The 57,026-nt window shown below is 70.5% G+C and carries 54 protein-coding genes (1 of these 54 only partly in view); 27 read left to right on the forward strand and 27 right to left on the reverse strand.

From position 1 onward, the window contains the following. A protein-coding gene (locus tag OG293_RS06700) for a protein phosphatase 2C domain-containing protein (RefSeq protein WP_405997837.1) crosses the window boundary here: on the reverse strand, positions 1-590 show its start. 1,021 nt of this gene lie to the left of the window's left edge; only the first 590 of its 1,611 coding nucleotides appear in the window; the start codon lies at positions 588-590; the stop codon falls past the left edge of the window. A 304-nt stretch (positions 591-894) separates the two neighbouring features. On the opposite strand from OG293_RS06700, the gene OG293_RS06705 reads away from it, so the two are divergent. The 3 genes from OG293_RS06705 to OG293_RS06715 all read left to right on the forward strand — a co-directional run bounded on the left by OG293_RS06705 (position 895) and on the right by OG293_RS06715 (position 2,936). Further along, positions 895-1,887, forward strand: coding sequence for a helix-turn-helix domain-containing protein (locus tag OG293_RS06705; protein WP_405997838.1), 993 nt, complete (start codon positions 895-897; stop codon positions 1,885-1,887). Between the two features lie 23 nt (positions 1,888-1,910). After that, on the forward strand, positions 1,911-2,393 hold the full coding sequence (locus OG293_RS06710) for a DUF456 domain-containing protein (protein ID WP_406003524.1): 483 nt from the start codon (positions 1,911-1,913) through the stop codon (positions 2,391-2,393). Positions 2,394-2,567: 174 nt separating this feature from the next. Continuing rightward, a complete protein-coding gene (locus tag OG293_RS06715) occupies positions 2,568-2,936 on the forward strand; it encodes a PPOX class F420-dependent oxidoreductase (protein ID WP_405997839.1) in 369 nt (122 codons plus the stop codon). 198 nt (positions 2,937-3,134) lie between these two features. On the opposite strand, the gene rsgA is transcribed toward OG293_RS06715, so the two are convergent. After that, complete coding sequence (gene rsgA, locus OG293_RS06720; protein ID WP_405997840.1) at positions 3,135-4,250, reverse strand: ribosome small subunit-dependent GTPase A; 1,116 nt, start codon at positions 4,248-4,250, stop codon at positions 3,135-3,137. 482 nt (positions 4,251-4,732) lie between these two features. Here rsgA and OG293_RS06725 point away from each other — a divergent pair, with 482 nt between their 5' ends. Together OG293_RS06725 and OG293_RS06730 are read left to right on the forward strand one after the other, a co-directional pair. After that, positions 4,733-5,797 carry a nitrous oxide reductase family maturation protein NosD gene (locus tag OG293_RS06725; RefSeq protein ID WP_405997841.1) on the forward strand — a complete coding sequence of 355 codons (1,065 nt, stop codon included), beginning with the start codon at positions 4,733-4,735 and terminating at the stop codon, positions 5,795-5,797. A 35-nt stretch (positions 5,798-5,832) separates the two neighbouring features. After that, positions 5,833-6,885 (forward strand): methyltransferase, encoded by a 1,053-nt coding sequence (locus tag OG293_RS06730; RefSeq protein WP_405997842.1) that lies wholly within the window; start codon positions 5,833-5,835, stop codon positions 6,883-6,885. 73 nt (positions 6,886-6,958) lie between these two features. On the opposite strand, the gene OG293_RS06735 is transcribed toward OG293_RS06730, so the two are convergent. The 7 genes from OG293_RS06735 to OG293_RS06765 all read right to left on the reverse strand — a co-directional run bounded on the left by OG293_RS06735 (position 6,959) and on the right by OG293_RS06765 (position 12,211). After that, positions 6,959-7,291: a TcmI family type II polyketide cyclase gene (locus tag OG293_RS06735; protein ID WP_405997843.1), complete on the reverse strand. Its 333-nt coding sequence runs from the start codon at positions 7,289-7,291 to the stop codon at positions 6,959-6,961. Between the two features lie 25 nt (positions 7,292-7,316). Further along, a complete protein-coding gene (locus tag OG293_RS06740) occupies positions 7,317-7,796 on the reverse strand; it encodes an SRPBCC family protein (protein ID WP_405997844.1) in 480 nt (159 codons plus the stop codon). 1 nt (position 7,797) lies between these two features. Then, a complete protein-coding gene (locus tag OG293_RS06745) occupies positions 7,798-8,055 on the reverse strand; it encodes an acyl carrier protein (protein WP_405997845.1) in 258 nt (85 codons plus the stop codon). A gap of 15 nt (positions 8,056-8,070) precedes the next feature. Further along, the gene (locus OG293_RS06750) at positions 8,071-9,321 is read right to left on the reverse strand and encodes a ketosynthase chain-length factor (protein ID WP_405997846.1); all 1,251 of its coding nucleotides are present in this window, start codon (positions 9,319-9,321) and stop codon (positions 8,071-8,073) included. After that, positions 9,318-10,586 (reverse strand): beta-ketoacyl-[acyl-carrier-protein] synthase family protein, encoded by a 1,269-nt coding sequence (locus OG293_RS06755; protein WP_405997847.1) that lies wholly within the window; start codon positions 10,584-10,586, stop codon positions 9,318-9,320. Before OG293_RS06755 ends, OG293_RS06750 begins: the two co-directional genes overlap by 4 nt. Beyond that, positions 10,583-11,026 carry a cupin domain-containing protein gene (locus OG293_RS06760; protein WP_405997848.1) on the reverse strand — a complete coding sequence of 148 codons (444 nt, stop codon included), beginning with the start codon at positions 11,024-11,026 and terminating at the stop codon, positions 10,583-10,585. Before OG293_RS06760 ends, OG293_RS06755 begins: the two co-directional genes overlap by 4 nt. A gap of 69 nt (positions 11,027-11,095) precedes the next feature. Next, positions 11,096-12,211 carry a SchA/CurD-like domain-containing protein gene (locus tag OG293_RS06765; protein ID WP_406003525.1) on the reverse strand — a complete coding sequence of 372 codons (1,116 nt, stop codon included), beginning with the start codon at positions 12,209-12,211 and terminating at the stop codon, positions 11,096-11,098. Between the two features lie 260 nt (positions 12,212-12,471). Between OG293_RS06765 and OG293_RS06770 the strand changes: the two genes are divergently transcribed. Further along, positions 12,472-14,103, forward strand: a complete 1,632-nt coding sequence (locus OG293_RS06770) for an FAD-dependent oxidoreductase (RefSeq protein WP_405997849.1) — start codon at positions 12,472-12,474, stop codon at positions 14,101-14,103. Between the two features lie 150 nt (positions 14,104-14,253). Then, positions 14,254-16,950: a SpoIIE family protein phosphatase gene (locus tag OG293_RS06775; RefSeq protein WP_405997850.1), complete on the forward strand. Its 2,697-nt coding sequence runs from the start codon at positions 14,254-14,256 to the stop codon at positions 16,948-16,950. Between the two features lie 76 nt (positions 16,951-17,026). On the opposite strand, the gene OG293_RS06780 is transcribed toward OG293_RS06775, so the two are convergent. The 3 genes from OG293_RS06780 to OG293_RS06790 form a co-directional block, all read right to left on the reverse strand. Beyond that, positions 17,027-17,764, reverse strand: coding sequence for a DUF1775 domain-containing protein (locus OG293_RS06780; RefSeq protein ID WP_405997851.1), 738 nt, complete (start codon positions 17,762-17,764; stop codon positions 17,027-17,029). A 59-nt stretch (positions 17,765-17,823) separates the two neighbouring features. Beyond that, positions 17,824-18,483 (reverse strand): hypothetical protein, encoded by a 660-nt coding sequence (locus OG293_RS06785; RefSeq protein WP_405997852.1) that lies wholly within the window; start codon positions 18,481-18,483, stop codon positions 17,824-17,826. A gap of 87 nt (positions 18,484-18,570) precedes the next feature. Beyond that, positions 18,571-19,149, reverse strand: coding sequence for a histidine phosphatase family protein (locus OG293_RS06790; RefSeq protein ID WP_405997853.1), 579 nt, complete (start codon positions 19,147-19,149; stop codon positions 18,571-18,573). A 263-nt stretch (positions 19,150-19,412) separates the two neighbouring features. Between OG293_RS06790 and OG293_RS06795 the strand changes: the two genes are divergently transcribed. After that, positions 19,413-19,628 carry a CbtB-domain containing protein gene (locus OG293_RS06795; RefSeq protein ID WP_405997854.1) on the forward strand — a complete coding sequence of 72 codons (216 nt, stop codon included), beginning with the start codon at positions 19,413-19,415 and terminating at the stop codon, positions 19,626-19,628. 20 nt (positions 19,629-19,648) lie between these two features. Continuing rightward, on the forward strand, positions 19,649-20,416 hold the full coding sequence (locus OG293_RS06800; RefSeq protein WP_405997855.1) for a CbtA family protein: 768 nt from the start codon (positions 19,649-19,651) through the stop codon (positions 20,414-20,416). A gap of 370 nt (positions 20,417-20,786) precedes the next feature. Here the strand turns inward: OG293_RS06800 and OG293_RS06805 are convergent, their stop codons facing one another. From OG293_RS06805 to OG293_RS06815, 3 genes are all read right to left on the reverse strand, one after another. Beyond that, positions 20,787-21,908, reverse strand: a complete 1,122-nt coding sequence (locus OG293_RS06805) for a sensor histidine kinase (RefSeq protein ID WP_405997856.1) — start codon at positions 21,906-21,908, stop codon at positions 20,787-20,789. A 5-nt stretch (positions 21,909-21,913) separates the two neighbouring features. Then, positions 21,914-22,639 (reverse strand): response regulator transcription factor, encoded by a 726-nt coding sequence (locus tag OG293_RS06810; RefSeq protein ID WP_405997857.1) that lies wholly within the window; start codon positions 22,637-22,639, stop codon positions 21,914-21,916. A 360-nt stretch (positions 22,640-22,999) separates the two neighbouring features. After that, on the reverse strand, positions 23,000-24,193 hold the full coding sequence (locus OG293_RS06815; protein ID WP_405997858.1) for a YihY/virulence factor BrkB family protein: 1,194 nt from the start codon (positions 24,191-24,193) through the stop codon (positions 23,000-23,002). A gap of 17 nt (positions 24,194-24,210) precedes the next feature. Between OG293_RS06815 and OG293_RS06820 the strand changes: the two genes are divergently transcribed. The 14 genes from OG293_RS06820 (at position 24,211) to OG293_RS06885 (ending at position 37,780) form a co-directional block, all read left to right on the forward strand. Continuing rightward, the gene (locus OG293_RS06820) at positions 24,211-25,875 is read left to right on the forward strand and encodes an acyl-CoA dehydrogenase family protein (protein ID WP_405997859.1); all 1,665 of its coding nucleotides are present in this window, start codon (positions 24,211-24,213) and stop codon (positions 25,873-25,875) included. 396 nt (positions 25,876-26,271) lie between these two features. Continuing rightward, positions 26,272-27,549 (forward strand): GAF domain-containing protein, encoded by a 1,278-nt coding sequence (locus tag OG293_RS06825; protein ID WP_405997860.1) that lies wholly within the window; start codon positions 26,272-26,274, stop codon positions 27,547-27,549. A 72-nt stretch (positions 27,550-27,621) separates the two neighbouring features. Further along, entirely contained in the window at positions 27,622-28,188 is a 567-nt protein-coding gene (locus tag OG293_RS06830) for a GNAT family N-acetyltransferase (protein ID WP_405997861.1), read from the forward strand. A gap of 96 nt (positions 28,189-28,284) precedes the next feature. Then, positions 28,285-28,368: a putative leader peptide gene (locus OG293_RS06835; RefSeq protein WP_353590813.1), complete on the forward strand. Its 84-nt coding sequence runs from the start codon at positions 28,285-28,287 to the stop codon at positions 28,366-28,368. A 114-nt stretch (positions 28,369-28,482) separates the two neighbouring features. After that, entirely contained in the window at positions 28,483-30,180 is a 1,698-nt protein-coding gene (locus tag OG293_RS06840) for a nitrite/sulfite reductase (protein ID WP_405997862.1), read from the forward strand. Next, positions 30,177-30,356: a hypothetical protein gene (locus OG293_RS06845; RefSeq protein ID WP_405997863.1), complete on the forward strand. Its 180-nt coding sequence runs from the start codon at positions 30,177-30,179 to the stop codon at positions 30,354-30,356. Before OG293_RS06840 ends, OG293_RS06845 begins: the two co-directional genes overlap by 4 nt. Continuing rightward, complete coding sequence (locus OG293_RS06850; protein WP_405997864.1) at positions 30,353-31,051, forward strand: phosphoadenylyl-sulfate reductase; 699 nt, start codon at positions 30,353-30,355, stop codon at positions 31,049-31,051. Before OG293_RS06845 ends, OG293_RS06850 begins: the two co-directional genes overlap by 4 nt. Continuing rightward, a complete protein-coding gene (gene cysC / locus OG293_RS06855) occupies positions 31,048-31,605 on the forward strand; it encodes an adenylyl-sulfate kinase (RefSeq protein WP_405997865.1) in 558 nt (185 codons plus the stop codon). The genes OG293_RS06850 and cysC overlap by 4 nt, the downstream gene beginning before the upstream one ends. 92 nt (positions 31,606-31,697) lie before the next feature. After that, positions 31,698-32,633, forward strand: a complete 936-nt coding sequence (gene cysD / locus OG293_RS06860; protein WP_405997866.1) for a sulfate adenylyltransferase subunit CysD — start codon at positions 31,698-31,700, stop codon at positions 32,631-32,633. A 2-nt stretch (positions 32,634-32,635) separates the two neighbouring features. Further along, entirely contained in the window at positions 32,636-33,967 is a 1,332-nt protein-coding gene (locus tag OG293_RS06865; RefSeq protein WP_405997867.1) for a sulfate adenylyltransferase subunit 1, read from the forward strand. 218 nt (positions 33,968-34,185) lie between these two features. Continuing rightward, a complete protein-coding gene (locus OG293_RS06870) occupies positions 34,186-35,298 on the forward strand; it encodes an aliphatic sulfonate ABC transporter substrate-binding protein (RefSeq protein ID WP_405997868.1) in 1,113 nt (370 codons plus the stop codon). Positions 35,299-35,341: 43 nt separating this feature from the next. Continuing rightward, on the forward strand, positions 35,342-36,130 hold the full coding sequence (locus OG293_RS06875) for an ABC transporter ATP-binding protein (RefSeq protein ID WP_405997869.1): 789 nt from the start codon (positions 35,342-35,344) through the stop codon (positions 36,128-36,130). Continuing rightward, a complete protein-coding gene (locus OG293_RS06880; RefSeq protein ID WP_405997870.1) occupies positions 36,117-37,034 on the forward strand; it encodes an ABC transporter permease in 918 nt (305 codons plus the stop codon). Before OG293_RS06875 ends, OG293_RS06880 begins: the two co-directional genes overlap by 14 nt. An 8-nt stretch (positions 37,035-37,042) precedes the next feature. Further along, on the forward strand, positions 37,043-37,780 hold the full coding sequence (locus tag OG293_RS06885; RefSeq protein ID WP_405997871.1) for a sirohydrochlorin chelatase: 738 nt from the start codon (positions 37,043-37,045) through the stop codon (positions 37,778-37,780). Positions 37,781-37,837: 57 nt separating this feature from the next. Here OG293_RS06885 and OG293_RS06890 read toward each other — a convergent pair whose 3' ends face one another. The 5 genes from OG293_RS06890 to OG293_RS06910 all read right to left on the reverse strand — a co-directional run bounded on the left by OG293_RS06890 (position 37,838) and on the right by OG293_RS06910 (position 41,327). Then, on the reverse strand, positions 37,838-38,074 hold the full coding sequence (locus tag OG293_RS06890) for a hypothetical protein (RefSeq protein ID WP_405997872.1): 237 nt from the start codon (positions 38,072-38,074) through the stop codon (positions 37,838-37,840). After that, a complete protein-coding gene (locus OG293_RS06895; protein WP_405997873.1) occupies positions 38,061-38,312 on the reverse strand; it encodes a DUF6400 family protein in 252 nt (83 codons plus the stop codon). The genes OG293_RS06890 and OG293_RS06895 overlap by 14 nt, the downstream gene beginning before the upstream one ends. A 196-nt stretch (positions 38,313-38,508) precedes the next feature. After that, complete coding sequence (locus OG293_RS06900; protein ID WP_405997874.1) at positions 38,509-39,081, reverse strand: TIGR03086 family metal-binding protein; 573 nt, start codon at positions 39,079-39,081, stop codon at positions 38,509-38,511. 424 nt (positions 39,082-39,505) lie between these two features. Beyond that, positions 39,506-40,054, reverse strand: coding sequence for a DUF1697 domain-containing protein (locus OG293_RS06905; RefSeq protein ID WP_405997875.1), 549 nt, complete (start codon positions 40,052-40,054; stop codon positions 39,506-39,508). A gap of 76 nt (positions 40,055-40,130) precedes the next feature. Continuing rightward, the gene (locus OG293_RS06910; protein WP_405997876.1) at positions 40,131-41,327 is read right to left on the reverse strand and encodes a S8 family serine peptidase; all 1,197 of its coding nucleotides are present in this window, start codon (positions 41,325-41,327) and stop codon (positions 40,131-40,133) included. Positions 41,328-41,699: 372 nt separating this feature from the next. Here OG293_RS06910 and OG293_RS06915 point away from each other — a divergent pair, with 372 nt between their 5' ends. Beyond that, entirely contained in the window at positions 41,700-43,973 is a 2,274-nt protein-coding gene (locus tag OG293_RS06915; protein ID WP_405997877.1) for an MMPL family transporter, read from the forward strand. Between the two features lie 105 nt (positions 43,974-44,078). On the opposite strand, the gene OG293_RS06920 is transcribed toward OG293_RS06915, so the two are convergent. The 3 genes from OG293_RS06920 to OG293_RS06930 are packed head-to-tail and all read right to left on the reverse strand — an operon-like array spanning position 44,079 to position 47,124. Continuing rightward, a complete protein-coding gene (locus OG293_RS06920; protein ID WP_405997878.1) occupies positions 44,079-45,371 on the reverse strand; it encodes an ABC transporter substrate-binding protein in 1,293 nt (430 codons plus the stop codon). Beyond that, positions 45,371-46,213, reverse strand: a complete 843-nt coding sequence (locus OG293_RS06925; protein WP_405997879.1) for a carbohydrate ABC transporter permease — start codon at positions 46,211-46,213, stop codon at positions 45,371-45,373. Before OG293_RS06925 ends, OG293_RS06920 begins: the two co-directional genes overlap by 1 nt. Then, positions 46,210-47,124, reverse strand: coding sequence for a carbohydrate ABC transporter permease (locus OG293_RS06930; RefSeq protein ID WP_406003526.1), 915 nt, complete (start codon positions 47,122-47,124; stop codon positions 46,210-46,212). Before OG293_RS06930 ends, OG293_RS06925 begins: the two co-directional genes overlap by 4 nt. A gap of 119 nt (positions 47,125-47,243) precedes the next feature. On the opposite strand from OG293_RS06930, the gene OG293_RS06935 reads away from it, so the two are divergent. Then, the gene (locus tag OG293_RS06935) at positions 47,244-48,095 is read left to right on the forward strand and encodes a phosphotransferase enzyme family protein (RefSeq protein ID WP_405997880.1); all 852 of its coding nucleotides are present in this window, start codon (positions 47,244-47,246) and stop codon (positions 48,093-48,095) included. Positions 48,096-48,262: 167 nt separating this feature from the next. Here the strand turns inward: OG293_RS06935 and OG293_RS06940 are convergent, their stop codons facing one another. Next, positions 48,263-48,985: a 3'-5' exonuclease gene (locus OG293_RS06940; protein ID WP_405997881.1), complete on the reverse strand. Its 723-nt coding sequence runs from the start codon at positions 48,983-48,985 to the stop codon at positions 48,263-48,265. Positions 48,986-49,102: 117 nt separating this feature from the next. Next, a complete protein-coding gene (locus OG293_RS06945) occupies positions 49,103-50,335 on the reverse strand; it encodes an SAV2148 family HEPN domain-containing protein (RefSeq protein ID WP_405997882.1) in 1,233 nt (410 codons plus the stop codon). Between the two features lie 296 nt (positions 50,336-50,631). On the opposite strand from OG293_RS06945, the gene glgX reads away from it, so the two are divergent. After that, complete coding sequence (glgX, locus tag OG293_RS06950) at positions 50,632-52,752, forward strand: glycogen debranching protein GlgX (RefSeq protein WP_405997883.1); 2,121 nt, start codon at positions 50,632-50,634, stop codon at positions 52,750-52,752. Between the two features lie 94 nt (positions 52,753-52,846). After that, positions 52,847-55,204, forward strand: coding sequence for a malto-oligosyltrehalose synthase (gene treY, locus OG293_RS06955; RefSeq protein ID WP_405997884.1), 2,358 nt, complete (start codon positions 52,847-52,849; stop codon positions 55,202-55,204). Here treY and OG293_RS06960 read toward each other — a convergent pair. Next, positions 55,161-56,069, reverse strand: a complete 909-nt coding sequence (locus OG293_RS06960) for a cytochrome P450 (protein WP_405997885.1) — start codon at positions 56,067-56,069, stop codon at positions 55,161-55,163. The two genes, treY and OG293_RS06960, sit on opposite strands and share 44 nt — an antisense overlap. Before the next feature lie 148 nt (positions 56,070-56,217). Beyond that, complete coding sequence (locus OG293_RS06965; RefSeq protein WP_405997886.1) at positions 56,218-56,766, reverse strand: DUF1707 and FHA domain-containing protein; 549 nt, start codon at positions 56,764-56,766, stop codon at positions 56,218-56,220. Positions 56,767-57,026 lie beyond the last annotated feature (260 nt).

Here is a 57,026-nt window from a genome sequence, read left to right on the forward strand (position 1 = left end):
GGGGGCGACACTTGGGCGGGCTGCTGCCCTGCGGGACGAGGAGGCTGGGTGCGGACGGGCTGGGTGGACGCGGGTTCCGCCGGCGGCGCGGGCTGTACCGGTGCGGGCGGTGCGGGAGCGGGCGGCTGTGCTGTACGCGGCGGCTCGGGCGCGGGTTGGGCGCGCGGCGGCTCGGGGGGTTGCTGCTCCCGAGGCCGCGCTGTACTCGGCGGCTCGGGCGGTGGGGTCGGCGGGAACGCGGGAGGCTGCTGCGGAGCGCTCGGCGACTCCCAGGGTGCCCGCTGCCGCGGGGGCGCGGCGGCCCGGTCCGCCGGTTCCTGGTGCGGGGTGGGCGCGACGGCGTCCCGGGAGTATGTCTCCCACCAGGCGCGCGGACGCTCCGGGGCGACCTGGCCCCGCCTTTCCGGCGGCACGGCGGGAGCAGGCGGCTCCGGTGTCCCGTCCGCGGCTACCGCGTCGGCCGCGGAATCGAACCGGTCGTCGAGCGTGTCGCCCGCTCTCTCCCCGGGTCCGGTGTCCGGGGCGGACTCGTCGTACAGCCGGTTCCACCAGTCGTTCTCGGTGGCGGGCCTCTCCCCCTGCTGGCTCATGCCCTTATTGTCCACCGCGCGGGGTGTACGAAAACGGGGCATCGAGAAAAGAACTGCGGCAGGGCGTCCGCGGGGCGGCCCCGCCCTGACGGGCCGTATGGAGATCGGCGCATCACCGTCCCCGCACTCGCTCCCGGCACAACGGCGCGAAATGCTCTGTTGCCGCAGGCTGTTGATGCTGCGGTGGCGCACCATTGGCAGAGGGACGGTTGATGCGGGGATGATGTGCGCGGCGGGAATACGCCGTGGCCGGTTCCCGCCATCGTGGCCATGAAAGTGCACGTCCGGGGAGGGATCGGGTCAGGTGCTGGGAGCGATAGGTCTCGACGAGAGACAGGAACTGACGTACCGCGCGCTCGTCGCCCTCGGGGCGGCGCAGGTCACCGATCTCGCGCACCGGCTGGCCCTGCCGGAGACGGACACGGAACGCGCGCTGCACCGGCTGGAGCAGCAGGGGCTCGCGGCGCAGTCCTCGGCACGCACCGGGCGCTGGGTGGCCGCGCCGCCCGGCGTGGCGCTCGGTGCGCTGCTGACCCAGCAGCGGCATGAACTGGATCAGGCCGAATGTGCGGCGGCGCTGCTCGCGGAGGAGTACCGCGCGGAGGCGGCCGAGCCCGCCGTGCACGATCTCGTCGAGGTGGTGACCGGCGCGAGCGCCGTGGCGCATCGTTTCGTCCAGCTTCAGCTGGGCGCGACCCAGGAGGTCTGCGCACTGGTCACCGGCAAACCGATGGTGGTCACGGCGGCGGACAACGATGCGGAGGAGAAGGCGGCGACGCGCGGGGTCGCCTACCGGGTGGTGATAGAGCGCGATGTGTTCTCGTTGCCCGCCGCGATCACCGAGCTGAGCGCGGCCCTCGGCCGAGACGAACAGGTGCGCGTGGTCGACCGGGTGCCGACCAAGCTGGTCGTGGCCGACCGCGCCCTCGCGATGGTGCCGCTGACCGGCCGCGGCGCCGAACCCGCGGCCCTCGTCGTCCACGCCAGCGGACTCCTCGAGTCGATGATGGGGCTGTTCGAGGCGGTGTGGCGGGAGGCGTTGCCGCTGCGGCTCGGCGGGAGCGGAGGCGTCCTGGAGGAGGCGGTGCCCGGGCCCGACACCACGGATCTGGAGATCCTCTCTCTGCTGCTCGCGGGGATGACGGACGCGAGGGTGGCCAAGCAGCTCGACCTGGGGCTGCGGACCGTGCAGCGCCGGGTGAAGGGGCTGATGGAGCTCACCGGTGTGACGACCCGCCTGCAGCTGGGCTGGCACGCGTACGCGAAGGGCTGGGTGGCTCGCGACCTGCGGGGATGAGCGCCATCCTGCACCCTTGGCAGATGGGCGTGTGGCAGCTCCTGCTGGTGGGCCTGGTGATGCTGCTGGGCCTGCTCGGGGTGCTGATTCCCGGTGTGCCGGGACGGTGGCTGGTGTGGGCCGCGATCCTGTGGTGGTCGATGCACGAGAAGACCGGGCTGGCCTGGGCCCTGCTCGTGGGCTCGACGGCGGTGCTTCTGGTCGACCAGGTGGCGGTCTGGCAGCTGCCGCCGCGGCGGATGCGTGGTGTCGGCGTCACACGCCGGATGGTGGTGTGCGCGGGCGCGGGGGCCCTGCTCGGCTTCGTACTGATCCCGGTGGTGGGCTCGATACCCGGATTCATCGGGGGTATCTACGCCTCCGAGCGACAGCGGCTGGGCGGGCACGGGCCCGCTGTGGCCTCCACGAGGGCGGTGATGCGGGCGGTGGGGACGAGTGTGCTCGTGGAGCTGTTCGCCTGTCTGCTGGTCATGGGCGCGTGGGTGGGCGCACTGATCTGGGGCTGAGCCGGCGCGGGACGCCCGGCCGCCCCCAGGGCCCTGCGTCCGCCGACCTGCCGGGCTCCGCGCCCTGCCTGGGGGACTGCCCGGCTGAGCGGGAGGAAAGTCCTCGCACGACTGGTTCCCGACTCGGTCCGGTATCCGATGCGGGGGACGATGTAGGCGTGTGAGGCTGCCCGCATGACGGAATTCAGCGAGGCCGAGCGCGCGTACCTCTCGTCCCAGCGCCTGGGACGGCTGGCGACCGTCGACCCGAAGGGCCAGCCGCAGGCGAACCCGGTCGGCTTCTTCCCGCAGGCCGACGGAACGATCCTGATCGGCGGCTACGCCCTGGGCACGACGAAGAAGTGGCGCAATCTGCAGTCGAATCCGAAGGTGGCGCTGGTGGTCGACGACATCGTGAGCGTCCGCCCCTGGAAGGTGCGCGGGGTGGACATCCGGGGCGAGGCGGAGCTGCTGACGGGCCCGCACGAGCTGGGCCCGCACTTCAGCGAGGAGCTGATCCGGATCCACCCGAGGAAGATCCACAGCTGGGGTCTCGAGGAGTAGCACGGCCGGTGCGGGCCCCCACGCCGTTCGGGCGCGGGCCGGCCGCATGACGGGACGCGGTCGCGTGCCGCCGGGCGGGGGCCGCACTTCGGGCCCCGCCCGGCGTTCGAGGCGCGGTCCCCGGCAGCCCGCCGCGCCCCGCCGCGCTCAACGCTCAAACGGCGGGGCCCGACCGAGCCCGTGGGGTCCCCCGCGGCGTCAGCGGACGCGGCCACGCTTCAGATCCATCGCCGCCCTGCCCTGGGCCCCCTTCTGCTTCCAGTCCCGCAGAATCTCCGACCGCAACCGCGCGTCCGTCTTCGCGACGATGCGCTGGTTCTCGCGCAGCAGTTTGCGGTAGCTCTCGAGTCGGCGCTCCGGAAGCGAACCGTCCTCGATCGCCGCCAGCACCGCACACCCCGGTTCCGTCCTGTGTGCGCAGTCGTGGAAGCGGCACCGGTCGGCAAGGTCCTCGATCTCCGAGAAGGCCTGGCCGACGCCCGCCTCGGCGTCCCAGAGCCCGACGCCGCGCAGCCCGGGGGTGTCGATGAGCACTCCCCCGCCCGGCAGGGCGAGGAGGTTGCGGGTCGTGGTGGTGTGCCGGCCCTTGCCGTCGACGTCACGGATGGCCTGCACATCCATCACGTCCTCGCCCAGCAGGGCGTTGGCGAGCGTCGACTTTCCCGCACCGGACACGCCCAGCAGCACGCTCGTCCCGCCGGACACGAGGGCGGCGAGGACGTCGACGCCCTCCCCGCTCGCCGAGCTGACCGGCAGCACCCGCACTCCGGGTGCCACGGTCTCCACGTCCTGGACGAGATAGGAGAGCCCGGTGACATCCGGCACGAGATCCGCTTTGGTGAGCACGACGAGCGGCTGGGCCCCGCTCTCCCAGGCCAGCGCGAGGAACCTCTCGATCCGTCCGAGGTCCAGCTCGACGGCGAGCGAGACCGCGATGATCGCGTGGTCGACGTTGGCGGCGAGGATCTGCCCCTCGGAGCGGCTGGAGGAGGTGGATCGCACGAAGGCGGTTCGGCGCGGCAGATACGTGCGTACGAAGCGCGGATCGCCGTTCCGGTCGACGGCGGCCCAGTCACCGGTGCAGATCACCCGCAGCGGATCGTGCGGGGTCACGAGGGCCGTGTCGGCGCGTACCAGCCCGTCGGCGGTGACGACGTCGCACTGCCCGCGGTCGACCCGTACGACCCGGCCGGGTACCAGGCCCTGCTCGGAGCACGGGACGAATGCGGCGTCCCAGCCCTCGTCCCAGCCGTAGCCGGAGAGCGGGTGCGAGGAAGCCTGGGAAAAGGAGGAGGACGAGGAGGAGGAAGACAAGGGGAAACCCTTCACACGGGTGGCCCCGGCACGCGCACGGAGGCGCGGAGGAAAGGAAGGTCAGCCGGAGACCAAGGGAGTGGAATTGATGAACTTCTGGATGAGGGCAGCGCCCATCGCAATGACAGCCATCAGTCACACCTCCCGGTCCACACGCAGCTGTTGACGGCGGCCACAGAAGGCCACCGGCGGAACGATCTCACCCTAGCTCCGTCCCCGTCGGAGCCGCCAGCCATTTGTCGCGGCCCCGGGACCGGCGGAGAGTGCCCCGGTTGTTCCATCACGGCCCCTCCCGGCACCCCGGCCCGGCCGCGCGGCCCGCCCCTCACCCGGTCGGCGGACCTGCCGCCCGGCGCGGGCGACGTGCCGGGCACGACACGAACGGGCGCGGGACGCGACTCGTGTAGGCCAGTCGCGTACGGGATGTATCCATACGCTCACGCCGTGTGGCGAGCGCCGAAGATCGCCCATAACTTCGCCTCATGACGAAACGACAGATCGTGTGCCTCACATGCATCGCAGTCGTCGTGGTCTCAGGACTGGGTGCTGCCGCCCCGTCCTCCGGCGCGGCCTGGCACGCGGTGCATCCGGGAGAATCGATTCAGGAAGCGGTGGATGCCGCCAAGCCGGGAGACACCATTGTCATCTCGCCCGGCACCTACCGGGAAAGTGTCCTTGTCACCAAGGCGAATCTGACCCTGCGGGGCACGGGCGCAAGAACCGTCCTGATGCCCGCCCCCGCCACCACCAAGGCCGCGAACGCCTGCGCAACGGCCGGCAACGGCATCTGCGTCCTGGGCACGGCGACGCAGTCCGTCGACCGCGTCACGATCCGCGGGCTGACCCTTACGGGCTTCAAGAAGAACGCCATCTGGGCCACCAACACCGACCGGCTGACGGTCAAGCGCGTGACCGCCGAGAAGAACGGGGTCTGGGGCATCGCCCAGCAGATGTCCACCCGGGGAGTGTTCCGGGACAACACGGTCCGGGACAACGGCGACGCCGGGATCTTCATCGCGAACACCGTCGACCGCGAGGGCGGGGCGATCGACACCGAGGGCGCCCTGGTCGCCGACAACATCCTCACCGGCAATCGCATCGGAGTCACCGTCCGACGGGTCCGCGACCTCACCGTGCGGACCAACAGGATCAGCGAGAACTGCGGCGGCATCTTCGTCGTGGGTGACGAGTCGAAGCCCGCGGCCGGTGCGATGACCCTGCGGGAGAACCGGATCTTCAAGAACAACAAGTTCTGCCCGGGCAACAGCCGCCTCCCCGCCATCCAGGGCGCCGGCATCGTCCTCACCGGTGCCGAGGCGACGATCGTCCGCCACAACCACATCGTCGACAACGTCGGCTCCTCGCCCCTGTCCGGCGGCATCCTGCTCTTCCAGAGCTTCGTGGGAGCCCAGAACACCTCCAACGTCATCAAGGAAAACCTGGTGCAGCGCAACAAGACCGCCGACCTGATCAACCGCGGCACGGGAACCGGCAACACGTTCGTGGGCAACCGGTGCCAGGCGTCCGAGCCCGCAGGGATGTGCTGACCGATGTTCCCCTGCTCCAGGAGAATCGAGGCGGTATGACCACCGTAAGCCCCCGACCAGCATCGTTCGTCGAGTCGGCCCCCCAGTCCGCCATGCGCCTGCGCGAGCTCGTCTTCGGGGCGGCCTGTGCCGCCGCCGTGCGGGCCGCGGCCCGGCTGGGCGTCGCCGACGCCCTCGGCGACACACCCGCCACGGCGGAGGACCTCGCGGCCTCGCTGAACGTCGAGGCGAAGCCGCTGCGCCGGCTGATGCGCGCCCTGTCCTGCTACGGCGTCTTCGTCGAGACGGAGGACGGGACGTTCGCCCATACGGACATGTCCCTGATGCTCCGTGAGGACGCCCCGAACAGCCTGCGCTACATCTCCCTGTGGTGCACGGAACCGTGGACCTGGGACGCCTGGCCCAGGCTCGACGAGGCCGTGCGCTCGGGCGGGAACGTCTTCCAGGAGCTCTACGGAAAGGGCTTCTTCGAGTATCTGCACCAGGACGCCCACGAGTCGGCCCAGGTGTTCAACCGGGCCATGACCACCTCCAGCGTGCAGTCGGCGCTGGACGTCGCGGAGCTCCTCGACCTCTCCGGAGTCGGTGTCGTCGCGGACATCGGCGGCGGCCAGGGGCATGTGCTGGCCAGTCTGCTGGAGAAGCATCCGGCGGTCCGGGGCACGCTCCTGGACCTGCCCGACGTGGTGGCGAAGGCGGACCCCCGGCTGCGTCCGGGCGGGGCGCTGGCCGAGCGGGTCCGCATCGTTCCCGGGGACTGCCGCGAGGACATCCCGGTCGAGGCCGACCTCTACATCATCAAGAACATCCTCGAGTGGGACGACGAGTCGACCCGCAGGACCCTGGGGAACATCATCCGGGCGGCGCGTCCGGGCGCCAGGGTCGTCGTCATCGAGAACCTCGTCGACGACACCCCGTCGATGCGGTTCACCACGGCGATGGACCTGATGCTCCTGCTCAATGTCGGAGGCGCCAAGCACACCCGGCAGAGCATGGTCGACCGGATGACGCAGGCGGGCCTGACCCTCGGCGAGATCCGTCCGGTGAACGCGTATCTCCACGCCTTCGAATCCGTCGTCCCGGGCTGAGAGGGACCGGGCAAAGGCCCCGGGCCCGGCACCTGTTCGGTGCCGGGCCCGGGGCCTTTCGGTGCCGGTGGTGTCAGACCTTCGCGTCACGCTCCCAGGTGTAGAACTGACGGGCCATCGCGTCCTTCGGGCTCCGCCAGGTCTCCGGGTCGTACGGGCTGACAAAGGCGGTGAGCCGGTCGCTGATGTCCTTGAAGGCCGGGTGCTCCGTCACCTTCGCGATCTCGGGACCGGGGGGCCGCTCGGACTCGATCAGATGCAGATACACGTCGCCGAACTGGAACAGGCTGCGCCGGGTGACCCCGACGAGGTGCGGCAGTTCGCCGGTGTCGGAGTCCGCGAACAGCCGGGCGATGTCCGGTGCCGACTCGGGCGCCATACGGGCGACGATCAGGGCTTGGTGCATCGGAGGTTCCCTCTCGTTCCCGTGCTCACTTGGCGGTGACGCCGGCCGTGCGGCGCTCACGGTCGCGCTGCTCGATCTTGTCGCGGATGAGCTCCATCTGGATCTTGGAGTTCCGGTTGATGTTGTCGGTCATCCAGTCGTCGTCGACCGGCGCGTCCGGCTTCATCGCGAAGTCCTGCGTCCAGTGCATCCTGGTGCCGCCCGCGACCTCCGAGTACTCCCAGCGGATGTTCATGTGCTGGAAGGGGCCGGTCTCGACCCGGCGGGCCGTGACCTTGCGGCCCTTGCGGTCGGTGGTGCGCTCCGAGACCCAGCTCCACACCGTGCCGTTCTCGTCGGGGTGCATGGTGAGACGGAAGGTCGTGGTGTCGCCCGCGCGCTCCAGGATGTCGACCGACGCGTACTCGCTGAACAGGTCGGGCCAGTTCTCGATGTCGTTGGTCATGTCCCAGACGAGGTCCAGGGGGGCGGCGACGGTGATCTCGTTCTCGGTGTGTCCGGGCACGTCAGGCTCCAGTCATGAGGGTGTTGTTGACGAGGTCGAGGAACTCCTGCGGGGTCTTGCACCGGTCGGCGTCCGGGGGCAGGGGACGGCCGTGCCGGTTCTCCAGCTCACCGACGATGCCGAGCAGGCCGAGGGAGTCGAGACCGAACTCGTCGAAACCGGACTGCGGCCGGCTCGCGAGGTCGGCGGGGTCGACGGTGAGACCGGCGCCTTTCTTCATCAGGGCGGCCAGTTCTTCGAGGGTCAGTCGGTCGGACATGAGGTCTTCTCCTTCTCACGAGGGGGTGTCGGTGGTGCCGCGCAGCACCAGGGCCGCGTTCGAGCCCATGAGGCCGCGGCTGAGCACCAGGGCCGTCCTCAGCTGTGCCGGCCGGGCCCGGCCGGTCACGATGTTGAGGTCGTGGCACACGTCGAACACATTGGGCGTGGGCGGCAGGATGCCGTGTTCCATGGCCAGTACCGCGGCGGCCGAGTCCAGCACCGGTCCGCCGCAATAGGCCCGCCCGATACCGGTCTTGGGTGCCGTGACCGGTACCCGCGTGCCGTGTGCGCCCAGCGCATCGGTGATCGCCAGCGCCTCGGCGCGGTCGGCCTCGGGGACACCGAGCGCGTCCGCGAAGACGACGTCGATCTCCTCGGGCGCGCAGCGGGCCTCCGCCAGCGCCCCACGGATCGCCTGCGCCAGTCCCTCACGGGACCGCTCCCACCGGCTGGGACCGGTGAAGGTCGCGGCGTGGCCCGCCACCAGCGCGCGGGGCCGGGCGCCCCGGCGGCGGGCCGCCGACTCCTCCTCGACCACGAGCATCGCGCCGCCCTCGGCGGGCACGAAGCCGCAGGCGTCCTTGGTGAAGGGCCGGTAGGCACGTTCCGGGTCCTCACAGGTGCTCAGGTCCTCGTACCCGAGCTGGCAGACGACGGAGTACGGCGCCAGAGGCGCTTCGGCGGAGCCGACCACAACCGCGTCGGCTCCGTTCCGTATACCTCTCGCGGCGTGCGCGAACGCGTCGAGCCCGCCTGCTTCGTCGCTGGCCACGACGCCGCAGGGACCCTTGAAGCCGGCCCTGATGGAGATCTGGCCGGTGCTCGCCGCGTAGAACCAGGCGATGGACTGGTACGGGCCGACGAAGCGGGAGCCCTGGCCCCACAGCCGTTGCAGTTCCCGCTGACCGAACTCGCCGCCGCCCGAACCGGCGGCGGTCACCACGCCCACCGCGAACGGCGAGTCCTCGTAGTCGGCCCGGCCCAGGCGGGCGTCCTCCAGGGCCAGGTCGGCCGCGGCCATCGCGAAGTGCGAGAACCGGTCCGTCTGGACGAGGTAGCGCTCCTCGATCTGCGCGGCGGGGTCGAAGTCTCGTACCTCGCCCGCGACCTTGAGCGGCAGCTGCTCGCACCCCTCACGCGTGACGCGGTCGAGGACGCAGACTCCCTCCTGGGTCGACTTCCAGAAGACTTCGGTGCCGACCCCGTTGGGGGCGATGGCACCTATACCCGTGATCACCGTCTGCCGGGATTGCCGAGAGCTCATCGCGCCCTCCCATGGGGTGTGGTCATGACGACCGCGGACTGGAATCCGCCGAACCCGCTGCCGACCGAGAGCACATTGCGCAGCTTGCGTGCGCGCGCGGTGCGCGGCACATAGTCCAGGTCGCACTCGGGGTCTGGAGTCTCGTAGTTCGCGGTCGGCGGGACCACCTGATGTGCCATCGCCAGGACGCAGGCGACGAGTTCGATCGCGCCGATCGCGCCCAGCGAGTGGCCCACCATGGATTTGATGGAGCTCATCGGCGTCTTGAAGGCGTGGTCGCCGAGGGAGCGCTTCACAGCGGCCGTCTCGTGCCGGTCGTTCTGTTTGGTGCCCGAGCCGTGCGCGTTGACGTAGTCGATCGCGGTGCCGTCGATCCGGGCGTGATCGAGGGCGGTGTTGATGGCCCGCGCCATCTCCAGGCCCTCGGGGGTGAGTCCCGTCATGTGGTAGGCGTTGCCGAAGGTGGCGTATCCCCCGATCTCGCAGTAGACGGTCGCCCCGCGTTCACGGGCGTGTTCCAGTTCCTCCAGGACCAGGACCGCGCCGCCCTCGCCCATGACGAACCCGTCCCGGTTGGCGTCGAAGGGCCGCGAGGCGTGGGCCGGGTCGTCGTTGTTGGGTGACGTGGCCTTGATCGCGTCGAAGCAGGCCACCGTGATCGGGGAGATGGGCGAGTCCGACGCGCCCGCTATGCACACATCGACCCGGCCTTCCTCGATGGAGTGGAAGGCGTAGCCGATCGCGTCCAGGCCCGAGGTGCAGCCCGTCGAGACGGTCTGTACGGGCCCGTGGGCGCCGACCTGTTCGGCCACCGCGGAGGCGAGTGTGCTCGGCGAGAACGCGCGGTGCAGATGCGGTTTCGCCGGGCGGTGGTCGACGTCCCAGCGGGCGCCGGATCCACTCACCGCCACATAGTCGTTCTCCAGGCGCGTGGTGCCACCCACGGCCGTGCCGAGGGAGACCCCTATGCGCCAGGGGTCTTCCTTCTCCGGATCGAGTCCGGCGTCGGCTATCGCCTCCCGGGCGGCCACCAGCGCGAACTGGATGTACCGGTCCGAGCGCGCCACCAGGTCCGGGTCCAGACCGTGGGTCGCGGGGTCGAAGTCGACCTCGGCGGCGATGCGGGAGCGGAACCCCTCCGGGTTGAAGAGGGTGATGCCCCGCGTCGCCGTACGGCCGTTCGCGAGCAGGTCCCAGAACTGCTGGGTGCCCACTCCTCCGGGGGCGACGATACCGACCCCGGTCACCGCCACCCGCCGGTTCACGAAACGACCCCAGTCCGTTCCGGCGGCCTGCCCTGCTCGGCGCTTGCGGAGAGTTCGGTGGATTCGGTGTCGACGTGCCCGAGCTCGGGCCGGGGGGCCAGCGGGCCGAGGTGGAAGACCATGCGGGCCTCGACGTTGCCGACGTTGCGGAAGCGGTGGCGCACGTTCAGCGGGATCATGAGGCCCTGGTCGGGACGCATGGAGTGCGTCTCGCCGTCCAGGTCGACCTCCAGGAGCCCGCTCACGACGTACACGAACTCCTCCGAGTACGGGTGGTAGTGCTCACCGATGCGCTCGCCGGGCTGCACGATGGCCAGGCCCATGAAGCCGCTGGTGGCGCCGACGGCGGTGGGGGTGAGCATGGCGCGCAGATCACCTCCGCGCCTTCGGTTCTCCTGTGTCTCGCTGAGATCCACGATGCGTGGTTTGTACGTGGTCATGACTGGTTCCTCCAGGTGCAGTGCCCCGACGGCTCGGCCGGCTTGGCCGCGACGCGCCGGACGTGCGGGTCAGGACTCCGGCGGCGCGGAACGGTCGGTGATCAGTTGCATGTCGGAGTCGGCGAGGAAGCGCGCCATCTCCTTCTCGCTCGTGGGCACCTCGCCCGCGGCGAGGAGCTTGGCGAGCGTCGCCGCCTTGCGGGGACCGCTCATGCCGAGTGCCAGGGCGGGGTGCGCGTCGAGCCGGCCGTTGACATCGACCAGCCGGACGACAATGTCGTCGCGCTGGAAGATGGTGCTGCTCGCGATGGGGCTGTCGGGGCTGTCGGCCGCCGTCTCGTCCTGCTTGGCCAGCAGCCGGGCCAGCGCCATGCCGCAGCCCTCCTTGGCCGCGTAGTACAGCGCGTGCCGCTTGAGCTCGGCGTGGTGCTGCCCGTCGGCCGCCACGTGGTGCACGGCGGGCAGCGCCGCCCGGGTGAAGAACATCCGGGCGGAGTCGGGGTCGTTGAGGTCCCGGTCCTGCTCCAGGTACGGGTTGATGGCCTCCTCGACCGCCCTGACCTCGGGCTGACGGGCCACGTGGCGCAGTGCCGCCAGGAGGTCGCCCTGTACCTCGATGGCCCGGACGACCCGGTTTCCGTGCATGAAGAGGGAGGTGCGGCGCAGCCGGGTGCCGTCGTCGACGCGGGCCGCCGGCGAGGTGTACCCGGAGAGGATCTTCGCGACCTTCTTCTCGGTGCCCGGCTTCACCGTGAAGGTGAGGGCGTGGCGGACGACTCCGTCGCCGAGCCGGGGCGAGGCCTGGAGCCGGCCCTTGAGCTGTTCGGGTGTGACGGGGAGCGTCTGTCCGGTCTCACGCAGGACGCTGAAGCGCAGCGACCGGGTGTCCCGTACGCAGCTGTGCAGCGGCTGGACCGTCTCGACGTGCTCCTCGCTGTTGACCCAGGCGAGGAAGGGCGGGGCGCTCTCCCATTCGCTGGTGATGAGCCACTGCGAGGGGTTCTCGATCGACTGGCACAGCTGGTCGCTGATGTGACCGGGGACCGAGGCCACCTGGTTGCGCAGGTGTTCGTACGCCTCCAGGAACTGGTTCTGTGCGCCGTCATGGAGGTCCAGCAGCAGGACGACCCGAAGCCTGGAGCCATCGAAGGCGGACTGCGATATCCGTTCCGACAGGGTTGTCATCATTCACACTCCTTTTCGACAGCGCGGCTGCCACACGGGGTGGCTCCTCGTCAGTCGTCGGTGGAATCCGCCTGGTTCAGCAACCGGCGAATACGGACGGTCCGCCTCCGTGGCTCGGGCGACCTCCCGCAACCGATCGTGGTCCGGTAGTCCGACCTGCGCGAGAGCAGCGATGCATGCGGGTGAATGCACGAGCGAACCCATGCCCCGCAGGGCATGGAACTTGCATCCCCCAAGGGCGGCAGGAGCTGGAGCAACCGATGGAAGAACACTTCGACGACCGTGTACCGGTCCTCATCGTGGGCGGGTCCCTCGTGGGCCTGTCCACCTCACTGTTCCTGGGCCGTCACGGCATCAGGCATCTGCTGGTGGAGAAGCATTCGGGTATCTCGACGCACCCGCGCGGGCGCGGGATGAACGTCCGCACGATGGAACTGTTCCGTGGCGCCCGGGTGGAGACCGAGATCCGGCAGGCCGCCGCGGTCCTCGCGGAGAACCACGGGATCATGCAAGCGGGGTCGCTGACCGGCGACGACCAGGAGTGGCTGTTCAAGGAGATCGACCCGGGCGGCGCGCTCGCCCGGTTCAGCCCTTCCACCTGGTGTCTGTGCAGTCAGAACGACATCGAGCCCGTGCTCATGGCTCGCTCCCGCGAGCAGGGATCCGACCTGCGGTTCTCCACCGAGCTGCTCTCGTTCGCCCAGGACGGGACCGGCGTGAGCGCCGTGGTGAAGAACCGGGAGACAGGCGAGCACCGCACGATCCGCGCGGACTATCTCGTCGCGGCCGACGGCCCGCGCAGCCCCGTCAGGGAGCAGCTGCGCATCGGCCAGAGCGGTCACGGCGACCTGTTCCACAATGTGAGCATCACCTTCTCCTCGCGGCAGCTGATCGATGTGCTGGGCGACAAGAGGTTCATCGTCTGCTACCTCACCAAGCCGGGCGCGGACGGGGCGCTGCTGCCGGTGGACAACCGGGAGCAGTGGGTCTTCCACGCGCCGTGGCACCCGGAGGACGGCGAGACTCTGGAGGACTTCACAGACGAGCGGTGCGTCGAGCACATCCGCAGGGCGGTCGGCGCGCCCGGCCTGGATGTCGAGATCACCGGCAAGGCTCCGTGGCACGCGGCGGAGCGGGTCGCCGAGCGTTACGGAGCCGGACGGGTCTTCCTCGCCGGTGACTCGGCCCACGAGATGTCCCCGACCGGAGCGTTCGGCTCCAACACCGGCATCCAGGACGCCCACAACCTGGCCTGGAAGCTGGCGCTGGTGCTGGAGGGCTCGGCGGGCCCCGGCCTGCTCGACACGTACGAGGCGGAGCGGCTTCCGGTGGCGCGCGCGACGAGCGAGCGGGCCTCGGCCCGCTCGGCCGAGCACAGCCACCCCGGATATGCGGCGCCGACCACGCCGGGCGGCGGCCCGAAGGGCGGGATCCTCTCGGTGGCGATGGGATACGGCTATCTGCACGGCGCGGTCCTCGGCGTTGATACCCGGCGTCCCGTCGTACCGGAGCGGATGCAGCTGACGGGCGACCCGGGGACCCGGGCTCCGCACATGTGGGTCGGCGGGCCGGGCGGGCGGCAGTCCACGCTGGATCTGTACGAGCGGTCGTTCGTGCTGCTCAGCGCCGAGGGGACCCCGTGGCGCGCTGCGGCGCGCACGGTTGCCGAGCGGCTGTCCGCGCGGCTGGACGCCTATGCGATCGGTACGGGTCCGGACGCCGATCTCACACCCGAGGGCGAGACGGACTGGGCCGAGCTGCACGGGACGACGGCGCAGGGCGCGGTCGTGGTGCGTCCCGACGGATTCGTGGCGTGGCGCTCGTCCGGCGCCGAGTCCGATCCGGAGGCGGCACTGCATTCGGTCATGACGACGTTGCTGCGCCGGCCCTGATCATCGTCCGAGTCCCCTTCGCCGCCCGTGCGACGAAGGGGACTCGGTCATTTTCGAGGCGGATTCCGTCGCGAACACATCACACATGAGCCTTCCGCGCTCTACGGTGCGCAGATAGCTCACCGTAGGCGGGAGGTGTAGAAATAGGACATGACCGGACGCTACGGCCGCCCGCGCTCGGTTCTGAGAATGCGAACTGTCGCAGGTCAGGTCTTTCTTCTGCAGGTGGCGATCGTGGTGTTGCTGGTCGCCGCCGCCATGGTGGCGCTCGTGCTGCAGTCGAGATCCGACAGCGAGCGTGAGGCCCGCAACCGGTCGGTCGCGGTGGCCGAGACCTTCGCGCACGCGCCAGGCATCCAGGTGGCCCTGAAGAGCCCGGACCCGACCGCGATTCTCCAGCCCCGGGCGGAAGAGGCCCGCAAACGCTCCGGGGTCGACTTCATCGTCGTACTGAACACCGACGGGACGCGCTACACCCATCCCTTGCCCGACCGGATCGGAAAGAAGTTCGTGGGCAATCTGGAGCCCGCGCGTGCCGGTGAGGTGTCCACCGAGAAGATCGTCGGGACCATCGGGCCGCTCGTCCAGGCCGTGGTGCCGGTCACCGACCGTAAGGGCACGGTCGTCGGAATGGTCTCGGCGGGGATCACCATCGAACATGTCAGCGGTGTCGTCGAGGACCAGTTCCCCCTGCTGTTCGGCGCCACCGGGGCGGTGCTGCTGGTCACCACGGGGGGCACCGCGCTGGTGAGCCGGAGGCTGCGCCGCCAGACCCACGGCCTCGGCCCCACCGAGATGACCAGGATGTACGAGCACCACGACGCCGTGCTCCATGCCGTGCGTGAGGGCGTGCTCATCGTCGACGGCGAGGGGCGGCTGCTGCTCGCCAACGACGAGGCACGCCGGCTGCTCGATCTGTCGCCGGACGTGGAGGGGTCCCCGGTCACCGATCTCGGCCTCGACCCGCTCACCGCCCGGCTGCTCGCGTCCGGACGAATCGCCACCGACGAACTCCATCTCGTGGGCGACCGGCTGCTCGCCATCAACCAGCGCTCCACGGACGAGGCGGGCGGGCCGCCGGGCAGCGTGGCGACGCTGCGGGACACCACCGAACTGCAGGCCCTCACCGGCAAGGCCGATGTGGCACGCGGTCGGCTGAGGCTGCTCTACGACGCGGGCACGGAGATCGGCACCACGCTCGACGTGGTGCGCACCTGCGAGGAGCTGGCCGAGTTCGCCGCCAGCCGGTTCTCCGACTACGCCACCGTCGATCTGGTCGAGACCGTGCGGCGCGGCGAGGAGCCGACGGCGACCGGCGCGGGGTCCGACATGCGCCGTACGGCCTTCAGTGGCCTGCGGGACGACACCGCGCTGTATCCACTCGGGAAAGTGATCCACTTCGTGCCCTCCACCCGGCTGGGTACCGGCCTGCGCCAGGGCGAGGCGGTACTGGAAGCTGATCTCGCCGCCTTCGGCGGATGGCAGAAGCAGGACCCGGAGCGGGCCCGCAAGCTCGTCGTGGACCACGGGATCCACTCGATGATCGCCGTACCGCTGCGTGCCCGGGGCGTGATTCTGGGTGTGGCGATGTTCTGGCGCTCCCAGAAGCCCGAGCCGTTCGAGGTGGAGGATCTCTCCGTCGCCGAGGAGCTGGTCGCGCGGGCGGCGGTCAGCATCGACAACGCCCGCCGTTACACCCGCGAGCACACCATGGCGGTGACGCTGCAGCGCAGCCTGCTGCCGCGTGTCCTGCCGGAGCAGACCGCGATCGAGGCCGCCTACCGCTACCGGCCCGCGCAGGCCGGGCTCGGGGGGCTGGGCGGTGTCGGCGGCGACTGGTTCGACATCATTCCGCTGCCCGGCGCCCGGGTCGCACTGGTGGTGGGCGATGTCGTCGGCCATGGTCTGCACGCCGCGGCCACCATGGGCCGGCTGCGCACCGCGGTCCACAACTTCTCCACGCTGGATCTGCCGCCCGACGAGCTGCTGTGGCACCTCGACGAACTCGTCGCCCGGATCGACCAGGACGAGGCCGGTGACGGCTCCGAGGGCAGTGAGGCCGGCGTCACCGGCGCCACCTGCGTCTATGCGATCTACGACCCGGTCACCGGGCACTGTGCCATCGCGCGGGCCGGCCATCTCCAGCCGGCGATCGTCCATCCGGACGGCACAGCGGTCTTCGCCGACGTGCCCGGCGGCCCGCCGCTCGGGCTCGGCGGGCTGCCCTTCGAGACCCTGGAGCTCAAGCTTCCCGAGGACAGCAGGCTGGTCCTGTACACGGACGGACTCGTCGAGGACCGGGACCGGGACATCGACGACGGCCTGGCGCTGCTGCGCAAGACACTGGCCGACCACGCCGACAAGAACCCCGAGGACACCTGCGAGGCGGTGCTCAAGGCTCTGCTGCCGGAGCGCCCGCGCGACGACATCGCGCTGCTCGTGGGGCGTACGCGCATTCTCGACGGGGAGCGCGTGGCCGACTGGGAGGTGGCCCCCGACCCCTCGGCCGTGGGGCAGATACGTGCCGCGGTGACGCGCAAGCTCGGCGAATGGGGGCTGGAGGAGGAGGCGTTCACGACAGAGCTCATCCTCAGCGAGCTGGTCACCAACGCCATCCGGTACGCCACGGGTCCCGTGCGCGTACGGCTGATCCGGGACAGGGCCCTGATCTGCGAGGTCTCGGACCACAGCAGCACCTCTCCGCATCTGCGGCAGGCGGCGATCACGGACGAGGGCGGGCGGGGTCTGTTCCTGGTCGCGCAGTTCGCGGACCGCTGGGGCACCCGCTACACCGCGGACGGCAAGGTCATCTGGACGGAGCAGCCGCTGCCGTCCGACGACACGTGACCTGGGAGACCTCGGCCGGGAAACGGCGGGGCCGGGCGGGCGCTGTGGCGCGCCCGGCCCCTGACCGGTCCCGGTGTCAGGCGGAACCGGTGCCCGGACGCCGCTTGAACCACCAGAAGGCGAGGCCCGCGGCCACCACCACGACGACGGCGCCGACCGCGATCGTGACCCCGCCACCGTTGTCGTCCTTCTCGGTCGCCTTGGCGCTCGCGGACACGCTCGGCTTCGCCATGGGCTCGTACGCGGCCGAGGTCGAGGTGGGGGTCGCCGAAGGCTTCGGGGCAGGCACGGGCGTCTGCGACTCGGCGCCCGGAGCCGCCGGCCCGAGGTCGAGCACCGGGGCCGGGTTCTCCGGCTCCGCCCCGCCCCGGGGAAGCTCGATCCAGCGGGAGACCTTGCCGTCGCCGTAGGTCTCCACGGTCTTGAAGACGAGCGACTTGGCGTCCGGCAGCTGGGTCACGGTGATGCTGTGCACCGCGTCGGTGCCGGTGGGCAGCGCCTTGCCGCCGACCGTGTAGCCGCCCTCGGTGGGCGTCAGCCGCCATCCGGCAGGGGCCTTCTTCAGGCTGACGGCGGCCGGCGCAATGCCCTCGGGCAGCACGATCTGAAGCTTGGCGATGCCCGAAGTGTCCGACTCCGCCTCGGAGCTGAAGGTGATGGTGACATTCTGCGCGAGGGCGCGGGGGTCGGACGCCTCTACCTCGACGTGGGCCGCGGCCGGGCCGGCGACGGCGAGCACCGTGCCGAGGGCGGCGACGGCGGCGAGCGCGGTCCGCCGGGCGGCGGAGGTCATGGTGAAGATTCTCGTGGTCATGGGGTCGACTCCTTGAAGGCAGCACGGTGCGCTACGGCGTGGCAGCGTGTGCTGATCGGTCATGGGCGTGACGGCAACGGCCCATGTCCGGGAGGCCCTCGGCGCACGACGACATGCGCGAGGGCTGCACACGCGGGCACGCCCGGCAGCGGACGCGGACCCGCGCCGGCGGACCGTCTGCCCGAGCCCCGTCCCCGGCCCTGATCCGTGCGCAGGCGGCCCAGCCAGCGCTCGGCGGTCGTACGGAGGGTGTCGGCGAGCTGCCCCACGAGGAACGGGAGCGCGGCCAGTTGATCGTCCGTCCGGTGCAGCAGCACGGCCACGGCCAGCGCGGCGAGGGTGTGGGCGAGGAGCATCACGGCGGCGCTCGGATGAACCCCGTGGTCACCGGGCATGGGGTGGCCGGTCCCGTGCGGCACACCGTGGCGGTCGGGACCGGCCTGCGCGAGCACCTCGTGCAGGAGCAGCTGCGCGGTACAGGTCGCGGTGGCGACGGTGACGAGCGAACGCCGCCGGTGGGCCCAGGGCAGCGCGCCGAGAAAGGCGACGGTCGCGGCGGCCACGAGCAGCCGCCAGACGGCGGGCTCGCCGGAGGCGACATGGTGACCCGCACCGGCAAGGCCCGCGCTCGTGACGGCGAACACACCGGCCCGCGCACCTCGCTCGCTCCACCGAGCACGCGGGGCGCTGCGGGACGGGAGGTCGGGGGTCCGTGGCATGCCGGGGCCATCATTCACGACGCGCAGGCGCCTTGGTGCGGGTCCAGGACTTCTGCCCATGCCGTGCCGACCGCTGCCGCCCCGGCCTCAGACCGGCTCGCCGCCCAACACCCGTCCGCAGCGCAGGTTCCAGCGGCCCGAGCGCCCGCTCAGCTCCGTCAGCGTCAGCGGTGCGACGTCCAGCCGCCAGAACGCCTGGGGCGGCAGCGCCAGCGCCCGCACGATCGTCGCCCGTACCACGGCCGGATCCACCACCGCCAGCACTCTGCCCGTGTCGTCCGGCAGGGAGTGCAGCCAGTCGCCCACCCGCGCGCACAGCGCCGCCAGTGACTCACCGCTGTGCGGCGCGGCCGTCGGATCGGACAGCCAGGCCGCCACCGCCTGAGGCTCCCTCTCGCTCACTTCCTCAAGCCGCAGCCCCTGCCACCGGCCCATGTCCCAGTCCCCGAGCTCCGGGCGGATCCCGGCCGTTGCCCCCAACTCGGCGGCCGTCTCCCGGCAGCGCCGGGACGGTGCGCTCAAGAACAGGTCGGCCCGCGGCAGCGCGCCCGCGGCGGCCCGCGCACGGCGCGCGCCCGCCTCGTCCAGGGGCGCGTCACTCTCGAACCGGGCCTGCCGCAGCGCCGCGCTCGTGGCAGGTGAGACCAACATCACCCGTACCGTCATCCCGTACGCTCCTCTCCTGCCCCACAGCCCATGGCGCAAGCACATCACGGGTGTTCGGGCGCCGGGGAACGCCCCCACGCGCCGTAGCGTCGCAGGCCCGCAAGCGGTACGGTCGCGTGGACATGACGACGGTGTGACGGAAGTCCGGTGCAAATCCGGCACGGTCGCGCCACTGTGTACCCGTTCCTCTGCGGGAAGTCAGACCCAGCACCTTCGTCTCAGGCACCACGATCGGGACGCGTGTTCCCCCAGGAGGTTCTGCCATGGCACATTCTGCCGCGCCCGCCACCGCCGCTCCGGCCATCACCCCCATCTCGCTGAAGGCGATCGCGCCGTGGGCGCTCTTCTTCGGGGTTCTGATGCTGGTCCTGCTCTACTTCGTCGGCGCCGAGCAGGGCGCGACCGCGCTCATCTCCGGCGAGAACGTGCACGAGTGGGTCCATGACGGACGCCACCTGCTCGGCTTCCCCTGCCACTGAGACACCGGGGAACCACACTCATGAACTCCATCTCTGTCAGAGCCCTGCTCCTGCGCGGAATGCTCGCGGGACTGATCGCGGGCGTCGTCGCGCTGGTCGTCGCCTACACCCTCGGCGAGGGCCCGGTCGACTCCGCCATCGCGTTCGAGGAGTCGCACGCTCATGAGCACGGCGGTGAGGAACTCGTCAGCCGCGCCATGCAGTCGACGGCCGGTCTCGCCACCGGTGTGCTCGTCTTCGGCCTCGCGATCGGCGGCATCGCCGCCCTCGCGTTCTGTGTCGCGCTCGGCCGTATCGGCCGGTTCGGTCCGCGCGCTACGGCCGCCCTCGTCGCGCTCGGCGCGCTGCTGAGCGTGTACGTCGTGCCGTATCTGAAGTACCCGCCGAATCCACCTGCCGTCGGTGACCCCGAGACCATCGGCAAGCGCACGACGCTGTACTTCCTGATGATCCTGCTCAGCGTGCTGCTCACGGTCGCCGCGGTGATCCTCGGCAAGCGTCTGGCTCCCCGCCTGGGCAACTGGAACGCGTCCGTCGCCGCGGCGGTCGCCTTCGTGGCCGCCGCCGGGCTCGCCTTCGCCTTCCTGCCCTCGTTCAACGAGGTGCCGAAGGGCTTCCCGCCCACGGTGATCTGGGACTTCCGACTGGCCACGCTCGCGATCCAGGTCACGGTCTGGACCGTGTTCGGGCTGGTCTTCGGCCACTTCGCCGAGCGGCTCCTCACTGAGGGGACCGCGACGGCGGACGGAAGGAACACCGCCCCACAGGCGGCTGCCGCCGCCAACTGACGCAGGCCGGGGCTCGCCCCGGACCCTGTTTCCCGATCGCCGGACGGCTCCGAAGGAGTCCGTCCGGCGATCGGGTGCGTACGGGGCCGGGACCCCATGTCAGCCGGCCGATGCCTCCACCGCGTCCGCGACCGACTCAAGGCCCCACCGGCCTCGACGGTGGCCGTGCCGTGGCGGCCAGCCGGCCACGGTCGTCCTGGAATTGCCAATCAGTTGTTCGCCCCATACGTCCGCACCCCTGACTTCTGCCCGCGTACGGATCGAGATGGCTTCCCCTGGCCATCGACGTTTGACTGCCCGGCGAACTCGGCGGCCACGCATGCGGACTGTCGTTGTTTCAACCTTCCTGCGGTCCACCCTGGCCGGTGGCTCAGACGCTCGGCACTGCGGCGGCGGGCAGCGACACCTCGAAGCGGCAGCCGCCGTGGACGTTGCGCACATCCGCGTGGCCGGCGTGCGCCTCGACGATGCCGCGGACGATGGCAAGGCCCAGACCCGCGCCGGCGGGGGGCGTACGGGCCTGGGTGCCGCGCCAGCCGGTGTCGAAGACCCGGGGCAGGTCCTCCTCCGGGATGCCTCCGCAGCCGTCGGTGACGGAGAGGACCACCCAGTCCTGCCTGCGTTCGGCCGCGACGGCGACCGTGCCGTCGGCGGGGGTCCTGCGGATCGCGTTGACCAGGAGGTTCGCCAGGACGCGGGTCATCTCCTTGCCGTCCACCTCGACCGGGATCTGCTCGACCATGTCCCCGACGAGCCGTACGCCGTGCTCCCGGGCGAGCGGGTCCGCGCCCGCGAGCGCCTCCCCCACCAGGTCGTACACGGACATCCGGGTCGGGGTGAGGGCGAGGGCGCCCGCATGGATGCGGGAGAGCTCGAACAGGTCGCCGACCATCGAGTTGAGACGGTCGACCTCGGTGCGGATCTGGCGGTGGTACCGGGCCGGATCGGCGACCACGCCGTCCTCCAGCGCCTCGGACATGGCCCGCAGACCGGCCAGTGGGGTGCGCAGATCGTGCGAGATCCAGGCGACGAGCTCACGGCGGGAAGCCTCCAGCGCGCGTTCGCGCTCCCGGGAGGCGGCGAGGCGGTCGCTGGTCGCGGCGAGTTCGCGGCTGAGCGCCGCCAGTTCGGCGGTGGACGCGCCGTCGGGCGCAGCGAAGGAACCGCCGTCACCGAACGAGCGTGCCGCCAGGGCGAGTTCGCGGCTGCGCGCCACGACCCAGCGGCCGAGCAGCAGCGCGGTGGCGAGCGAGACGACGGCGGCCATCGCGACAACCGTGGTGACGACGGAGAGGTCGTGGGAGGAGAGGAACATCGCCTGGGCGACGGCGAGCGTCCCGGCCAGCATGGCGGTGACGGCAACGGCGGCGACGACGGTCAGGGAGACGGCGACGGACCGGTGGCGCAGCAGACGCAGGACCAGCGCGCCGACAAGGCCGACGGAGGCGGCCCCGAGGAAAGCGAAGAATGCGATGAGCAGCATGTCCTGCACGGTGATCAGGCTCCTTCCCCGGGCAGTGCGCCCGCTTCGCCCGGCACGTCGAAGCGGTAGCCCACGCCCCAGACCGTCTGGATCAGCCGCGGCCTGGCGGGATCGTCCTCGATCTTGCCGCGCAGCCGCCGTACATGGACGGTGACGGTGGACAGGTCGCCGAACTCCCAGCCCCACACATCGTGCATCAGCCGTTCCCTGCCGATCGCCTCGCCTGGGTGCCGCATCAGATGCGCGAGCAGGTCGAACTCCCTCAGGGTAAGCCCCAGTTCGCGCCCGTCCTTGGTGGCCCGTCGGGCCGCAGGGTCGAGGGCGATGCCCGCGGCGGCCAGCCCGGGGCCGTTGCGCCGCTCCCCGGCCGCCGCGCCGCCCCTGCGCAGTACGGACTCGACCCGCAGAACCAGTTCGCGCGGGCTGAACGGCTTGGTCACATAGTCGTCGGCGCCTATCTCCAGCCCGAGGATCCGGTCGTCCTCGTCGCCCCGCGCGGTGAGCATGATCACGGGTACGTCGACGGCCGCACCGGACCGAAGCCTGCGGCACACCTCCAGACCGTCCATGCCCGGCAGCATCAGATCGAGAACGACCAGATCGGGCAGCCGTGCGGCGGCGAGCCGGAGCGCCTGCGGCCCGTCGGCCGCGTGGTCCACGGCGAATCCAGCGCGCTCCAGATAGCCGGTGACGACTTCGGCGACGGTCGGATCGTCGTCGACGACCAGAATGGTGTGCATAGTGCCAGTCTCCTCTGTGCGGCGAGCCCCGGGCGGGCGGGCGGGCCTTACGAAACCATGACGGCGCGAGCGTGCGGCCCCGGACGTCCGATTCGTTCAACACCGCTGGTCCGGGCCGCGCCTACGGTGAGTTCATGACTCCACGACCCGACGCGATCGGCCTCTTCGTCGCCGACGCTCGTACGGCACACCCTGCCGCACGAGCGTCAGCGCCCGCCGGAGCCGGAGCACCCGGGCCGGCGTCATAGGCCCGTAGCCGAAGGCGTCCAGAGCACGGCGGCGCAGCCGGCCGACACCGAGCCCGGCAGGACCCGAAAGCCGGTTCCTCGTCGCTCGGCCGAGGGCGCACCGGCTCCGTCCTCACTCCGAGGGCGGCGACTTGTGGTTGTCCCGGTCCTCCGAAGGCGGCGACTTGTGGTTGTCCCGGCCCGAATGCAGCCGCGACTTCACGTCGTCCGGCGGCAGGAAGCGCGACCAGCGCTCGGGGAACTCCGAGGGCATGACCCCGCCGTCGCTGTCCTCCCCGTCGTCACCGTCGTCATCGTCGTCATCGAACACATGCGCCGCCTTGGCCCGGGCCAGGACCTCCGCGGCCTGGGCCGCGCGCACCCGCTCGTTCGCCGCGCGAGCCGCGGCGGTGGCCACGGACGGCCAGACGCGGTCGATCGCCGCGTTGACGGCGGCCCCCACCAGGACGGCGAAGGCCGTCAGGCCGATCCACAGCAGGACGGCGATGGGGGCGGCCAGGGAACCGTAGATCGTGGGGCCCTCCACCGTGCTGGTGAGGTAGATGCGGAGCAGGAAGCTGCCGAGCACCCACATCCCGAGCGCCACCAGTGATCCGGGAACGTCCTCGATCCAGGGCGAGCGGACGGGGACGGAGACGTGGTAGAGCGTGGTCAGGAAGGCGATCGAGAGCAGGCTGACCACCGGCCAGTACAGGACGCTGACCACTTCCGTGCCCCACGGAATGATCTCCACCACCCGGTCGGGGCCGACAACGGCCAGCGGGAGCACCACCGCGCCGATCAGCAGCGCCACGATGTAGAGCAGGAAGGCGAGCAGGCGGGTGGCGACGATGCCGCGCTGGCCGTCGAGCCCGTACATCACGGTGATCGTGTCGATGAAGACGTTCACCGCCCGCGACCCCGACCACAGGGCGATGGCGAAGCCGATGGAGATGATGTCGGGACGGCCGCCGTGGGTGACGTCCTCCAGGAGGGGCTTGGCGATCTCGTTGACGCCTCGGTCGGACAGGACCGTGCCGACCGCGCTGAGGATGTTCTCCTCGATCGAGGCGACGGTCGTGGTGTTGGTCCAGTTGTCGACGTAGCCGAGGAGACCGATCAGGCCGAGCATCAGCGGCGGCAGCGACAGCAGCGTGAAGAACGCCGCCTCGGCCGCGAGGCCGAGGATGCGGTACTCGATGCACGAATTGACGGTGTCCTTCAGCAGCAGCCATGCCATCTTCCGCTTCGAGACATTGCGATAGAGGACTCTGGCCCGGTGGAGTCGGCCAGACGGCCGCTCGGGTGTTTCGTTTGCTGCCTGCACCTCCTTACCGTAGCGGCATGGCAGCAACCACCCACACAGTGACCAACCAGGCTCCGCCCCTGGTGGGGTACGACGTCTTTGCATCGGACCGGGCCCTCACGGAGGGCGTGGAGCGGCATCTCGCGCCCGGCCTGCTCGACGCGGCGCAGGAGCAGCTCTCGGCACTCGGGCGCGGTGCGGGCTCGGCACAGGCCCAGGCGTGGGGTGCGCAGGCCAATGAGAATCCGCCGAAGCTGCACACGCACGACCGGTACGGCAACCGGATCGACGAGGTCGAGTTCCATCCGGCCTGGCACCGGCTGCTCGGCAAGGCCGTGACGTCCGGGCTGACGAACGCCTGGGGAACGCCCGGCGGCCATGTGCGGCGGGCTGCCGGGTTCCTGGTGTGGACGCAGGCGGAGGCGGGAAACGGCTGTCCGGTGTCCATGACGCACGCCGCGGTGCCCGCGCTGCGCACGGACCCCGCGCTGGCCGCCGAGTGGGAGCCGCTGCTGACCTCCGAGGTGTACGAGCAGGGGCTGCGGCCGGCCTCGCTGAAGGCGGGCGTCCTGTTCGGGATGGGGATGACCGAGAAGCAGGGCGGCAGCGACGTCCGGGCCAATACGACCCGGGCCGAGCCCGTGGGCGGCGACGGGGAGTATCTGCTCACCGGTCACAAGTGGTTCTGTTCCGCTCCGATGTGTGACGGTTTTCTGGTGCTGGCCCAGGCCGCGGGCGGTCTCACCTGCTTCCTGGTGCCGCGGGTGCTGGAGGACGGGACGAGGAACGTGTTCCGGATCCAGCGGCTCAAGGAGAAGCTGGGCAACCGGTCCAACGCGTCGAGCGAGGTCGAGTTCGACGGGACCTGGGCGCGCCGGGTCGGCGAGGAAGGTCGCGGGGTGCGCACCATCATCGAGATGGTGGCGGCGACCCGGCTGGACTGTGTGATCGGCTCGGCCGGCCTGATGCGCCAGTCGGTGGCGCAGGCGATCCACCACAGTGCGTACCGCAGCGCTTTCGGGGGGCTGTTGATCGACAAGCCGCTGATGCGCAATGTCCTGGCCGATCTCGCGCTGGAGTCGGAGGCGGCGACGACGCTGGCGCTGCGGCTGGCCGCCGCGTACGACACGGACACGGACGAGGAGCGTGCCTTTCTGCGCCTTGCGGTGCCCACCGCCAAGTACTGGGTGACCAAGCGGTGCACGCCGACCGTGGCCGAGGCCCTGGAGTGTCTGGGCGGCAATGGCTACGTCGAGGAGTGGGGGATGCCCCGGCTGCTGCGCGAGTCGCCGCTCAACTCGATCTGGGAGGGCTCCGGCAATGTCCAGGCGCTGGACGTCCTGCGCGTGCTCCGGGGGTCCCCCCACGCCTCGGGGCGCAGGGGGAGCGAGCCGCAGGCGCTGAACGCCTTCCTCCAGGAGGTCGGCAGGGCGCGCGGCGCCGATCACCGGCTGGACGCGGCGATCAAGGGGCTGCTGACCGAACTGGCGGATCTGGAGGGCATCGAGGCGCGGGCCCGCCGGCTGGTGGAGCGGATGGCGCTGGTGCTCCAGGGGTCACTGCTGGTGCGCTGGGCTCCGCCGGAGGTCGCGGACGCGTTCTGCGCCTCGCGGCTGGGCCGGGACTGGGGAACGGCCTTCGGAACGCTGCCGCACACCCTGGATCTGGCGTCGATCGTCAAGCGGGCGCGCGCCGTCGTGTGACGCCCGCGGTCTGCGGCCGGTGCGCTTTCCGGGCCGTGCGTCGCCCGGCGTGCGGCCAGTCCGCTGTCCGGCCCGTGCGTCGTCCGGCGTGTGCTCCTGCTGGTGTCCGAGCGGTGTCCCGCGCCACGGACCCGTGTGCGCACAAGCGGTCGGGGTGGTGCTGCGCCGACACGGCACCACCCCGCGCTCCGCCGTGCACCCCCGGTGCGGTTCAGTGCGGTGCACGACCACCGGCAAACCGGTGCTCCGTCACTTTCGTACAGGGGCACGGCCGTTCGCGAGGGTTGCAAAGGGTTGCAGCCTTGTCTGCCGTATCGCCCCGCACGCCGACCGGGAGGGGCAGGATTGAGCCGACCCCCCACACTTCGGACGCTGGCGTCGCCCAGGAGGACCCCAGTGCAGAACACGTCGCTCGACATCGCCAGACTCGCCGCCATGGACACCACGGAAGCCACCCGGCTGCTGAAGGGGGTACGGGAGGCCGCGCTCAGCGGCCGTCGCTCGCGGCCGGGCCCCCGCGCCGACATCGGGGAGTCGTGGCAGCGCATGCTGCGCGGAGGGGTGGACCCCGACCGGGACCGCAGGGCGGGCCTGCTGCCGCTGGAGGAGATCGAACGGCGTCGGCAGACGTCCGGGCTGCGGGAGGTGCTGCCGGTGCTGCGCGACGGCCTGGTCTCGATAGCGGACGCGGCGCAGCACATCATGGTCGTCGCGGACCCCGAGGGACGGCTGCTGTGGCGCGAGGGCAAGGCGGCCGTGCTGCGCAAGGGCGACGCGCACGGCTTCGTCCTGGGCGCCGACTGGAGCGAGGGGCTCGTGGGGACCAACGGCGTCGGCACTCCCCTTGTCTCCCGGCGGCCCCTCCAGGTGCACTCCGCCGAGCACTTCGTCTCCTCGCACCACAACTGGACCTGTGCGGGAGCGCCCGTCACCGATCCGCGCGACGGCAGGCTGATCGGCGTGGTCGATGTGAGCGGCCCGCTGTCCACGATGCATCCCGCGACTCTTTCGCTGGTCACCTCTGTCACCCGGCTCGCCGAGGCCGAGCTGCGCAACCGGCACTTCACGGCGCTGGACCGGCTGCGCAGCGTCGCGGCCCCGCTGCTCGGCCGGCTGACCGGCCGTGCACTGGTGGTCGATGTGAACGGCTGGCCCGCCGCGGTCACCGGTATGCAGCCGCCGGACCGGCTGGCGCTCCCCAAGTCGGTCGGCAGCCGGCTGTGGCTGCCCTCACTGGGCATGTGCTCGGCCGAGCCGCTGCCCGGCGGCTGGCTGGTGCGGGTGGACGACGAGCGTCCGGCGGCGCCCACCCGGGTGGTGCTGGATCTGAGCCGCCCGCGGCGGCCCTCGGTGACGGTCTCGGGCGAGGCGGGGAGCTGGGAGAAGGCGCTCAGCCCCCGCCATGCCGAGCTGCTGTATGTACTGGTGCTGCACCGGGACGGGCGCAGCGCCGCGCAGCTGGCTCAGGACATCTTCGGGAACCCGACGCGGACGGTGACGGTCCGGGCCGAGATGTCACGGTTGCGGCGGCATCTGGCGCAGGTGCTCGCGCACCGCCCGTACCGCTTCGCCGACGGCGTCGAGGTGAAGCTGGCCGTTCCCGCGGAGGCGGCGGAACTGCTCCCGCACTCCACGGCCCCCGCGGTGCGCCGTGCGAAGCGGGAGTCGGAATGACGCCGGGCAGCGCCCGGCGCTGCCCCTTGCCCCGCTTTGGCCTGTTCAGGGCGGCGTGATTCCCTGGCTGGCATGAGCATCGATGTGACCACCTGGTCCCTGGAACAGACCTCTCCCGCGGATCTGCGGCCCTCTCCGGCCCCCGAAGGAGATCTGCGGATCGTCCGTGCCGCGGTGCCGTCGCCGGAGTTCAGCCGCTTCCTCTACTCGGCAGTCGGCGGGGACATCCTGTGGACCGACCGGCTGGGCATGACGTACGGGGAGTGGGAGAAGGTGCTCGCAAAGCCCGGCACGGAGACCTGGGTGGCGTACGAGAAGGGCACTCCGGCCGGCTATGTGGAGCTGGAGGCCCAGGAGGGCGGCTCGGTGGAGATCGTCTACTTCGGGCTGATCCCCGCCTTCCGGGGCCGCCGGATCGGCGGTCATCTGCTGTCGTACGGCACCGCCAGGGCCTGGGACCTGGCGGAGCGCTGGCCGGGGCTCACGCCGACGAAGCGGGTCTGGCTGCACACCTGTTCCAAGGACGGACCGCATGCCATGGACAACTATCTGCGGCGCGGCTTCGTCCTGTTCGACACCACGGTCGAACAGGAGCCCGAGTCGACGTCGCCCGGCCCCTGGCCCGGGGCCCACGGCTGAGTGACCGGCGACACATCGTCTCGCGATGCGGGACTGTCTTGTCCACATTCTGGATAATGGTGGACTGCCCTCGGACCGCCGTGACACGCTTCCGTCATGTCTCGAGCTGGAATTGCCTTGGTGAGTCGGCGGCACGTCGACCTCGGCCGCATGTCCAGCGCCATCTGTCCGGTCCGCTGAAAGACCAGCACAGCCGAGCGTTTCCCACCCTTCCATCCCCCTGCGCACCGTCGCGCCCCAGCGCGAGTGTGCAGCTCAGAGCCGCCCTCCTGCAGTCTCGAAGGACGTACACCCATGGCCGCCACCCCCGAAAAGCCCGCTCCCGCCACGCCCCGCCGCAAGGCCGGTCGCCACCGCGGCGAGGGCCAGTGGGCCGTGGGCCACATGACGCCGCTGAACGCCAATGAGCAGACCAAGCGGGACGACGACGGTCTCAACGTGCGGACACGTATTGAGACGATCTACGCCCACCGCGGTTTCGACTCGATCGACGGCGCGGACCTGCGCGGCCGGATGCGCTGGTGGGGGCTCTACACCCAGCGCAAGCCCGGGATCGACGGCGGCAAGACCGCCATCCTGGAGCCGGAGGAGCTGGACGACAAGTACTTCATGCTGCGCGTCCGGATCGACGGCGGCCGGCTGACCACCGAGCAGCTGCGGGTGATCGGCGAGATCTCGCAGGAGTTCGCCCGCGGCACCGCCGACATCACCGACCGGCAGAACGTCCAGTACCACTGGATCCGCATCGAGGACGTCCCGGAGATCTGGCGCCGGCTGGAGGCCGTGGGGCTCTCCACGACCGAGGCCTGCGGCGACACGCCCCGTACGATCCTCGGCTCGCCCGTGGCCGGCGTCGCCGAGAACGAGATCATCGACGGCTCGTCCGCCATCGACGAGATCCACCGCCGCTTCATCGGCAACCCCGCCTACTCCAACCTGCCGCGCAAGTTCAAGACGGCCATCTCCGGCTCCCCCCAGCTCGATGTCGCCCACGAGATCAACGACATCGCCTTCGTGGGCGTCGACCACCCCGAGCACGGGCCGGGCTTCGACCTGTGGGTCGGCGGCGGACTCTCCACCAACCCCAGGCTCGGTGTGCGCCTCGGCGCCTGGGTGCCGCTGGACGAGGTGCCGGACGTGTACGGCGGTGTCATCGGCATCTTCCGCGACTACGGCTACCGGCGGCTGCGCACGCGCGCCCGTCTGAAGTTCCTGGTCGCCGACTGGGGCCCGGAGAAGTTCCGTCAGGTGCTGGAGGACGAGTACCTGAAGTACCGGCTCGTCGACGGTCCCGCGCCCGAGCAGCCCGCCGGGACCTGGCGTGACCACCTCGGCGTGCACCGGCAGAAGGACGGCCGCTTCTACGTCGGCTTCGCCCCGCGCGTCGGCCGCGTGGACGGCACGACCCTGACGAAGATCGCCGAGCTCGCCGAGGCCCATGGCTCCGGACGGCTGCGCACCACCACCGAGCAGAAGATGATCGTGCTCGATGTGGCCGAGGACCAGGTCGAGTCGCTTGTCTCGGGCCTGGAAGCCCTCGATCTGCGGGTCCACGCCTCCCCGTTCCGCCGGGGCACGATGGCCTGCACCGGCATCGAGTTCTGCAAGCTGGCGATCGTCGAGACCAAGGCGCGCGGCGCGTCGCTGATCGAGGAACTGGAGCGCCGCATACCGGAGTTCGACGAGCCGATCACCATCAACCTCAACGGCTGCCCCAACGCCTGCGCCCGTATCCAGGTCGCGGACATCGGTCTCAAGGGCCAGCTGATGCTGGACAACGACGGCAACCAGGTCGAGGGCTTCCAGGTGCACCTCGGCGGCGCGCTGGGCCTGGAGGCCGGATTCGGCCGCAAGGTCCGTGGCCTGAAGGTCACCTCCGCCGAACTGCCCGACTATGTGGAGCGGGTCCTCAAGCGCTTCCAGGCGGAGCGTGAGGACGGCGAGCGCTTCGCGACCTGGACGGCCCGCGCGTCCGAGGAGGCACTGTCGTGAGCGAGCGTGCCGCGCCCTTCTACTGCCCCTACTGCGGCGACGAGGACCTGCGTCCGAACGAGCAGGGCCACGGCGCCTGGGAATGCGCAGCCTGCAATCGAGCCTTCCAGTTGAAGTTCCTCGGGTTGCTGACCCGGGGACTTCAGCGCAATGACACTGGAGGGGAAGAAATATGACGACAAATCAGGCTACAGACCTGAGGGAACTCGCCGAGCGGGCCGGGCGCGACCTCGAAGAGGCCTCGCCCCTGGACATCCTGACGTGGGCGGCCGACACCTTCGGGCCGCGCTTCTGCGTCACCTCCTCGATGGAGGACGCGGTGGTCGCCCACCTCGCCTCCCGGGTCCTCCCGGGTGTCGACGTCGTCTTCCTCGACACGGGCTACCACTTCCCCGAGACCATCGGGACGCGTGACGCCGTCGAGGCCGTGATGGACGTCAACGTCATCACGCTCACGCCCCGTCGGTCGGTCGCCGAGCAGGACGCCGAGTACGGCCCGAGGCTGCACGACCGCGACCCCGACCTGTGCTGCGCCCTGCGCAAGGTCAGGCCCCTCGAAGAGGGACTGACCGCGTACGACGCCTGGGCGACGGGCCTGCGCCGCGACGAGTCCCCGACCCGGGCGAACACCCCGGTCGTCGGCTGGGACGAGAAGCGGCAGAAGGTCAAGGTCTCGCCGATCGCCCGCTGGACGCAGAAAGACGTGGACGCCTACGCCGCCGAGCACGGCGTCCTCACCAACCCGCTCCTGATGGACGGTTACGCCTCCGTGGGCTGCGCGCCCTGCACCCGCCGGGTGCTGGAGGGCGAGGACGCGCGCGACGGCCGCTGGGCAGGGCACGGCAAGACCGAATGCGGACTGCACGGATGACGATTGCGGGAGACAACGACGTGACTGGGGCCACCATCTGGCTCACCGGGCTGCCCAGCGCGGGCAAGACCACCATCGCCTACGAGCTGGCGGGCAGGCTGCGCGACGAGGGCCACCGGGCCGAGGTGCTCGACGGCGACGAGATCCGTGAGTTCCTCTCCGCCGGTCTCGGCTTCAGCCGCCAGGACCGCCACACCAACGTCCAGCGGATCGGCTTCGTCGCCGAACTGCTGGCGTCCAACGGCATCAAGGCGCTCGTGCCGGTGATCGCTCCGTACGAGGACAGCCGTGAGGCCGTCCGCAAGCGCCACACGGCCCAGGGCACGCCCTACGTCGAGGTGCATGTGGCCACCCCGGTGGAGGTCTGCTCCGTACGCGATGTGAAGGGGCTCTACGCCAAGCAGGCCGCCGGTGAGATCAGCGGCCTGACGGGAGTCGACGACCCGTACGAGGAGCCGCGGAACCCGGACCTGCGGATCGAGTCGCACGAGCAGAGCGTGCAGGAGTCCGCGGCGGCACTTCACGCGCTGCTCACCGAGAGGGGCCTCCTGTGAGCGACACATACACGGCCGCCGGGCCGACGACAGATCACGAAAGCCGCGCATCTGCGCCGCACAGGCGAAGAAGCTCACGAAAGGGGTGCAGCATGACGACGGCCGCCACTGTTCACGAAGGCACCGACAGCCCGTACGCGCTGTCGCACCTGGACGCGCTGGAATCCGAGGCGGTGCACATCTTCCGCGAGGTCGCGGGAGAGTTCGAGCGGCCGGTGATCCTCTTCTCCGGCGGCAAGGACTCCATCGTCATGCTGCATCTGGCACTGAAGGCGTTCGCTCCGGCGGCGGTTCCCTTCACGCTGCTGCATGTGGACACCGGACACAACTTCCCCGAGGTGCTGGAGTACCGCGACCGTGCGGTGGCCGCCCATGGGCTGCGGCTCCATGTGGCCTCCGTACAGGACTACATCGACCGTGGTGTGCTGCGCGAACGTCCCGACGGGACGCGCAATCCGCTCCAGACCGTCCCGCTGACCGAGGCCATCCAGGAGCACCGCTTCGACGCGGTGTTCGGCGGAGGCCGCCGGGACGAAGAGAAGGCGCGCGCCAAGGAGCGGGTGTTCTCGCTGCGCGACGAGTTCTCGCAGTGGGACCCGCGCCGGCAGCGGCCCGAGCTGTGGCAGCTGTACAACGGCCGCCACGCTCCCGGTGAGCATGTGCGAGTGTTCCCGCTCAGCAACTGGACCGAGCTGGACGTCTGGCAGTACATCGAGCGCGAGAAGATCGATCTGCCCGAGATCTACTTCGCGCACGAGCGTGAGGTCTTCGCCCGCAACGGCATGTGGCTGACCGCCGGCGAGTGGGGCGGCCCCAAGGACACCGAGTCGGTCGAGACACGGCTGATCCGCTACCGCACCGTCGGCGACATGTCCTGCACCGGCGCCGTCGACTCCGACGCCACGACGCTGGAGGCCGTGATCGCCGAGATCGCCGCGTCCCGGCTCACCGAGCGGGGCGCGACCCGCGCCGACGACAAGATGTCCGAGGCCGCGATGGAAGACCGCAAGCGCGAAGGGTACTTCTAGCCATGACGACCACGACCGAGCATCTCTCGGCCACCACCCTGCTGCGTTTCGCCACCGCGGGATCCGTCGACGACGGCAAGTCCACCCTGGTGGGACGGCTGCTGCACGACTCCAAGTCGGTGCTGACCGACCAGCTGGAGGCCGTCGAGCACGCCTCCCGCTCCCGCGGCCAGGAAGCGCCCGATCTGGCGCTGCTCACCGACGGCCTGCGGGCCGAGCGCGAGCAGGGCATCACCATCGACGTCGCCTACCGCTACTTCGCCACCGCGCGCCGCCGGTTCATCCTCGCGGACACGCCGGGCCACGTGCAGTACACCCGGAACATGGTCACGGGCGCTTCCACGGCCGAGCTGGCGGTCGTGCTGGTCGACGCCCGCAACGGCGTCGTCGAGCAGACCCGCCGCCATGCCGCCGTGGCCGCCCTGCTGCGCGTCCCGCACGTCGTTCTCGCGGTCAACAAGATGGACCTCGTCGACTACGCCGAGCCCGTCTTCGCGGCGATCGCCGAGGAGTTCACCTCGTACGCCGCGTCCCTCGGCGTCCCCGAGATCACCGCGATCCCGATCTCGGCGCTCACGGGCGACAACGTCGTGGAGCCCAGCGCCAACATGGACTGGTACGGCGGCCCGACCGTCCTGGAGCACCTGGAGACGGTCCCGGTGAGCCACGATCTGACCGGCTGCCACGCCCGGCTCCCGGTGCAGTACGTGATCCGTCCGCAGACCGCCGAGCACCCCGACTACCGGGGCTACGCAGGCCAGATCGCCGCGGGTACGTTCCGCGTCGGCGAGCAGGTGACCGTGCTGCCCGCCGGCCACACCTCGAAGATCGCCGGAATCGATCTCCTCGGCCAGTCGGTGGACGTCGCCTGGACCCCGCAGTCCGTCACCCTCCTGCTGGAGGACGACATCGACATCTCGCGCGGCGATCTGATCGTGCCGAGCGGCGACGCGCCGGCGACCACCCAGGACGTCGAGGCGACGGTCTGCCATGTCGCGGACCAGCCGCTCACCGTCGGCCAGCGGGTGCTGATCAAGCACACCACCCGCACGGTCAAGGCGATCGTCAAGGAGATCCCGTCCCGGCTGACCCTCGACGACCTGTCCCAGCACCCGAGCCCCGGGCAGCTGGTCGCCAATGACATCGGCCTCGTCAAGGTCCGCACGGCCGAGCCGCTCGCGCTCGACTCCTACGCCGACTCCCGCCGCACCGGGTCCTTCCTGCTGATCGACCCCGCGGACGGCACCACCCTGGCCGCCGGTATGGCCGGCGACTCCTTCGCCACCACAGCCGAGGCCGTGCACGAAGCCGACGACGAGGGCTGGGACTTCTGATGACCACCGACTTCTACGCGACGTTCGCGAAGGAGGGCGGCCGTGTCGGCAGCGGCGCCCTCGGCGCGGGCACGGGCGGGGTTGCGCGATGTGCGCGATGACGTACGCGCACTGCCTGCGCGCCCGCACCCCCCACGCCCTGCACCGACGAAGACCGCCGACACCCCGGCCGCGTCCGACGTGACGTAAGAACCGGGCCAACGAGAGGACCACCTCCCGTGCCTGCCACCCGTATCACCGTGCGCCGCAGCCTCGCCGCTGCCGCCGCCCTTCCCCTGCTCGCCGTGGCGCTCACCGCCTGCGGCTACGGCTCCGAGGCGAAGAAGGACGACAAGGTCGTTCCCGCCGCCAAGGGCGAGAAGATCGACGGTCTCGACACCGTGAAGATCGGTTACTTCCCGAACCTCACGCACGCCACCGCGCTCGTCGGCGACCAGGAGGGCATCCTCCAGAAGGAACTGGGCGGCACCAAGCTGTCCGCCTCGACCTTCAATGCCGGTCCTTCCGAGATCGAGGCGCTCAACGCGGGCTCCATCGACATCGGCTTCATCGGCCCCTCGCCGTCCATCAACGGCTACGTCAAATCCAAGGGCCAGAGCCTGCGCATCATCGGCGGTTCGGCCTCCGGCGGCGTGAAGCTCGTCGTCAACCCCGCGAAGATCAAGAACCTGGACGAGGTCAAGGGCAAGAAGATCGCCACCCCGCAGCTCGGCAACACCCAGGACGTGGCGTTCCTCAACTGGATCTCCGAGAAGGGCTGGAAGGTCGACGCCCAGAGCGGCAAGGGCGACGTCTCCGTGGTCCGTACGGAGAACAAGGTCACCCCCGATGCCTACAAGTCCGGTTCCATCGACGGCGCCTGGGTGCCGGAGCCGACCGCGTCCAAGCTGGTCAGCGAGGGCGGGAAGGTGCTGCTGGACGAGTCGACGCTCTGGCCCGACAAGAAGTTCGTGATCACGAACATCATCGTGTCGCAGAAGTTCCTCAAGGAGCACCCGAGCGTCGTCGAGGCGCTGCTGCGCGGTTCGGTGAAGACCAACGCGTGGATCGGCGCCAACCCGGACAAGGCGAAGGCGTCGGCGAACGCCAAGCTCAAGGCGCTCACCGGCAAGGCGCTGCCGCCGGAGGTGATCGACCCGGCGTGGTCCTCCATCCAGTTCACCGACGACCCGCTGGCGGCGACCCTGCAAGCTCAGGCCGACCACGCGGTCAAGGCGGGTCTGCTGAAGCAGCCGGAGCTGGCGGGCATCTACGACCTGAAGCCGCTGAACAAGGTGCTGAAGGCCGCGGGCAGGCCCGAGGTCGCCGACGCCTCGCTCGGCGTCAAGTAGTCACGTAACCCGCTCCCCATACCGTTCCCAGGAGGTGACGACCATGGCCACAGCGCTCGCCAAGGCCGAAGACCGTGTGACGGTCGAGCACGCCGCCCGTCTCGAGCATGTCTCGAAGTCCTTCGCAGGACCCTCCGGGCAGCAACTCGTCCTGGACGACATCACGCTCGATGTCGCACCGGGCGAGTTCGTCACCCTCCTGGGAGCCTCCGGGTGCGGCAAGTCGACGCTGCTCAATCTGGTCGCGGGGCTCGACAGTCCGACCGCGGGGTCCATCGAGACCCCCGGCGGGCGGCCGGCCCTGATGTTCCAGGAGCACGCCCTGTTCCCGTGGCTGACCGCGGGCAAGAACATCGAGCTCGCGCTGCGGCTGCGGGGCGTCGCGAAGTCCGAGCGGCGCGCGGAGGCGGAGCGGCTCCTCGAGCTCGTCCGTCTGAACGGCTCCCACGGCAAGCGGGTGCACGAGCTGTCGGGCGGAATGCGGCAGCGGGTCGCGATGGCGCGGGCGCTGGCACAGGACAGCCGGCTGCTGCTGATGGACGAGCCGTTCGCGGCGCTGGACGCGATCACCCGGGATGTGCTGCACGACGAGCTGACCCGGATCTGGCGCGAGACGAACGTCTCGGTCCTCTTCGTCACGCACAACGTCCGTGAGGCGGTGCGGCTTGCGGAGCGTGTGGTGCTGCTGTCCTCACGTCCGGGCCGTATCGCCCGGCAGTGGACGGTCGACATCGAGCAGCCGCGCCGTATCGAGGACGCGGCCGTCGCCGAGCTGTCCGTCGAGATCACCGAAGAACTGCGTGGGGAGATCCGCCGTCATGGCCAGCACTGATACCGGCCTGAAGGCCGACAAGGCCTCCGGTGGCCGGGCCCGCGGGTCCGATGATCTCGCCGGTCTTGAAGCCGGTCTGGACGCGCTCGACGCGGTGCAGGTCAGCCGCACCCCGGTGCGCGAGGTCCTGCTGAAGAAAGTCCTGCCGCCGCTGACCGCCGTCGCCCTGGTGCTGGTGGTCTGGCAGGTGCTGGTCCGGGCGAAGGTCACCGAGGAGTACAAGCTGCCCGCCCCGTCCGCGGTATGGGACAGCGTGTCCGAGATGTGGATGCAGGGCACGCTTCTCGATGTCGTCTGGACGAGCGTGTCGCGCGGCCTGCTGGGCTTCTTGCTGGCGCTCGCCATCGGCACGCCCCTGGGACTGCTGGTCGCGCGGGTGAAGTTCATTCGGGCGGCCATCGGACCGATCCTGTCGGGTCTGCAGTCGCTGCCGTCCGTCGCCTGGGTGCCGCCCGCGGTGATCTGGCTCGGCCTCAACGACTCGATGATGTTCGCGGTGATTCTGCTGGGCGCGGTGCCCTCGATCGCGAACGGCCTGGTCTCCGGCGTCGACCAGGTGCCGCCGCTGTTCCTGAGGGCCGGGCGCACGCTCGGCGCGACCGGGCTGCGCGGTACCTGGCACATCGTGATGCCGGCGGCGCTGCCCGGCTATCTGGCGGGACTCAAGCAGGGCTGGGCCTTCTCCTGGCGTTCCCTGATGGCCGCGGAGATCATCGCCTCCTCGCCCGATCTCGGCCTGGGCCTCGGCCAGTTGCTGGAGAACGGCCGCAACAACGCCGACATGCCCGGAGTCTTCCTCGCCATCATCCTGATCCTGATCGTCGGCATCGCCATCGACCTGCTCATCTTCAGCCCGCTGGAGCGGTGGGTGCTCCGAAGCCGCGGTCTTCTCGCCAAGAACTGAGCCATCCCATGCGCAGCCCTGTCCTCCTCGTCATCGCCCACGGCAGCCGCGACCCGCGGCACGCCGCGACCGTGCACGCCCTGGTGGAGCGTGCCAGGGCGGCACGACCGGGGCTGCGCGTGGAGACGGGGTTCCTGGACTTCAACGCCCCGGCCGCGCCCCGGGTGCTGGAGCGGCTGGCGGCAGAGGGCGTACGGGACGTGGTGGCGCTTCCGCTGCTGCTGACCCGCGCCTTCCACGCCAAGGCGGACATCCCGGCGGTGCTGCGGGCCGTTTCCCCGGTGCTGCGCATCCGCCAGGCGGATGTGCTCGGCCCGTCCCCGCTCCTGCTGAACGCGGTGGAGCGGAGGCTGTACGAGGCCGGGATCGACCCGGCCCAGAAGCGCTCGACGGGCCTCGTCCTGGCCTCGGCGGGCTCCTCCGACCCGGAGGCGATCGCAGTGATCGCTCACACAGCGCGGGAGCTGCGGCACACCGGTTGGTGCGCCGTGCGGCCTGCGTTCGCCTCCGCATCTCTGCCCCGGACCGAGGACGCGGTGCGGGAGCTGCGGGCCGAGGGCTGCGAGCGGGTGGCGGTGGCTCCGTATGTCATCGCGCCGGGCCGTCTGCCGGACCGCATCGCGCTCGGCGCCCGGGATGCCGATGTCCTGGCCGATGTCCTCGGTGCCTCACCGGAGTTGGCACGGCTGCTCCTGGAGCGGTACGACGAGGCGCGGATCGAGCGCAGGCTCGCGGCCAGCGCCTGACGGCAGCGCGGCGCGGCACCAGGACAGGCGAGCCCGGCAAGATCCAAACGAAAGACCCTAAGACGGGCACGCCCCGCCGGCACCTGCGCCGAACCCGGTCTCATGAGCCCACAGATGGGCGCAGTTGGAGCACTGCAGGTGCAGCAGGCTGCCCTCGTTGGAGAGCAGATAGCGCCAGTGGTCCCGGCAGGTGCGTCCCGCCAGGCAGACGGAGCAGTCCGTGTGGTCGGCGCATCCCGGGCACGGCACCCAGGCCCGGCGCCCGATATCAGCGGTCGGATCAAGCGGAAGCATGGCCCTCGCCCTCCCGTCCTGGAAGGACGCCGGCCGCCACGAGCCTGTCGTAGGTCTCCTGCTGCCGGGCGTCCAGGTTCGAGTACAGCAGGCGGTACGCCTCCTGCTCGCCCTCCAGCACGGCCACCGGGTCCCAGTCGTCGCCTATCGCCTCGAGAACGGTGGCACGGCGCCTTGCCTCGTCGCTGCTGAGATCGATGGCGAACTCGTAGTGATCCGGAGTCTGGTCGTGGATCATGCGGTGCTTCTCTCGCCGGGTCGGTGGCCGATCCCGTTGTGTCTATCAAGCGCACCCGAACCGAGGAAGCGTCAGTTCAAAGGTGCCGTCACCGCATGAAACGGACCGTCGACCCACCGAAGTCATATAAACCCCATATGGGGCATAATGCTCCAGATGGGCTGTCTCCTGTGAGGGACTCCACACCGCCGGGCGCTCAGGCTCGCGGGTCGCGCCCACTCGTCGCCAGGGCCCGCTCGAAGGCCGTGGCGCCTTCCGCCGGGGCGACCGGCTCGGCGAAGCCGTCGTACTGGCGGTAGACCGCCGCGTGCTCGTCGACGACCGCGAGAACGAACTCGCCCGTCTCGTCGGGAACCTTGAACTCCTGACCGGTGGAGCGGGCCAGGTCCCAGCCGTGGAGCGCCAGCTCCTTGACGATGAGCGAGGCGATCTCGGGAGCCGGCAGGGCGGTGAAGCCGAGATCCACCTCGCCTTCCCAGGCCGCGGGCTCCGACCAGGCCTTCAGGGCGCGGTCCAGCTGCGCCGCGTACTGCTCGGCCCAGTCGGCGCCGGCCGTGAAGTCCCGGGCCGTGAGCTCCTCGGGGAGCTGCTTGCGCAGAGCGCGGTGCTCCAGACCGTGCGCGGAGTACAGAACGAGATGGCAGGCGAGCTCCCGTACCGTCCACCGGTCGCAGACTGACGGGCTGGACAACTGCTCGGGGCCGACGCCCCGGGCGACGCGGGCGGCTTCGGCGGCACAGGTGGTGAGATGCGCGTGGATGCTGTTCATGCTCCGAGGCTAGGCCGGGGGGCTCCAACGCGTCTTGAAGGAACGCGACAGCGCCGTCGGGGGAGCGCGATGTCGGCGGTCATGTGCCCTCAGCCGAAGTTCAGGCGTCCCGTGCGGGTGCGCTTGATCGACGGAAGCGCTCGCCGTGCCGTTCGACCGGGCCACTTCCCGTCCGGACGCCCGCCCGCGGGCCGCCCGCTCACCCCGCGTCGACGAATGCGTTCAGCTCGGCGACCGTCATCGAACCGGTGGCGCGCAGCTCCCGCGCGAACATGTTGGCGATGCACCGCAAGGCGTCGTTCACCGGGGCCGGCACACCGTTCGGTCCGCGTCCCCGGCGGCTTCAGCCGGCGCCGGAGCTCCCACCGTCACTGAATCCCGCGGTCAGGGAGCCGGGGCCATCTCGTCGAGGGCGCCGACGGGATCACTGCCCGGTCAACTCCACCAGTTTGGCGACGGTGTTCCAGTTCCGGCTGGTGGCAACGATCCCCTTGAACAGGCTCGGCTTCCCCAGCGCCTCGGCGAGCTTGGAGCGGCCGAGACCGTCCGGCGCGTACAGGTACAGCGCCCGGTCGCCGAGCCGGAACTCCTCCGGCAGAAAGGCCGCCGCGTCGAGGGATTCGAGCCGCTCGGGTCCCACGGGCTCCGAGAAGTAGGTGACGTGCAGTTGCCTGCCTTCCAGCCGGTCCGCGGGGAAGGGGCACGCATCGGCCACTGCCCTCAGATAGGCGCCCTCACGCACCAGGCAGTCGACGGTGAACCCGAAACGCTTCTCGATCGCACGCTCCAGGGCGGAGCAGAGCGTCCTCTCGTCGCCCGAGTCAGTGCTGAAGACGGCATTGCCGCTCTGCAGATAGGTGGAGGCGTCGGCGTGCCCCAGGTCGGTGAGCAGGCCGCGGAGTTCGGCCATCGGCAGCTTCTTGTGCCCGCCGACATTGATCCCGCGCAGGAGTGCCGCATACCTCGTGGTCATGGGCACACGATAAGGCGGTCGCCGCGCCCTGGGGGGAGGGCACGGCGACCGCCCGGTCAGCGATGGTGCCGGTCGGTTACTCGAGGACCTTCAGCAGCTTGTTGGGCGTGTCCGCGCTGGGGTTGGTGATCTTGTCGGTCGTGGCTCCGTCGCACAGCGCCTTGGCAACCTCTTCCGGGGTGGCTTCCTGGTGGGCGCCGAGGTAGACCGCCGCGGCGCCGGCCACGTGCGGCGACGCCATGGAGGTGCCGGACATGGTCTTGGTGCCCTCGTCGCTGTCGTTCGACGCCGAGGTGATGCCGGACCCTGGCGCGTAGATGTCCACGGACTCACCGAAGTTGGAGAAGCCCGACTGCTGGTCCTCCTCGGTGGAGGACGCCACGGTGATGGCCTCCTCGACGCGCGCCGGGGAGCCCTGGCTCGCGTCGGCGGACTCGTTGCCCGCCGCGACCGCGAAGGTGACGCCGGAGGCGATCGACTTGCGGACGGCCTCGTCGAGCGCTTCGTCGACGTCGCCGCCGAGGCTCATGTTGGCGACCGAGGGGCCCTGGTGGTTCTTGGTGACCCAGTCGATGCCCGCGATGACCTGCTCGGTGGAGCCGTGGCCGTTGTCGTCGAGGACGCGGACGGCGACGATCTTCGCCTTCTTGGCGACTCCGTACGTGCTGCCGGCGATGGTGCCGGCGACATGAGTGCCGTGACCATTGCCGTCGTCGGGGGAGTCGTCGTTGTCGATGGCGTCGAAGCCGTACGAGGCACGGCCGTCGAAGTCCTGGTGGGAGATACGGACCCCGGTGTCGATCACGTACGCCGTCACGCCCTCGCCGCCGCTGTCGGGGTACGTGTACTTCTTGTCGCCCGCGGTGTCAGCCTGGTCGATACGGTCCAGACCCCACGACGGCGGATCGTCCTGGGTCTCGTTGATGGAGAACTTCTTGTTCTGGACGACCTTGGCGACGGCCGGGTCGGCGGCGAGGCGCTTGGCCTCGGTCTCCGAAAGGCCGCTGGCGGAGAAGCCGTTGACGGCGGAGTTGTAGTTGCGCTGGAGCTTGCCGCCGTACTCCGAGGCCAGGTCCTTCTTGTCGGCTTTCTGGTCGAGCATCACGATGAAGCTGCCGTCGATGGCGCCTTCGGCGCTCATGCCGTACACCCTGCCCTCGGCCGGAGTTGCCGCTCCGGCGAACGACGTAGTGAGTGTCACTCCGGCGGCTGCTGCCACAGCGGCTATCGCCGCGATCAGCTTGATTCTGCTCACGCGCTTGTGAGTTGCCATGAAGAGGGCTCTCCTCGTCAACATCTGTGGGGGGATTGGCCCGCGGACGGAAGATCTCCGGGGGCTGACTCGAAACCCTGACCGATTGACGCGCCCCAGATCTAGATCTTCATGCCGCTATGACTTAGCCGAAAGGTTCTCTTAAGGTTGAACCAGCCCACACGCGCACATGTCCGGCTTCCACCCTCAACCCCCTTTAGATGTAAGGGGCTTCTATCCTCCTTGTCGGGGATGCCACCGCTCCGAAAGGAGGAGACGGAGGCAGGTCGAGGTCACCGGCACGCAGGAGGAGACGGCTTGAAGCTGACCCTAACGTCGTAGCAGAGACGTCGGCGCCGCGCCGGAGTCATGCTTGAGGGGGGCAAGGCAGTCATGGGGAACGCAGGAGGGGGCCCGCGCGGAATAGCCGCGCGGGCCGGCGGCTGGAGTGCTCGGCACCGCTGGGCCGCCGTGGGGATCTGGGTCTTGTTCGTCCTGCTCTCCATGGTGGCCGGCTCGGCCGCGGGCCAGGTGGAACTCAAGGAGAGCGATCAGCTCAAGGGTGAGACCACTCAGGCCGCGATAATCGCGGAGGACGCGGGCATCGAGGAGCCCTCCGGGGAGTCCGTACTGATCCAGGCGAAGAACGGCACGGCGAAGGCGACCGACGCCGGATTCCACCAGGCCGTCGACTCCGTCATGAAGGCGGTCGGCGCCACCGGCGAAGTGACCGGGGTGAAGTCTCCGTACGACACCGAGACCATTTCCAGGGACGGGCGCAGCGCGCTCGTCCAGTTCGACGTCCGCGGTGACCCCGCGACGGCAGGCGAACGGATCGAACCGGTCCTGAAGGCCGTGGCCAAGGTCCAGGACGAGCACAAGGAGCTGCGGATCGAGGAGATCGGCGGCGCCAGCATGAAGAAGACCTTCGATGAGGCCTTCGGTGACGACTTCCAGCAGGCGGAGCTCTCAGCGGTGCCGGTCGCGCTCGGCATTCTGCTGATCGCCTTCGGTGCGCTGGTGGCGGCGCTGCTGCCGGTGGCCCTCGCCCTCACCGCGATCATGGCGACGATGGGTCTGATGGGTGTCGTCAGCCATCTCCAGCCGATGGGCAACAGCGCGAGCTCGGTGATGCTTCTGGTCGGTCTCGCGGTCGGCGTCGACTACTGCCTGTTCTATCTGCGGCGCGAGCGCGAGGAGCGGGCTGCGGGGCGCGACCCCCATACGGCGATGCAGATCGCCGCGGCGACCAGCGGCCGGGCCGTGGTCGTCTCGGGTGTCACGGTCTGTGTGGCCATGGCGGGCATGCTCTTCACCGGCATCGGCGAGTTCAAGTCGATGGGTCTGGCCTCGCTGATCGTGGTGGCCGTGGCGATGGTCGGCTCCGTGACGGTGCTGCCCGCGGTGCTGTCGCTGCTCGGCGAGCGGGTGGAGAAGGGGCGTATCCCGTTCCTGAACCGCAAGAAGCGCGACAGGCGTGCTCCGAGCAGCGAGAGCCGGGTGTGGAGCCGGGTGCTCGGCAGCGTACTGAAGCGGCCCCTGGTCTATCTGGTGGTGGGGGCGGGCGCGCTGGTCGCGATCGCACTGCCGGCCATGGGCATGAAGACCCAGAACTTCACGCTGGACCAGGAGTTCGGCGACTCACTGCCGATCGTGGCCACGTACCAGCGCGTCAACGAAGCGTTCCCCGGGGGGACGGACCCGGCGGAGGTCGTCGTCAAGGCCGACGACATCAACGCGGCGCCGGTGAAGCAGGCGATCGCCGACTTCCGTGCGCGCGCGGTGAGCTCGGGCGCCTCCGGCGGCCCGGTCGAGGTCGTGATGCACGACGCGCAGAACATCGCTTTCGTATACGTCCCGCTGGTGGGCGGGTCCGACATGGACAAGGCGGGCAAGAGCCTGGACATCCTCCGCACGGAGGTCCGGCCGGCCACACTCGGCAAGGTCGACGGCGTGCAGGCGCCGATCAGCGGTCAGGTCGCGGGGTCGAAGGACTTCAACGACCAGCTCACCGGGGCGGTGACACCGGTCTTCGCCTTCGTGGTGGTGTTCGCCTTTGTGCTCATGCTGCTGTCCTTCCGGTCGCTGACGATCGCGATCACCTCGATCGTGCTCAACCTGCTGTCGGTGGGCGCCGCGTACGGCATCCTCACGGCGGTCTTCCAGCACGGCTGGGGCGCCTCGCTCGTCGGCGCCGAGGGAGTGGGCGCGATCATCTCCTGGCTGCCGCTGTTCCTGTTCGTGATCCTCTTCGGGCTCTCGATGGACTACCACGTGTTCGTCGTGTCACGGATCCGCGAGGCGCGGATGCAGGGGCGCGGCACGCGGGACGCGATCACGCACGGCGTGGTGACGACGGCGGGCGTGGTGACGAGCGCCGCGGTCATCATGGTCGCGGTGTTCGCGATCTTCGGCACGCTGTCGATGCAGTCGATGAAGCAGATGGGTGTCGGCCTCGCCGCGGCGGTGCTGATCGATGCCACCGTCATCCGCGGGGTGCTGCTCCCGGCGATCATGGCTCTGCTGGGCGAGCGCAACTGGTACTTCCCGAAGTGGCTGCACTGGCTTCCCGACATGACGCATGACGAGTCGGCGATCGCTCCGGCTCCGGCGCAGGCCGCGGCCTCGCACCACGACGACGACCGTCCGGATCCGGTGCGCGTCTGATCGGCGGGATGTTGTGACGGGTTGCTGACGGACTCCGGTTCGATGCGCCGGGCGGGCTGACTTTCAGCCCGCCCGGCGCATGTGTCGGGGAGTGAGCGCGGCGCTCTACCGCTGATAGCGGGCGAGGACGAGACTGCCGTCCTTCACCAGTCGTGTGCGCAGTTCGGCCTCGCCGATCGCACCGCTGTAGTACTCCTGCAGCGCCGGAGTCGCGACCTTGTCCTTCCATTCCGGGTAGCCGCGCACCGACTGGGCCGGGGCCGAGCGCAGCCCCCGGGCCAGCGCCGCTCCGGCCGCCCAGCCGTCCTTCTCCCTGCGCAGTGCGGGATCCGCGAGTGCCCGCGTCCCCGTCGGCAGCATCCAGTCGCCCTTTGCCAGTCGCACCATGTTCGCCGGGCGCAGCATGAAGGCGATGAACTGCGCCGCCTCCCTCTTGTGCCGACTGTCCTCGGCGACCGAAAGCGTCTGCGGGCTCACGCCCTGGGCCTGCCCTCCGGATCCCACCGGGGCGGGCAGCACCGTCCACTCGAATCCCTTGGGCGCCTGCTGCACGATCTGCTGCCGGTACGAGAAACCCAGGGGGACCATGGCGTACTTGCCGCCGAAGAAGCCGGGCAGGGTGTCCGAGCCTCCCGCCCCGAGGGTCGTGCGCGACGCGCTCCTGTCGGTGTTGACCTGATCGTGGATGATGCCCGGCACCACCGCGTCGTCGTCCGTGAACTCGATGGTGACCTTGCCGTCGGCGCCCCGGTGGAAGAGCCGCCCACCGGCCGAGAGACCTAGGTTGAGGGTGACGGAGACCGGCTCCTTGAGCGGCCAGGCCACGCCGTACTTCCCCTCCCCCATCGTCCGGGCCAGCTCCTTGGTCACCTGCCGGAACTCCGCCCACGTCCAGGGCTGAAGGGCGGTCGGGACACGCACTCCGGAGGAATCGAGGATCTTCTTGTTGGCGATCAGGACCCTCGGCTCCTGGAGGAAGGGGACGCCGTAGACGCCAGCGCCGAAGGTCACGGTCTCCCAGCTCTGCCGCGGGATGTCGGACGTGAGCCGCTCGGGCAGCAGTCCGCGCAGATCGGCGAGACGGCCGCCGTAGGCGAAGTCGGCAAGATCGTCCGAGGCGTCATGGATGATGTCGGGCGCCTCGCCGCCCTCGAATGAGGTCAGCAACTGGTCGTGGACGCTGTCCCAACTGCCCTGCACGTACTCGACCCGGATGTCGGGATGCGCCGCGTTCCACTCGGCGACCAGCTCTCTGTTGGCCTCGACGGACTCCTTCTGCCAGGCCAGGGAGTGGAATCGGAGTGTGACCCGCCGCTCCGTGTCCTCGCCGTCGCCCGAGCAGCCTGCCAGCAGCAGCGTCAGCGCCGTGGCCGCTGCGGCGAGCAGCCGTGCGCGCATCAGGACTTCACCGCCCCTGCCAGCATCCCGCCCGTGATCCGCCTCTGGATGATCGCGAAGATGACGAGCGAGGGAAGCGTCGCGAGGAACGCGGCCGCGGCGAGCGGCCCGAGGTCGGCGACGCCCTCCGCGCCGAGGAAGTGGGTGAGGACGACCGGCAAGGTCTGCTGCTGCGGGGTCTTGAGCAGGACGAGCGCGAAGAAGAACTCATTCCAGGCGGTGATGAGGGCGAAGAGCGATGTCGCGACGATGCCGGGCGCGAGCAGCGGGGCGGTGACCGAGACCAGGATGCGCAGCCTGCCCGCTCCGTCGACGGCCGCGGCCTCCTCCAGTTCACGCGGCACGGCCCGTACGTACCCGAGGAGCATCCAGAGCGCGAACGGCAGCGACCAGACCGCATACACCATGATCAGGCCGGTGAGCGTGTTGATCAGATGCAGGTTCTTCAGGACGAGGAACAGCGGAATGATCACCAGGACGAACGGGAAAGCCTGGCTGACCACGACCCAGCCGGTGGCGGCGGTGGAGAGCCTGCTCCGGTTGCGGGCCATGACATAGGCCATGGGGGTCGCGATCACCACGGCGATCAGGGCGGCGGCGAGCGCCACGATCATGCTGTTGGCGGCGGCCTGGAGGAGGGGTTGCTCGTCGAATGCCTGGCGGAAGTTGTCGAGGGTGGGGTCCTTGGGGATCCAGGTGGGGTGCAGGGAGCCCAGTTCGCGGGGCGGCTTGAAGGCGGTGGAGATCAGCCAGAGGAAGGGGAAGGCGAGGAAGACGAGATAGCAGAGCAACGCCACGTACTGGCCGGCCCGCCCCGGCCTGCTGGTGCGAAGTCCCGTCACTTCTCCTCGCCTCCCCCGAGCCGCCCCACGAGATGGAGGGCGAGCATCACCGAGATCACCGCGACCATGACGCACCCCATGGCGGCGGCGTATCCGAACTGTCCGTACCGGAAAGCCTCTTCGTAAGCGAAAAGCATGGGCAGACGGGTGCGTCCGCCGGGGCCGCCGTTGGTGAGCACATACACCAGGGCGAAGGAGTTGAAGTTCCAGATGAAGTTGAGGGCGGTGATGGCGAGGGCGACGGGCTTGAGTGCGGGCCAGGTGACCGTACGGAACCGCTGCCAGGCGCCCGCACCGTCAAGGGCAGCCGCCTCGTGCAGTTCGTGCGGGGTGTTCTGGAGGCCGGCGAGGAGCGCGACGGTGGTCTGCGGCATACCGGCCCAGATCCCGACGACGATGACGGCGGGAAGCGCGGTGGCCAGTCCGCTCAGCCAGTCCCGGCCGTCTCCGAGACCCAGGTCGCGGACCGTCTCGTTGAGAATGCCCGCGTCGGGGTTGTAGACCAGCCGCCACATGATGCCGACGACGACCTCGGGCATGGCCCAGGGGATGATCGCGAGCGCGCGGGCCAGCCACCGGAAGCGGAGGTTCTGGTTGAGCAGCAGGGCCAGGCCGAGGGCGAGCGCGAACTGGGGCACGGTGACGCCGACCGCCCAGAGCAGACCGATCCTGAACGAGTCCCAGAAGAGCGTGTCGTGGACCAGGTCCTGGAAGTTGAGCGTCCCGATCCATTCGGTGGGCTCGGTGCGGCCGGCCTGGGAGTCGGTGAACGCGAGCGCGATGCCGTAGAGCAACGGGCCCACGCTCAGCACCAGGATCGGGATCAGGGCCGGCAGGACGAGAAACCAGGCCCCGTGGTCCAGCTTCCTGGTGGACGCCGGCTTCACGGACGGCGGTGCCGTGCTCGCCACTGTCACGGATGCGACTCCTTCGGGCGGCTCGTCCTGATCCGGCCCCGGCGGCCTCCGTCATCGTGCTGACGGTCCGTCGGTTCGTCAAGCCCACCTGCGAGGATGCGAGAATTCGCGCCATGGACGAGGTGCGGGCACGCGAGGTGCTCCAGGCCGCGGGGCTCCCCGGCGACGCCGCGCTGCTGGCGCTCGGTGAGAACGCGGTGTTCGGGGCGGGCGAGGTGGTCGTCAAGGTCGGCCGGGACACGGAGCTGCTGGCGCGCGCGGAGCGCGAACTGGCCGTCGGGGCGTGGCTGGCCGGGGCGGGCGTCCCCGCGGTCCGCCCGGCAGAGGCCAAGGCGCGCCTGGTCGAGGGGCACCCGGTGACGCTCTGGCACCGGCTCCCGGCCGCGGTCCGGGCGGCCGACCCCGCGGACCTGGCGGTACTGCTGCGGCAGGTCCATGCGCTGTCCTCTCCTTCCTTCACGCTCCCGGCGCGGGAGCTGCTCGGGGGTGTCGAGCGATGGCTGCGGCTCGCCGGGGACGCGATCGACCCGGCGGACGCGGCGTATCTGCGCGAGCGCCGGGACGGTTTCGCGTCGGCGGCGTCCGCGCTCACGCCGCATCTCACCCCCGGCCCGGTCCACGGCGACGCACTCCCCCGCAACGTCCATGTGGGCCCGGACGGCCCGGTCCTGATGGACCTGGAGACCTTCTCGTCGGACTTCCGCGAGCACGACCTGGTGGTGATGGCACTCTCACGGGACCGCTACGGCTTGGCGCCGGAGGCGTACGAGTCGTTCACGCGGGCGTACGGGTGGGATGTGCGGGAGTGGGAGGGGTGTGGGGTGCTGCGGGGGGCGAGGGAGACCGCGAGCTGTGCATGGGTGGCGCAGCACGCGCCGACGAATGCGGCGGCGCGCGAGGAGTTCGCGCGCCGGGTGGCATCCCTGCGGGACGGGGAGGACGGGGTCCGGTGGTATTCGTTCTGACCGTCCCCAACCGCCGCTTCCCGGAGCGGGAAACCTCCGGACCACCGGGAACCTCCGGACCCCGGGACGCCCGTCGGGCTCCCTCCTCAGTCTCGCCCGGACGTCGTCCGGGGCACCGCCGACGGGCTTGATGCGCGGGGCGCGGGGTCCGGCTCGCTCCGCCCGGTTCAGTTCCCCGTACGGACCGGCTCCCGAAGGGGCCACGACGCGTCCACCACCGCGTCCGCGCTGCCCTTCCCGCGCAGGAAGCGCTGGAAGTCCGCCGCCCACTGCGCATACCAGGCGATCTGACGCTCATGCAGCTCAGCAGGCGTCAGCGAGGCCACCGCCGCATGGCGGTCGGCTATCGCGGCGGCCACCCGCACCGCCGCCAGCGCGTCCGCCGTGGCGTCGTGGGCCGACGCCAGAGTCACGCCGTACTCGACGCAGACCGCCTCCAGATTCCGCTTGCCCTTGCGGTAGCGGTCGACCGCGCGGTCGATGGTGTACGGGTCGATCACCGGGCCGATCGGGCGGCCCGAGAGACGGTCGCTCAGGGACGGCAGGTCATGCCGCCGCAACTCGGCCATGAGGAGCGTCAGATCGAACGCCGCGTTGTACGCGACGACCGGCACCCCCCGGGTCCAGTACCCCGTCAGCGTCTCGGCGATCTCATCCGTGACCTCCCGCGCCGGACGGCCCTGTGTCGCTGCGTGCTCGTTGCTGATGCCGTGGATCGCCGATGCCTGAGCGGGGATGCTGATCCCCGGGTCGGCCAGCCAGGTCCACTGCTGCTCCGGCTCCCCCGCCCGAGCCTCGACGACCGCGGCGGTCACGATGCGCGCCTCCAGCGGCTCCGTCCCCGTCGTCTCCAGGTCGAAGCCGACCAGCGGTTCCCCGTGCCAAGCCATCGTGGCCCCCTCCTCTGTGGTGCGGTGGTGCTTCCCCCATCGGTACTCACCCTGCCACGGGCCACTGACAACGCGGCAGGCGGCAGCGCGGGCCGGGGTGTCGCCGGTCGCCGGCCCTCAGGACACCGGCCGTGAGTCCGTCCACACGGACTCGAACTCCTCACGGTATGTCTGGAACAACCCGTGCTCGCTGTCGTGGCCCGCGCGCACGACCGCCCGCCCGCCGCCCCGCAGCACCAGCACCGGCGCCTCCATACCCCGCGCCCGGCGCAGATACGACTGCACGACGGCCACTCCGTCCGGGCCGTCGCCGTCGACGAGGTACGCCGTGAAGCGAGGGGTCTCGTCGAAGACATGGATCTCGAAGGCTCCCGGGTCGCGCAGCCGGGAGCGCACACGGCGCATATGAAGGATGTTCATCTCGACCGTACGGCTCAATTCGCCCTTTTTGAGGCCGAGTTCGCGCTCACGGCGCTTGACCGAGCTGCTCGCCGGGTTCAGGAAGAGCAGGCGCACCCGGCAGCCCGACTCGGCCAGCCGGACGAGCCGCCGGCCGGAGAAGTTCTGGACGAGGAGGTTCAGGCCTATGCCGATCGCGTCGAGGCGCCGTGCGCCGCCGAAGAGGTCCTCGGCGGGGATCTGCCGCTGGAGCCGGACCCGGTCGGGGTGGACCGAGACCACGTCCGCGTAGCGGTCGCCGACGAGATCCTCGACCGCGTCGACGGGGAGCCGGTCCGCGGAGGGCACGCCCGTGCCGCTGCCCAGTATCTCCAGGAGCCGGGCGGACGCGCGCTCGGCCTGCGCCAGGACCGCCTCGTTCAGAGCGCGGTTGCGGGAGACGACATTGCGCGCCACCTCCAGCTCGTCCAGCGCCAGCTCCACATCGCGCCGGTCGTCGAAATAGGGTTCGAAGCACGGCCAGTGCTGGACCATCAGCTCCCGCAGCTGCGGGAGGGTGAGAAACGACAGGACGTTGTCGTCCGCCGGGTCGAGGAGGTAGCCCTTGCGACGCGAGACCTCCCGCACCGCGACGGCGCGCTGCACCCACTCCTGCCCCGCGGGTCCCGCCGCGGCCACGACCCACTCGTCGCCGTGCACCGGTTCGTAGATCGGGCGCAGCACGGCAGCCACCACGGCCCGCAGCCGCTGCTCCACGAGGTTCAGCCAGATATAGGCCCGCCCGGCGCGCTGGGCACGCGTACGGACTTCACTCCAGGCGTCCGCGCCCCAGTCCAGTTCCGCCCCGATCTCCATCGGTCTGGCGAGAGAGACCGCTCCGGGCGGGACGTCGGCGGATTCCCCCTCGTGACCTGCGTCACCGGGGGGAAGCTCCAGCCCTCCCGAGCTCACCCACGCACCGCCTTCTCTGGCCCTTCAACGATCAAGGAAGAGTACTCCGCCAGCGGTCGCCGGTGCAGCCGGATCTGCAGTGTACTTTCCCAACTCCCTTGTCAAATCCGGCCGTTCTGCCAGGCAAGATCTGCCGGAGTGAGCGGATTCATAGCGGTTGCGTCCTGGGGCGACACACGGAACCCGATGTTGACCGCGTCGTCCACGGTCACGGAGGCCTCTGAGCGGCAATACTTTCGGGGAGGATCTGGGCGACGTCCCCCAGCACCCGGATCACAAGTGGAAGAGTCATATCTATGCAGGTCTGGCCGGGACAGGCGTATCCCCTCGGTGCCACGTACGACGGCGCCGGCACCAACTTCGCCGTGTACTCAGAAGCGGCACGGCGCATTGAGCTGTGCCTGCTGCACGACGACGGCTCGGAGACGGCGGTGGAGCTGCGCGAGTCCGACGCCTTCGTGCGGCACGCCTATCTGCCGGGCGTGATGCCCGGCCAGCGGTACGGCTTCCGGGTCCACGGCCCGTACAAACCGGAGCACGGGCAGCGCTGCAACTCCGCAAAGCTGCTCCTCGACCCGTACGCCCGTGCGATCAGCGGCGCCATGGACTGGGGCGAATCGGTCTACGGCTACCACTTCGGCAAGCCGGACTCCCGCAATGACCTGGACTCGGCACCCCACGTGATGACCTCGGTCGTGGTCAATCCGTACTTCGACTGGGGCGACGACAGGCCGCCGCGTACGGACTACCACCGCACCGTCATCTACGAGGCCCATGTGAAGGGCCTGACGATGCTCCATCCGCAGCTGCCCCAGGAGCTGCGCGGCACCTACGCCGGACTCGCGCATCCCGCCGTGATCTCGCATCTGACGGAACTGGGGGTCACCACGCTTGAGTTAATGCCGGTGCACCAGTTCGTCAACGACCACCGGCTGGTGGACGCGAAACTGAACAACTACTGGGGATACAACACGATCGGCTTCTTCGCCCCGCACAACACCTACGCGTCCTGGGGCGACCGCGGCGAGCAGGTGCTGGAGTTCAAGCAGGCCGTGAAGGCGCTGCACCAGGCAGGCATCGAGGTCATCCTCGACGTCGTGTACAACCACACCGCCGAGGGCAATCACCTGGGCCCGACTCTGTCCTTCCGGGGCCTGGACAACGCCTCGTACTACCGGCTCTCCGACGATCCGCGCTACTACACGGACACGACGGGGACCGGGAACTCCCTGCTGATGCGCAGCCCCCATGTGCTCCAGCTGATCATGGACTCGCTGCGGTACTGGGTGACCGAGATGCATGTGGACGGCTTCCGCTTCGACCTCGCGGCGACGCTCGCACGGCAGTTCCACGAGGTGGACCGGCTCTCGTCCTTCTTCGACCTGGTCCAGCAGGACCCGGTGGTCAGTCAGGTGAAACTGATCGCCGAGCCGTGGGATGTCGGCGAGGGCGGCTACCAGGTGGGGAACTTCCCGCCGCTGTGGACCGAGTGGAACGGCAAGTACCGCGACACCGTGCGGGACCTGTGGCGTGGCGAGCCGAGGACGCTGGCGGAGTTCGCCTCCCGGCTGACCGGCTCGTCGGACCTCTATCAGTACGACGGGCGGCGACCGCTCGCCTCCATCAACTTCACCACCTGTCACGACGGCTTCACCCTGCACGATCTGGTCTCGTACAACGCCAAGCACAACGAGGCCAACGGTGAGGGCAACCGCGACGGCGAGAGCCACAACCGGTCCTGGAACTGCGGGGCCGAGGGCGAGAGCGACGACCCCGAGGTGCTCGGTCTGCGCGCCCGCCAGATGCGCAACTTCATCGCGACCCTGATGCTCTCCCAGGGCGTCCCGATGCTCAGCCACGGCGACGAGTTCGCCCGCACGCAGGGCGGCAACAACAACGCCTACTGCCAGGACAACGACGTGTCCTGGGTGCGCTGGCCGGAGCCGGGCGAGGACACGGACGGGTCCCTACTGGCCTTCACCCGGGCGATGGTGTGGCTGCGGCGCGACCATCCGGTCTTCCGCCGGCGCCGGTTCTTCCACGGACGGCCGGTGGAAGGGACGCACGACGAGCTCTCCGACATCGCCTGGTTCACCCCTGAGGGTGAGGAGATGGTCCAGCGGGACTGGCAGGCGGCCCATGCCAGGGCCCTGTCGGTCTTCCTGAACGGACACGCCATCTCGGAGCCGGGGCCCCGGGGCGAGCGGATCTCCGACGACTCCTTCCTGCTGATGTTCAACGCGAGCGCCGAGGATCTGGACTTCGCGGTGCCCGTGAACCACGGCCGGCAGTGGGAGATCGTCGTGGACACGGCATGCAAGGAGGGCGTCCGGCCGGGCGGGGGTCAGAAGGTCGCCGGCGGGGAGCGGGTGCGGCTGGTGGGGCGGAGCATGACGGTTCTTCGGCGGCCCGCGTAGGCCCGTGGCCGGATCGGGCCGGATAGCCCGTTCGGCCGACACGGACGCGCGGGCCGATGACACAGAAGCCGCCCAGGCGGGTACATACGTTCGCATGACGCCCATCGCCACCTACCGGCTTCAGCTCCAGCCGGAGTTCCCCTTCTCGGCAGCCGCTCGGGCCGTGCCCTACCTCGCCGGGCTCGGCGTCTCGCATCTGCACCTGTCGCCGGTCCTCGAAGCGGTGCCGGGGTCGACGCACGGCTACGACGTCGTCGACCCGGCCCGGGTGCGCGAGGAGCTCGGCGGCGAGGCGGGTCTGCGCGAGCTGTCCCGTACGGCGCGCGAGCACGGTCTCGGACTCGTCCTGGACATCGTGCCCAACCACATGGCCGCCGTGCCGGGCCACAACCGGGCCCTGTGGGAGGTGCTGCGCGAGGGCCCGCTGTCCCCGTACGCCCGCTGGTTCGACATCGACTGGGAGGCGGGCGGCGGGAAAGTGCTGCTGCCGGTGCTCTCGGGCCGGATCGGCGACGAGCTGGCCGCGATGCGCGTCGAAGGAGATGTGCTGCACTACGGGGAGCAGCGCTTCCCGCTGCGCGAGTCCACGGGAAAGCTGCCGCTGCCCGAGCTGCTGGACGCACAGTGGTATCGGCCGGTCTGGTGGCGGCTGGCCCGCACGGAGCTCAACTACCGGCGGTTCTTCACCATTTCGGAGCTGATCGGGGTCCGGGTGGAGGACCCGGACGTCTTCGACGCCACCCACGGAAAGATCATCGAACTCGTACGGGACGGGGTCGTCGACGGCCTGCGGATCGACCACCCGGACGGGCTCGCCGACCCCGAGGCGTATCTGCGGCGGCTGGAGGAGGCGACGGGCGGGGCGTGCTGGACGGTCGTCGAGAAGATCCTCACGGGGGACGAACGGCTGCCGGCCCGCTGGCCGGTGGCGGGGACGACGGGGTACGACGCCCTGCGGCACCTGGACGGCCTGTTCACCGATCCGGTGGGAGAGACCGCGCTGGTCCGCCAGTACCGGGCGTTCGCGGGACCCGCCGGTGACCGGGGCGGCTACTGGGAGGCGACCGTGCGCCGCGCCGCGTACAAGGTGGTCACGCACGAACTGGCCGCCGAGACCGCCGCGCTGACCCGGATGGCGGAGCGGGTCTGCGCGGCGGATCCGGCGCTGCGCGACCACGCCCCGTGGGCGCTGCGAGCGGCGGTCCGCGAGCTGCTGGTGCGGGTGCCCGTCTACCGCCCCTACCGCGTCGGCGGCGAGGACGCGCTGCCCGATGAGGCGGCGGACAGGGCGAAGGCGGCGTTCACGGTGCCCGAGGAGGCGACCGCGGTCGACGTGGTGCGCGACCTCGCACTCGGGCGGCTCGGCGAGGGGCCCGACCAGGAGGCGTTCCGCACGCGCTTCGCCCAGACGTCGTCCGCGCTGCGCGCCAAGTCGGTTGAGGACACGGCCTTCTACCGCTATGTGCCGCTGATCTCGGCGAACGAGGTGGGCGGGGATCCCGGGAGTCCCGCGGTGAGCCCCGAGCGGTTCCATGCGTACTGCGCCCGTCTCGCCCGCGACTGGCCGGCCACGGGGACCGTGCTGACCACGCACGACACCAAGCGAAGCGCCGATGTGCGCGCCCGGATCGCGGTGCTTTCCGAGTGCCCGGACAGATGGGCCCGGTTCATGGAGCAGATGACCGCGCAGGGGGGGTTCCCCGACGGCGGGCGCGCTCCCGATCCCCATCTGGCGTGGACGGCCTGGCAGACCGCGTCCGGTTTCGGCTTCCCGTACGGCGAGAGGCTGCGCACGGCGCTGCTGAAGGGTGCCCGGGAGGCCGGTCTTCACACGTCCTGGACGGAGCAGGACCCCGCGTACGAGCAGGCTCTCGAGGACTTCGTGGACGCCGGGCCCGAAGGGCCGCCGATGTATGCGGTTGCGACCCTGGCCAGGGAGCTGGATCCCTATGTACGGGCCAATGTGCTGGGGGCTGCGCTGCTGCATCTGACGATGCCGGGGGTGCCCGACCTCTACCAGGGCACGGAGCACGAGTTCCTGGCCCTGGTGGATCCGGACAACCGGAGGCCGTTCCGTCAGGGCCCGTCGGACGAGAAGACGCAGGTCACGAAGGCAGCGCTACGGCTGCGACAGGAGCGGCCAGGGGTCTTCGGGGAGTCGGGCACATACACACCGCTGAGCGCGAGCGGTCCCGCGGCCGCTCACTGTGTGGCCTTCTGCCGCACGGGCGAAGCGGTCACGGCCGTCACCCGGCTGTCGCTGCGGCTGGCACAGGCGGGCGGCTGGCAGGGGACGGAGCTCACGCTCCCGGAAGGCAGCTGGGCCGATCTGCTCGCTCCTGAACGGGAGTTCGCGGGCGGAGCGGTGCCGCTGGCGGAGCTGTTCGCGGAACGCCCGGTGGCACTGCTCAGCCGCCGGGCCGCACCAGCAGAGTCCTCGGCGCGCGGGTGAGCAGCCCGGTCGCCTCGGGCCGGAAGCCCTCGGCCCAGCACAGCGCGGGCATCGCGTCGAACAGGGCCCGCAGTCCGTACTCCGCCTCCAGGGCCGCGAGCTGTACGGCAGGGCAGTCGCCGGGGCCGAAGGTGAGCTGACCGGCGTCGTCGCGCAGTACGTCGAACCGGTCGGGGTCCCGGAAACGCTCGGGATCCCGCCCCGCGGCCCCGATCAGACAGGCGACGGCCGCACCGGCGGGGAGCGTGCCGCCGGTGACGGGGACCTCGGCGGTGGTACGGCGCAGCACGACGAGGACGGGCGGATCGCGCCGCAGCGACTCCGCCCAGGCGCGGGCGGCGAGTTCGGGCCGCTCACGCAGGGCGGCGAGCTGCTCGGGATGGTCGAGGACGTTGGCGAGGAAGGACGCGAGGGCCTTCTCCCGCACGGTGAGCCGGGTGACGCACCTTCCGGCCAGGGTGACGGCACGTACGGCACGCCCGCGCACCCCGGCAGTACCGGTGGGCAGCCAGCGGCAGAACTCCTCGACGAGGTCGGCCTGCCGTCGCTTCGCGATGCGCCGGGCGAGGACATGGGCGGTGCGCTCGACGACCTCGTGCACGGACCGCGGGAGGGTGCCGTGATGGGACGCGCAGGGCGGATCGCCAGGCCGGTGGCCGTCGGTGAACCGGGGGTCGGTGAACGCGGGGGCGACATCGGCGTACCGGCCGAGCAGCCAGGCGCCGAGGTAACGGTCGTAGGCGAGGGGATGCGTGTCACGGATGCGCTGGTAGACGCGGTACGGATCCTGCGTCCCGGGGTGCGCGAGCAGCGAGAGCGCGGGCCCGCGGCTCAGTGCCCGCCCGGCCATGCCCACATCTCTCATGTCGCTCCGACTTCCGGTCGCCGCCCCCGCCGGCTCGTGCGGGTTCCCCCAGGCGATCACCGCGGAGCCCGCGCCGCAGCCCACGCGCGCCCTTACGGGTGAAGCGCTCCGGCAGTCAACCCGGCCGGCAGCAGCTGCCCCGGGTTTCTCAGCGGGCCGTGAGGCGGAAACTCATCCGGCCGAAGCCCACCATGTCCCCGTCGTGCACCACGACCGAGCCCGTCACCCGCCGCCCGTTGACGGTGGTCCCGTTGGTGGAGCCGAGGTCGCGCAGGATCCACAGATTGTCCTGCCTGCTCAGTTCGGCATGCAGGCGCGAGACAGTGTCATGGCTCAGCCGCAGGCCGTTGCCCGGGTCGCGGCCGATCCGCAGGGGGTACGGGCCGGGTTCGGGCAGCAGCAGCGGCGGCAGCTTCTCGGCCTGCCACGCCCTGCGCAGCCGCACGCAGAACGCCGACGCGCGGCCCACCGCGCTGTAGAGGCGGCGCGACCAACGGCTGTCGGTGCCGAGGTCGGCGGTGAGTGCCCGCAGTTCGTCGGGCCGGCGGGCGACCAGGGCGAGTTCCATGCGCCGCATGAAAGTGTCGTGCGACAACTTGCCCTGGGCCGCACCCTCTCTGAGCACACCGAGGACACGGTCACGCTCGGCATCGGAGAGCCGGGCGGGATACGTGTGGAACTCGTAGGGGGACGTCACATCCGAGATTGTCGGGCCGAAGGGGCACAGGTGTCCAGAAGAGCAGCCGTTCCCGTTCCTGCCGCACGTGGCTGCTGACCTGCGCGGAAGCTCTAGCTCCGCCCTTCGGGGCGGGGTTTCTGGAGCGCAGTTGGAACAAAGCGATGGACGGATCGGCGGCGCCCCGTCTAACGTGATCACGACGCCACGGCCGACGGAAGGAGGCGAGAGCAGTGCAGACCACCCGATTCCCGCGCTCCCGCCCCGTTCACCGCGCGTTC

The organism is Streptomyces sp. NBC_00829 (assembly GCF_045161795.1).
Taxonomy (GTDB): domain Bacteria; phylum Actinomycetota; class Actinomycetes; order Streptomycetales; family Streptomycetaceae; genus Streptomyces.

Coding starts and splice junctions, on each gene's coding strand:
- OG293_RS06960 (WP_405997885.1), bottom strand. CDS start 56,069: ATGAGAGATGTGGGCATGGCCGGGCGGGCACTGAGCCGCGGGCCCGCG.
- cysD (WP_405997866.1), top strand. CDS start 31,698: ATGACGACGGCCGCCACTGTTCACGAAGGCACCGACAGCCCGTACGCG.
- treY (WP_405997884.1), top strand. CDS start 52,847: ATGACGCCCATCGCCACCTACCGGCTTCAGCTCCAGCCGGAGTTCCCC.
- OG293_RS06730 (WP_405997842.1), top strand. CDS start 5,833: ATGACCACCGTAAGCCCCCGACCAGCATCGTTCGTCGAGTCGGCCCCC.
- OG293_RS06780 (WP_405997851.1), bottom strand. CDS start 17,764: ATGACCACGAGAATCTTCACCATGACCTCCGCCGCCCGGCGGACCGCG.
- cysC (WP_405997865.1), top strand. CDS start 31,048: ATGACGATTGCGGGAGACAACGACGTGACTGGGGCCACCATCTGGCTC.
- OG293_RS06875 (WP_405997869.1), top strand. CDS start 35,342: ATGGCCACAGCGCTCGCCAAGGCCGAAGACCGTGTGACGGTCGAGCAC.
- OG293_RS06935 (WP_405997880.1), top strand. CDS start 47,244: ATGGACGAGGTGCGGGCACGCGAGGTGCTCCAGGCCGCGGGGCTCCCC.
- OG293_RS06940 (WP_405997881.1), bottom strand. CDS start 48,985: ATGGCTTGGCACGGGGAACCGCTGGTCGGCTTCGACCTGGAGACGACG.
- OG293_RS06710 (WP_406003524.1), top strand. CDS start 1,911: ATGGGCGTGTGGCAGCTCCTGCTGGTGGGCCTGGTGATGCTGCTGGGC.
- OG293_RS06865 (WP_405997867.1), top strand. CDS start 32,636: ATGACGACCACGACCGAGCATCTCTCGGCCACCACCCTGCTGCGTTTC.
- OG293_RS06920 (WP_405997878.1), bottom strand. CDS start 45,371: ATGCGCGCACGGCTGCTCGCCGCAGCGGCCACGGCGCTGACGCTGCTG.
- OG293_RS06900 (WP_405997874.1), bottom strand. CDS start 39,081: ATGAACAGCATCCACGCGCATCTCACCACCTGTGCCGCCGAAGCCGCC.
- OG293_RS06820 (WP_405997859.1), top strand. CDS start 24,211: ATGGCAGCAACCACCCACACAGTGACCAACCAGGCTCCGCCCCTGGTG.
- OG293_RS06760 (WP_405997848.1), bottom strand. CDS start 11,026: ATGACCACGTACAAACCACGCATCGTGGATCTCAGCGAGACACAGGAG.
- OG293_RS06885 (WP_405997871.1), top strand. CDS start 37,043: ATGCGCAGCCCTGTCCTCCTCGTCATCGCCCACGGCAGCCGCGACCCG.
- OG293_RS06745 (WP_405997845.1), bottom strand. CDS start 8,055: ATGTCCGACCGACTGACCCTCGAAGAACTGGCCGCCCTGATGAAGAAA.
- OG293_RS06905 (WP_405997875.1), bottom strand. CDS start 40,054: ATGACCACGAGGTATGCGGCACTCCTGCGCGGGATCAATGTCGGCGGG.
- glgX (WP_405997883.1), top strand. CDS start 50,632: ATGCAGGTCTGGCCGGGACAGGCGTATCCCCTCGGTGCCACGTACGAC.
- OG293_RS06895 (WP_405997873.1), bottom strand. CDS start 38,312: ATGATCCACGACCAGACTCCGGATCACTACGAGTTCGCCATCGATCTC.
- OG293_RS06775 (WP_405997850.1), top strand. CDS start 14,254: ATGACCGGACGCTACGGCCGCCCGCGCTCGGTTCTGAGAATGCGAACT.
- OG293_RS06750 (WP_405997846.1), bottom strand. CDS start 9,321: ATGAGCTCTCGGCAATCCCGGCAGACGGTGATCACGGGTATAGGTGCC.
- OG293_RS06890 (WP_405997872.1), bottom strand. CDS start 38,074: ATGCTTCCGCTTGATCCGACCGCTGATATCGGGCGCCGGGCCTGGGTG.
- OG293_RS06765 (WP_406003525.1), bottom strand. CDS start 12,211: ATGACAACCCTGTCGGAACGGATATCGCAGTCCGCCTTCGATGGCTCC.
- OG293_RS06770 (WP_405997849.1), top strand. CDS start 12,472: ATGGAAGAACACTTCGACGACCGTGTACCGGTCCTCATCGTGGGCGGG.
- OG293_RS06785 (WP_405997852.1), bottom strand. CDS start 18,483: ATGCCACGGACCCCCGACCTCCCGTCCCGCAGCGCCCCGCGTGCTCGG.
- OG293_RS06715 (WP_405997839.1), top strand. CDS start 2,568: ATGACGGAATTCAGCGAGGCCGAGCGCGCGTACCTCTCGTCCCAGCGC.
- OG293_RS06850 (WP_405997864.1), top strand. CDS start 30,353: ATGACGACAAATCAGGCTACAGACCTGAGGGAACTCGCCGAGCGGGCC.
- OG293_RS06810 (WP_405997857.1), bottom strand. CDS start 22,639: ATGCACACCATTCTGGTCGTCGACGACGATCCGACCGTCGCCGAAGTC.
- OG293_RS06880 (WP_405997870.1), top strand. CDS start 36,117: ATGGCCAGCACTGATACCGGCCTGAAGGCCGACAAGGCCTCCGGTGGC.
- OG293_RS06790 (WP_405997853.1), bottom strand. CDS start 19,149: ATGACGGTACGGGTGATGTTGGTCTCACCTGCCACGAGCGCGGCGCTG.
- OG293_RS06910 (WP_405997876.1), bottom strand. CDS start 41,327: ATGGCAACTCACAAGCGCGTGAGCAGAATCAAGCTGATCGCGGCGATA.
- OG293_RS06800 (WP_405997855.1), top strand. CDS start 19,649: ATGAACTCCATCTCTGTCAGAGCCCTGCTCCTGCGCGGAATGCTCGCG.
- OG293_RS06840 (WP_405997862.1), top strand. CDS start 28,483: ATGGCCGCCACCCCCGAAAAGCCCGCTCCCGCCACGCCCCGCCGCAAG.
- OG293_RS06725 (WP_405997841.1), top strand. CDS start 4,733: ATGACGAAACGACAGATCGTGTGCCTCACATGCATCGCAGTCGTCGTG.
- OG293_RS06915 (WP_405997877.1), top strand. CDS start 41,700: ATGGGGAACGCAGGAGGGGGCCCGCGCGGAATAGCCGCGCGGGCCGGC.
- OG293_RS06735 (WP_405997843.1), bottom strand. CDS start 7,291: ATGCACCAAGCCCTGATCGTCGCCCGTATGGCGCCCGAGTCGGCACCG.
- OG293_RS06830 (WP_405997861.1), top strand. CDS start 27,622: ATGAGCATCGATGTGACCACCTGGTCCCTGGAACAGACCTCTCCCGCG.
- OG293_RS06835 (WP_353590813.1), top strand. CDS start 28,285: ATGTCTCGAGCTGGAATTGCCTTGGTGAGTCGGCGGCACGTCGACCTC.
- OG293_RS06795 (WP_405997854.1), top strand. CDS start 19,413: ATGGCACATTCTGCCGCGCCCGCCACCGCCGCTCCGGCCATCACCCCC.